Source organism: Flavobacterium sp. Leaf82, from assembly GCF_001422725.1.
In the GTDB taxonomy this organism is placed as follows: domain Bacteria; phylum Bacteroidota; class Bacteroidia; order Flavobacteriales; family Flavobacteriaceae; genus Flavobacterium.
Window position 1 is genome coordinate 57672 of sequence record NZ_LMMA01000001.1, and the last position, 57671, is coordinate 115342.

Genomic DNA, 57671 nt, shown 5'->3' on the forward strand with positions numbered 1-57671 from the left:
CAGGAAAAGGAGCAATCGAAAATCCTGACGAAGCATTTAATAAAACAGATGTTCTGCCAGTTGGAATTTATTCAATCAGTGAAGATTTAGATTCAAAATATGTATTTGCTGACTTGGGTTTGGCACAGGAATTACTGATGTATAAACCCAATCAAATCTCTGGAATCGAGTTTAACCTGAAAGATAATGCAAACGAAAATGCTATTAGTGATAAACTAAAAACTATTTTTCACGATAAAATTACATTAAAAAACAGAGCGCAGCTTAACGAGTCTTTGTACAAAATGCTTAATACAGAGAATATAGTTGTTTACCTGATTTTTACTTTAGTAATTATTGTAGCACTTTTTAATTTAGTTGGAGCTTTGATTATGATGATTTTAGAAAAGAAAGGAAACTTAAAAACTCTTTTTAATCTGGGAACAGAAATCAATAGCTTGCGAAAAATATTCCTGCTTCAGGGAATTTTACTCAGCGTTTTTGGCGGTATAATTGGTCTCGTTCTGGGTATTATTCTAGTATTGTTACAACAACAATACGAACTCATTATGATCACGCCAACCCTGGCATATCCCGTAGTTTTTAGTCTCGAAAACGTACTTATAGTTTTGGGTACAATTGTATCACTTGGTTTTGTGGCATCTTTAATCGCCAGCAGCCGTGTAAGTAAAAAGTTATTGGATTAATATTTCTTACTAAAAAATATTACTTATATTTATCCCCTTAAAAAACTACAGTTTATGATTGTTTCTGCCTAATCCTATTTTATTTTTTCGAATAATTAGGATACCTACGTTTATTTTTCTTCAGTTCAGATCATTTGAATCTGAGCTAATATCATTATTTATCCTAACATATCATGACAGAAACAACAATAAAGAAAAGTTTATTTTCTAAAATTTTCACCACTTTACAACAAGCAATCAAAGGCGACGAATCTTTTGATTATACCGAAGGCAGCATCAAAAAAGCAGTTATTCTTTTAGCCATTCCAATGGTTTTAGAAATGATGATGGAATCTGTTTTTGCATTAGTCGATTTATATTTCGTTGGACATTTAGAGCATAGTAGTTTTGCCATTCAAACCGTTGGTTTGACAGAATCTGTACTTACTATTATATATTCAGTAGCAATTGGTATGAGTATGGCCGCAACAGCAGTTGTAGCAAGACGCATTGGCGAAAAAGATCCTGTTGCCGCAGCAAAAGCAGGAATGCAGGCAATTATAGTTGCATTAGTAGTTAACACCATAATTAGTATTCTGGGAGTTATTTATGCCAAAGAAATCTTGATTTTGATGGGAGCATCTTTAGAAGCCGCAGAACATGGTTATATTTTTACTCAAATTATGATTGGCGGAAGTTTGTGCATTATGCTATTATTTCTGATTAACGGAATATTTCGTGGAGCAGGAAACGCAGCAATTGCCATGAAAAGTCTTTGGCTGGCGAATATTTGTAATATTATTTTATGTCCCATATTAATTAACGGTTTTGGTCCGGTTCCAGCTTTTGGATTAACCGGAGCAGCAATCGCTACAACTTTAGGCAGAACCATTGGTGTACTATATCAGGTATTTCATTTGTTTTTTGGCAATGGAGCTTTAAAAATTAAACTTTCGTATTTCATACCGGATTTTCAGCAGATAAAGGCATTAGTCAAAATTGCTGCTCCAGGAGTTTTACAATTCGTTATTGCTTCTTGCAGCTGGATTTTTCTGGCACAATTAGTAGCAACAACAGGCGGAGATCATGGATCTGCGGGATATCAGACAGCACTTCGAATTATGATGTTTTTTATTCTTCCGGCTTGGGGATTAAGTAATGCAGCAGCTACTTTAGTGGGACAAAACTTAGGTGCAAAACAAATCGATCGTGCCGAAAAATCAGTTTATACAACAGCCAGATACAATGTTATCTTTATGGCAACGATTATGGTAATCACATTATGTTTTGGAAAATATATTATTTCGTTTTTTACGAATGACGAAATGGTAAAAACAATCGCAGTTGAAGCTTTGCAGATCATGAGTATCGGATTTATCTTTTACGGAATCGGAATGGTTTTGATCAATACTTTCAACGGAGCAGGAGATACCTGGACACCAACCGGAATTAATTTCTTTGGTTTTTGGTTGTTCCAAATTCCGTTAGCCTATGTATTGGCAAAACATTTTAATATGGGACCAACAGGAGTTTTTATAGCAATTCCGGTTGCAGAAACCGCAATAACATTGGCAGGAATATTTTTCTATAAAAGAGGAAAATGGAAACGTATTCAAGTATAGTTTAAAAACAAAAAAGACCTTCAAATTTTGAAGGTCTTTTTTATGAATATTTTTTTGTACCTTTGAACGTACAAATTAAAGTACGCTATAAAGATGAAAGCAATAACAATATCTACATTAAGAAAAAATATAAAAAACTATTTTGATGAAGTATCTGAATCATCAGAGATTATTGTCGTTCCCAGAAATACAGAGGAAGATGCAGTTGTAATAATTTCTATGAAAGAATATAATTCAATATTAGAAACACAGCATTTGCTATCAACTAAAGCGAATAGAAAAAGACTTTCAGAATCTATAGAACAAATGGAAAATGGAAAACTTAGTACTTATAATTTAGATGAACTTTAGATTCTATGGATATTTGTTTTACTAAAAATGGTTGGGAAGAGTTTGAATTCTGGATTGAAAATGACACGGATACTGCAATAAAAATAAAGGAATTAATAAAATCAATTAGAGAAAATCCATTTAAAGGAATCGGGAAACCAGAACCTTTACGACATGATTTAAAAAGTTTTTGGTCCCGAAGAATTAACGGTGAACATCGTTTAGTTTATAAAGTTTCAGGAACTAAAGGAATTGATCAAAAATGTGTGATTTTACAATGTAGATTTCATTATGATGATTAATAAAAACAAAAAAGACCTTCAAATTTGAAGGTCTTTTTTTATATCAGGATCTTTGTCAAAGTTTTAAACTTTGACAAAGATTTTATTACAGTCTAAACAAATTCATATCCGGCATAAACCTGCTCAATCTCTTTCATAATAGCAAACAAATTTTCAGGTTCATCAGTAGTAACCAATTTTTGCTTGTATTCTTTAAACGAATGAATTCCTTTAAAATAATTGGTATAATGACGGCGCATTTCAACGATTCCTAAACGTTCACCTTTCCATTCCATCGACCACATAAGATGATTTCTGGCAGCTTCTACGCGATCAGCAACGGTTGGAGCAGCTAAGTGTTCACCCGTTTTAAAATAATGCTTGATTTCGTTAAAAATCCATGGATAACCAATTGCAGCACGACCAATCATAATTCCGTCAATACCGTATTCGTTTTTATATTTTAATGCTTTTTCAGGATTGTCGATATCGCCATTTCCAAAAATTGGCATTGTAATTCTCGGGTTGTTTTTTACGCGTGCAATATGCGACCAGTCAGAATGACCTTTATACATTTGCGCACGAGTTCTGGCATGAATCGTTAAAGCCTGAACACCAATATCCTGAAGTCTTTCAGCAACTTCATCAATATTGATCGAATTTTCATCCCAGCCCAAACGCGTTTTTACCGTTACTGGCAAATCCGTACTTCTGATAACTGCTTTTGTCAAACGAACCATCAAATCTACATCTTTCAAAACTCCGGCTCCGGCACCTTTACAAACCACTTTTTTTACAGGACATCCAAAATTAATATCCACTAAATCAGGTTTTACCGTAGAAACAATTTTAGACGAAAGCGCCATTGCTTCTTCATCACCACCAAAAATCTGAATTCCAACCGGACGTTCATAATCAAAAATATCCAACTTCATTCTACTTTTGATCGCATCACGAATCAATCCTTCAGACGAAATAAATTCAGAATACATCATGTCAGCGCCGTGCGTTTTGCATAATCTGCGAAACGGCGGATCACTTACATCTTCCATCGGTGCGAGTAATAAAGGAAATTCGGGTAATTCTATGTTGCCAATCTTGACCATCTTCAATATTTTGTGCAAAATTACAACATTTAGTTTAATTTGTACCAAATTGAGGTTCAAAGGTTCAGAGTAACAAAGGTTCAAAGGCTTTTGAACCATGTAAGTTATATAAGTTCATTTAATAAAATCGTGATTACCACAAACTTTAATATGAACTTATATAACTTACATGGTGAAAAAAAAATCTTATAAGGTTGTTTTTCTATAATCAAAAAACCGAATAGGTTTTCGGCTCATTGGGTTAAAAACTAAAGGATTCAAAGTTTCTTTCGAGGCGAATTCGATCTTTGGTGTAACCCTTAATTTGGCTCTAAAGTGATCTTTTATTTCTTGTAAAAATTCAGAAGATTGATTTTTTACGGCAATTTTTATCAGGATTTCATCCGTTCCTAAATCGTTGGTTGAGATCTCGATAATATGATTTTCGATGTTATCAAAACCACTCAAAACATCATTCATCGCTGGCGGATAAAGTGTTGTTCCTTTGTATTTAATCATTTGTTTTTTACGTCCCACAACTGGACCAACGCGCAACGTATTTCGACCGCAAGCGCAAGGACTATGGTGTAACTGAACAATATCTCCGGTTTTAAAACGTAATAACGGCATCGCTTCAATTCCTAAAGTGGTAAAAGTCAGTTCACCAATTTCTCCCTCTTTTACAGGAATATTATTTTCGTCGAGAACTTCAACAATAATCAATTCCGGATGATGATGACCACCATTTCCGTGTTCACATTCGGTAAAAGCAGTGCTCATTTCTGTAGAAGCATAAGTCGAAAACAACTTAATATTCCACTTTTCAGTGATTTTATTCGATAAGATATTCATAGAAAAATCCTGATTTCGTAAAGATTCCCCAATGCAAATCGCACCTTTTATACTCGAATTATTATAATCGATTCCGTGTGCTTCGGCATATTCAATTAACTTTAATAAAAACGAAGGAACAGTAATTAAATACGAAGGTTTGTATTTTAAAATAGAATCCCATTGCAATTCCGGAATTCCGGCGCCAACACGAATTACACCCACTTTTAATTTTCGCAAACCCAGAAAATAAGCCAAACCAGCCATAAATTTTCTGTCAATTGTAGTCATTAATTGCACCACATCACCTTCGGCAATTCCGGCGCAGGCAAACGAAATCGCTTCATTATACGCCAATCGGTCTAAGTCAGAATCGGTTAAACCAAAAGTTACAGGATCTCCTAAAGTTCCTGAAGTCGATGCATAATCAATAATTTTATGTTGCGGAACACACAAAAAATCATCATTGTATTCTTGTAAATCTTCTTTTGTCGTTACAGGCAAATATTGTAAATCTTCGAGAGTTTTAACCTTCGAAATATCAATGTTTTGTCCTGCAAAAAGGCGTTTGTAAAAAGGAGAATTCTCACTGATATATTCTAAAAGTTCTGCTAATTTTTGCTCTTGAAAATTTTTAATTTCTTCTAAAGAATCTTTTTCTATTAATGGAATCATTGTAATTTTCTTTTGATTTTTTTTAAATATTTTTCAATTGTTGTTTTATCAGGAACTGTAGTAATTTCTTTGGTTAAAGCTTTTTCAAAATTAGCCTGAGAAAGCCGGTATTCTTTTTTTTGATAAAAGTACAACCCTGCTTTGTAATACACAACCCAATAATCAGGGTTTAAGGATTGATAATTCGCCATAAATTCCGGACTAATCGTTTCTTTATTTTTGAGATATAGATCTATTTTATCATCCTCAATTCTAAATTTCTGATAGTTTTTATATGCAATAGTTTCCAGAAAAGAATCTCTGGCAATGTCTAAATTTTTCTGTTGAAAAGAAGTAACAATAGGGTTCATTTTCCTTTCCTTAAAAACAGAATCCAGATTATAACAAACAAATTCTCCTAACTGATACGGATTTGCCGAAACCCAAACCAGTTTTTCTTTTGGTTTAAAGATAACTCCATGATGCGCCATCAATTGATTCAATGCTTTTTCGTTGCCATAACCTAAAGCGATATTTTGCAAACCGTCTTTATTTCTCAAAATTTCAGAAGCAATTTTTGGATTTATTTTCGGGTTTTCTGCAAAAAGTTCCTGCATTCTTTCAAATCGATATTCAGAATGGCTGTTGGCAATTTGCAATTGATTTCTCTTTTCATTCTTCAAATCTTCTCCCTGAAAATGATTCGAACAAATTAATTGATTAGTATTTGGCACTTCGTAAACATCCATTTTTTTAGGTGAAACTTCAATTAAAACTGCTTTATTATCATTAGCACTTCCAACCATAATTGATTCAGAAACAAAAACTTCTGTTTTTTTTGCGATCGCAATTGCTTCCTCAATATTTTGTGCGTGTTGTAAAATTTCACGTGTCAAAATAGAAATTGGAGTTTTTGCAATCAACGGAATTTTAGATTTCGAGGCATTAATCGTAACGGTTAAACCTTGTTTATTCATTCCGGAAACCGCGCCAACCATTCCGGGCCATGTCACCATCATAAACTGATAGCCTTCTTTCGGGTTTATAAACGCCACGATTTTATTTTCCGCGAAAGCGTCACTTACATAAAAATCAAAATTACGCCCAAGGATTAAATTTCCATCCTCAGATTTTTCTCCCCAGGCAGCAAAAGAGGAGCAACCCACCAAAGCCAAATCCTGCAAAGCATGACCAATATCGTGCGCGGCATGCAAATACAAACTACGCTGAAATTGCGGCGCGATGTTATCAAAATCATGCGATGTATATTGCGAAACCCCAAAAATTTCGGTTTGATATTCTTCAGGAACATTGAGATATAATTTCCTGTTGTACCATTTTAGAAAGTGCCGAAGCATTTTTTGTTCAAATTTCGACGGAACAATATCTTTTATTTTAGAGAAGAATATATGTTCCTGATTTTTTAAAAGCGAATCAGATAAAGCTCCCGTATTAAGACCAATTTCGAGCGGATCGCCTTCAACGTATAATTCCCAAAGACCTTGTTTATTTTTAAAAAAAGAGTTTTTTCCAGAAACAAAAGCGCTGTCAGATTGTTTTATAACAACTGGTTTTGTCGCATTATAATTGGCGGTTTCAGGAAGATGATGCATAGATTTTGATGTTCCGCAAGAGGCTAACACCAATAAAAAACCAACGAAAAAAAATAAATTAATTCGGCTTTTCATATCTACATCTATCCTGGAATAATAGATTTATTCATTGTTATCTTTCTCATAACCTTCATAGTAATAAGACTGTTCAATTCCTTTAAAAATAACTTCTCTATTGTTAACTTCGTCAGTTAGATTTTCCTTTAATAAAGTTCTTAATTCCAAATCGTTAATAGGACTTCTTTCCATTGACTGCAAATAAAGAGTTTTGTCAGCGAATTGCCAATTGACAACTTTATTGAGTCGGCTTTTTAGAATCATATCCAGCCATATTCTCATCGATCTGCCATTACCTTCCATAAAAGGATGAGCAATATTCATCTCAACATATTTAGCAATAATTTCTTCAAAACTGTTTTCTGGCATTTGCTCAATCTTTACTAGAATTTCATTAAGATATAATGCATTTGCAAATCTAAAACCACCTTTTGAAATATTGAGTTTTCTTATTTCTCCGGCAAAATCGTATAAATCATGAAATAGATAATGGTGAATTGCCTTAAGACCTTTGGTTGTGCCGATTTCTATTTTGTCTATATCATTCGATTCAAATAATCGATATGCGTTTTCTAAACTGTTCTTGTCAATATTTTTCATAGAGATTTTGTACCAAATTTAAGTCGAAACCAAAATTACAATTTAATTCCTAAAATCCTGAGTTTAATGTTTTCGTTTCTGAGTCATGTTCTGATGAATTATATATCAGATACTTGATTTATTTTAGTTACTAAATATTCTTTTCCCAGAATTTCTGAGCAAGTTACAACCGCGCCAATCGTTACGCCTAAGACTCCGTGCATGTTGATACTTTGGCCTGTAAGATATAAATTATCCAGCTTAGTTTTTGACGGAATCAGGGTTTTCATCGGATTATTCGAATCTTTAACATAACCGTACATATTGCCATTATCGCCGCCAATATAATCGCGATACGAAAGTGGGGTAGAAGTATGCACTGATTTAATACATTTGGTAATACCCGGAAATTTCAATTCAATTTCGATTAAAAACTTAGCCGCTTTTCGGGATTTAAATTCTTCGTAACTTTCCCCGCGATCATTTTCATCAACCGTTGTATTAAAAGTTTCAATCCAGGGCGCGACATCATCATATTTCATGTAAGTGATAAAAGTCATTCCTTCGGCCCATTCTTCTTGTTTTTTCGAGGCATTCATAGAAGCCATAAAAGCTTTTGGCCAGGAATCTTCATCGTAATCATGCGCCGTCCAGACTTCACTGCTTTTCTTGAAATGATAATGATTGTGGTTGATATATTTGAACGTTTCCGGTTTAAATACAATGTATAAACTAAAAGCCGAGATAACACCTTCGAGACTTTGAACCCTGCTGTAAAATGATTTTCTAAAGTTTTCTTCGCCAGCCAGTTTTAGTGTGGTTTTTGGTTCAATATTCGAAATGAAATAAGAACCAGAAACCTGAGTTCCGTCTTTCATATCAACCGAAGTTACTTTCTTGTTTTCGACATTAAATCGGGTAACTTCCTTATATTTATAAAATTCGCCGCCGTATTTTTTAAGTTGTTTTAAAAGTTGTTTCGTAATCTGACTTCCGCCATTAATACAACGCCAGGAGCTTTGAATATAAGAGTTGACAGAAAGGGCATGAACGTAAAATGGCGATTTGTCCGGAATGCCGGCATACAAAAAATTAGAACCTGCCAAAACAGCTTTTAGCTTTTCATTTTGTGTACATTCTGCAATTGTTTCTTTAGCATTCAGCGCCAGAATTTCGTTGTCATATTTTCCTTCCCATTCTAAATTATAAAGAGGAAAACATTCGCAAATTGCTTTTATTTTTTTGCAATATTCCTCGATGTTTGCTTTTTCATCAGGAAAAAAATGAACAAGCTGATTGGCAAAATTATCATAACCCTGCGCATGAGGATATTCATTTTTATCATCTTCAAAAGAGATAACATCAAAACCATTTTCATCTAATTTTTTCAAATTAAGATGATCCATGATTCCCAAATATTTAAAATATTTATATAGATTTTGATCTTCCCCTAAACCACCTATATAATGAATTCCAGTATCAAAAATGGTTTTATCGCGTACAAAAGTTTGCAGATTTCCGCCGTATTGATTGTTTTTTTCGAGCACACAAACGCTATAGCCTTCTTTAGCTAAAATAATAGCCGAGACCAATCCGCCTAAACCGCTGCCTGTAATTACTACATCGTATTGCTCTTTCATGCTAATTTTTCTTTAATACGATTATAGAATTTTCATCTAAAACTATTTGAAAACCAAAGTTAATTAAAGTGTTTTTTAAACCTGAACTATTGATTAAAATAACGCAAGATGTAGTAGAAATAACTTTCTCCAGATTGGTTGCATAATTTTCATCAGAAATTAAAACAGCATCATATTGATTTTCTAAAGCCAGTTCCAGATGATCGAGATAAGAAATTTTTCTCTTAACAAGGAAATAATTGGTTTTGGCAACTAATAATTTTTCTTCATCAGAAATAAAAGAAACTACTTTTCGTTGCGGTTCCTGCAAAGTCAATAAAACGTCTAATTGTCCGTAATCATTGGCCAAGTGCAATATTTTAGCTTTCGCCGAAAAATGCTTGTTAAGATGATAATACGTTTCCAGATTATTTTTTAAATCGTTTTTTACACTATTTATGATCTCAATTTCTTTATAATCGTAACTATGAATTACCATTTTTTTGAAATAATCCGGACCTTCTAATTCCTGACGTACCTTATGAAATTGCTCTTTAAAATAAGCACTTAATAATTTTGTTCTCTCGGCATAATTTTTCCCAAAAGAAAGATTATCAGGCGTAATTCTTTCTAAAATTGATAACGTAACATGACTGTGATGAATGACAAAATCGCCTTTAGGGATTGCTTCTGATGCGCCGTGAATTAAAACAGGAACAATGTCCAGATTAAATTCTTCGGCAAGATAAAAAGCACCTTTATGAAAACGATTTATCTGATTGCTTATAGAACGTGTTCCTTCGGGAAAAATCATCAGCGAATAACCTTCGTTTACTTTCTGGCGCAAATGTTCAACGCCGCCTTCAATACCTTCTGAAACCGGATAAAATCCTGCTTTTCTAACCGTTCCGCCAAAAATAGGAGAATTGTAAACCCAGTCGTTTACCAGAAAAATAATTTTAGGACTCAACATTCCCATCGCCAGAATATCGATAAATGAAGAATGGTTGGCAATAATTATAGCTGGTTTTTCAAAGGTTTCATTAAACTTATTAATCACTTTTTTATGCAAAAACGGATTTGAATACAAAACCGAATTCATGAATCTTGAAATGAAATATCGAAAGCCTTTCATTTTCTTTTTTTCGTTTATCGGAATAATCGGCATAATCGTGATGCTGAAAAGTGACATCAAAATACCGCCAAGTCCGTAATAGGTAAACGAAATAATACCGTGTATAAAGCTTCGTAATTCAAAAGGAGCATTTCCTTTTTTTGCTCGATTGGATATAAATAATTTAAAGAGAATCGGGTAGAAAATAAACGTAATAATCAACGCAGCAAAAACCCCAATCAAGGAAACAGATGAGATTGAACGCAACGCCGGATGATGTGCAAAAATCATGGCGCCAATTCCTAAAATGGTTGTGATAACTGCCAGAATTATTGACGTTCTGTAAATCGCGATTTCGTTTTTTCCGTTCGTATATTCTTTTTGAAGTGCGCTTGTCATGAAAATACTAAAATCGACACCGTGACCAAAAATCAAGGTACAAACAATCATACTGAAAATGTTCATTTGAATACCAAAGATGCCCATAATTCCTGCCGTTACAATTCCGGTTAAAGCAATTGGGATACAACTTACAATCACCAATTCCACTCTGCGGAAAAAGAAAAACAAAATCAAAATTACAGCGACAAATGAATAATTAACCAGCGAATTAAAATCGGTTTTTAAAGTGCTAAAGAATGTTTCATTCATTTGCTGACGATCAATCGCAATCAGATTATTTTTGGCAAAAGCCGTTTTTACAAAAGCATCTCTTTGCTCAGGAGTAACTTTTACTAAAGTTGAAATCGTGAAAAATCCATTCTTTTCGGTTACAAATTCCTTTAGTTGCAAAGCCTGAACTTTTAGATATTCTTGTGCCGGAACAGGTTTGAAATTATAATCTAAATGATCATAAAAATTCGAATATGTCGTGGGTTTGAAACCTAGTTTTGAACCTTCGGCAATTAATTCAGATTGTAGAATTTCCTTTTTATTGACATCCCAAAACGAATTCCATTTGTCTATTTTTTGTTGTTGTTCCTTTTGCGAAAGCATAATTCCGCCAACCGAACTGAAATTCAATATTTTATTCGTTTGTTTTTCTTTTGATAAAGCGGCAAAAAGTTGGCTGTTGTTTCGTAAAACTTCTTCCATACTTTTTCCGTACGAAGCCAAATAAATAGTTTTTGATGTTAAACTTGTGCTTTCTTCCAGATCTTTTTCGGCTGCTTTAATTTCTTTTGGAACAAAATTCAATTGTGATAAATCATTATTGAAGCCCACATTATTATATGTAAAACAACAAATGATTGTAATTAAAACGCAAAAACCAATCAGGTATTTATTGTTATGAAACGAGAAATGTGCCAGTTTATCGATCACATTTTTCTTGTGTTCAAAATTATTTTCTTTCGGTTTATACAAATGCGGAACGATCAAAAGCGAGAAGATTCCGGTTGCCATAACAATTACAGCAGCGAAAATTCCTAAGTCATTTAAAGCATCAGATTTTACAAAAAGTAAACATAAAAAAGCAACAGCAGTTGTTGAACTGCTCATAATTACGGGCATTGTAATGTCTTTGTACAAAGTTTTTACATCGCTGTTATGTTTGTAATGCGTGAGAATATGTATCGAATAATCGATTGTGATTCCTAATAAGATCGATCCAATTCCGAGAGAAATGGCAGAAATTTGTTCTTTTACAAAATATAAAAAAGCAACGGCGAACAAAGCACCAAAAACCGTAGGAAGAAAAATAATTAGCGGAATCAATACTTTTCTATAAAACAAAATCAAGATCAACATTAGCGTAATCATCGCGATTGTTGTCGTTAAAATAATATCGCTTTTGATTTGATCTGCATTTGCAACGGCAATCAAAGCCGAACCAAAATAACTAATCGAAGTTTTGCCTTTGAATTTCTGATTTAGATTATCCTGAATCGATTTTAGTTTATTCACAAAAATCGTGTTCTTTTCCGTTTCGCTCGAAGGTAGATTTGACGTTATAAAAAGCAACAATTTCTTTTTGTCCTTTGTCATTACAAAACCATTGTTGAGCGTAAAATCGTCACCAATATTTAATTGCTGTAATTTTTTTAAAGCGATAAATGAAATCCCAAGCGGATCTTGCAGAATAAAATCTTTGGTTACAAATCCGGATGGAGAAATAATCGATTTGTAATTTCCCTGTACGGTTGCGGCAATACTGTCTTTTTGAAGTTTGTTTTGAATCGCAGCATAATCTTTATTCTCCAGAAAAAGAGGTAAATTGTTGTAGACAAAATCTATTGTTTCCTGAATGTTTTCTTCGTCGATTTTTCCCTGAATTCCGGTTATGTAAGGTTTGCAGGATTTAGAAACGCTATCAGAAAAAATAGTTGCCATTTCTTTTAAATCTTCTTCAGAACCATTTTTATCAAGTTTGAAAATAACGGTGATTTTATCAGCAAAATTAAGTTGCTTCAGGACTTTTGCCGTAACATCAGATTTATCGTTTGTTGGAATCAGTTTGGTAATATCTTCTTCAAACTTAATTTGAGAAGCAAAAAAGCCAAAAGTAAAAAGCATCAAAACGGCCAAAACAACCGATAAAGTTTTTTGTCGGTTTACAAATAAGTGAATGGCGTAGAAATAGTGATGCATAATTATTTATTAAAGTTTTTTTGCCACAGATTAAAAGATTAGCTTTAGTTTGTCAGGCTGAGCGAAGTCGAAGGGCGCTCCAATTGGACGTGGGCTTCGACTTCGCTCAGCCTGACAAACTGGATGTCTAAATCATTTTAATCCTTTAATCTGTGGCATTTTTCGTTGCGTTTCTGCAATTTATTAAAAATTAATTCGTGCTAATTCGTGAAATTCGTGGCAAAAGAAAACCTTTTAATCTGTGGCAAACTTTTACGTAATATTTGTTTTGTTCTTAGAGCTAAAAGCCGTTAAAAGCAAATAACTTACCGAACCAACTGATAGCGCCAAAATGGATGCTAAAATAAGACTTCCCACGATATATTGCGTAGCATTTTTTTGAATATCATCGAGTGTAACCGAACTATCTAAAATTAACGGCACATCATTCGATACAAAGTAACTTCCCATTTTTAGAGAACCGTATATAACTAAAGGGATAAAAGGCGGAAAACTCACATTTGAAGCCAGATAAGCAATGACTTTATTGAGCCTGAATAAAGCAGCAAAAGTAAAAAGTAAAACGGTTTGAAATCCCCAAAACGGAGAAATCCCGATAAAAATACCCAAAGCAATTGCGGCAGATTTTTTGAAATTAGAGTCTGAACTTTCTAAAATATCTTCAAGAAAGAATTTTTTAAAACCTTTTTTTTTTGCTCGTCTAAAAAAATCTCTCGGTTTGATGTACAACAATGCGTTGAGAACCAAAACCGTATTTAGAATGCTGATTCGGGTGAAATCTTTAAAAGGACGAAAGTGAGAAACACGTTCTGCAGGATCGTATAAAATCTGAATCGGAATGTTTTTAACTACAATTCCTTTCCAGGCAGATCGAACAATTACTTCAATTTCGAACTCAAATTTATTGGTGTAAAATTGTTTCGGAATCAGGTTTAAAGGATATAATCTAAATCCGGATTGTGTGTCTTCGAGTACAATTCCGGTTTCGAATTTAAACCAGAAATTTGAAAATTTATTACCAAAACTACTTTTCTTCGGCACGTTTTCCTGCGTCATATTCCTGCTTCCAATCAAAAGAGAATTCGGTTGTTTTTGAATTTCTTCAATAAAATTAGGAATATCAGAAGCAAAATGTTGACCATCAGAATCGATTGTGATGGCGTATTCGAAATGCATTTCGATTGCTTTTCTAAAACCATTTCGGAGCGCTCTTCCTTTTCCTATATTTCGAGGATGATGAATTTGAGTAAGCTCCGAATATTGTTTTAAAATTTTGTTTGTTGTATCTGTTGAACCATCATTGACGATGATAATATTTGAAGTAAAATCTAAAATAGAATCCAGCACTTTTTTCAATGTCTTGTGATTATTATACGTTGGTACAATAACACAAAAATTGGTTGAATTAAGTAATTCCTGCTGAGATAAAGTTGGTTGCATTTGGGATTTTTTTCTTTACCTACTTCACAAATTGTTTCTCCTTATCAGAAAAACTTTTCGATTGCAAAACAAATTCTTTCAGATAATCTTTCAACACACCACTTTGCTCTGCATAATGTGTGGTGATGAATTTTTTATCTTCTTTAATATTTTTTTTGTAGCCTGTAATTCCGGGAACATCTTCCTGAATACTCAATCGAATCATTCTGATTTCGATATTGTTTGGGTCGCTTTTTAAAGTTGCTTCAAGAAGTTTTGCACCTTCTTTAAAACGGGAAATTTTGCTTCCTACAATATTTTGAAATTTAGAATCGACCAAAATTGAAGCCGCTTTGTAAGCCACTAAAATTTTTTCATCGCTGTTTGAAATCACAGAAAGTTTTTCTGTAAATTCTTTAGCGTTTGCTTCTGATTTTGCAACATCAGGATAGATTTTTCGGATAGATGCCAAGTCTGGGTTTCCGGCAAAATTTATCCATAGAAGTAATGACAATAGTAATTTCATAGTTATAATTTTTTATACGTATTGCTTAATTTTAAAGCAACGGTATCGTTAAAATATGTGGTGTTTTTCACCTTTACCAAATCATCATCTGTGGTTGTTATGTCAAGTTCTAAACGCAATTCCGGATTTGTTTCCGGATTGATTAATGCCATGAATTTTACATTGGTCAGTGTTTGTATCATCAACGAACTTTTTGTGATTGATTCTGTAAGTTCCTTAATAATCTGAATCATGCAAACGCCCGGCATAATTGGGTTTCCGGGAAAATGACCTTTAAAAACCTCATGATTGGCATTAACTAATATACGAATATTATATTTAGCATCTCCTGTTTTTTCTTCTGAAAGAACTTTATAAAAGTCTTTTAAAACCATATTTTTTTTATTTTACTTTAAAAGTGTAACTAATACCAATCTGGAAAACCTGATTTAAAATAAGATCATTATAATAATAACCCTCGTCATCATACTCGATTCCGTCATAGCCATAAATATCAATTAATCCTTGTTTAAATCTTGCTTCAAAAGTCAATCCGTTTGGTAAAGTATAACCTAAACCGGCAATAATAGACAAGTCAATTCCAACAGGATCAGTTCCAAATTTGTCAAAATTATCATCTGTTTTAAAATCGATAGATGGTCCTGCTAATAGATGAAAACCTTTTCCTTTAAAATGAAATTTACCCACAGCTCCAAGTGTCAGATAATTTATTTCAGCCTTAGTATTTCTGGAGTAAAAATTTGGATCTCCCGGATTTTCAAAAGCCAAAGAAGACAAACGAAAATCAGTACCTTGTCTGGAATAATTTAATTCAGGTTGAAGCGTGAAATATTTATTGAACTTAATAGCCACTAATCCACCAATATAGAAATCAGATTTCGAACTAGTATTTCCTGGCATATTGCTTAAATCAGATATGTTTAAACCTCCACGAAGTCCCGGACTAACAGTTACCTGTGCATTTGATGTTATAAGACCAATAAATAAAACAAAAGCAAATACAGTTAATTTTTTCATTTTGGTTTGATTTAAAGTTTATGATTCGTTTCTGTTTTATTCCGATTTAAAATAATTCAACTCAATTTTTAGCTTAATATTCTGATGGACAATCTCAATCTTTTCGGCAAAAATATTGTTTTCTGAACTAAATGTCAGCGTAAATTTTTCTTTTGTTTGAGACGAATGAACGACTTTCTCTAATTTTTGATCTTTTTTGGATATAAACAAATAATTGTCTCGTTTTCCGTCATTCGATTTATAAATGTTATCCGAATCATTTTCAAATTGTTCCTGAATCAGGTATTCTTTTTTTAGCAATAAACGAAAATCTTCTTTCAAAGTATTAATCAGTATTTTGCGATCTAATTCTGATACAATCGAATTGACTTTGAAATCGGTATCCGAAATCTCAAAATCCATTAATTTATTCCCAAATTCAGTTGTAAAAACAATTCGGTGTGTCGTATCGTTTATTTTCTTGGCAATGAAAATTCCGCTGATTTCATTTCCGTAAACCGTAATATTCGTTTTATAAACATAATCTGTTTTTGAATCTGAAAAATAGGGAACCTGATAAGATGTTTTATCTAATTTTTTTGGAGTATAATTTTTTGTGACCGAGCCACAAGAAACTAAAACTAGCGCCAGAAAGCAATTAATTATTAAAAACTGAATCGTCGATTTTTGCATTGATCACTTTATTTTTAAGTACAATTCTAGTATAATCTTCAGATGATTCTAATAGTTTTACCTGAACCACAGTTGCTTCTTCTTTATCGAAAGTCAATTCGATTTGTTTGATGTATTTTTTCAACGTCGCATCTTTCGGAATAAATTTCGCCAGATTTTGACCTTTCACTTTAAAATACGAAATCGTAAATTCTTTATCATCAAACATATTTCCGCTTACGCTGCCAACGATTAATTTATTAATTCGCCCAAAGATTTTGCTGTTCCCAATATCAACCGCACTTTTTTTGCCTTCGTCATTAATCAGGATTTTTCCGTTTTTGAAAACAATGCTGTAATTGTATGGTTTTTTATATTGCCATTGCAAAAGACTGGGTTCTTTAAAAATCATTTTCCCCGAAGTTTCAATGTCTTTCGATAAAAAATCCAAATGTTTATATTGAACAAAATCAGTACTTAAAGTTTTAATTTTTTTCGATACTACATTTACATCTTGCTTGAAAGCAGCAACTTCAGCATCTGTCATTTTTTGTTCCTGAGCAAACAAACTGCCTGATATAAATAGAATTAGTAGAGCTATTTTAGTTTTCATATTTTTTAGAATTGTGCTTTAAATTTTTTGCCACTCCCGATAGCTATCGGGATAAATGATTTACACAGATTATTATTTTAACACATAGAAACATAGAATTATTGAACTCAAAAAAGGCGTTTCACTTGCATTAACAAACATAGCTATGTTTTAGAAACCAGTTTCTTTTTATTTACTTTTTAAACACATACAATCTATGTTTCTATGTGTTTAATTAAATTTTCAGCATTAAATTATTGGTTAAAAATCCGTTTTTATCTGCGTCTTCGCGTAAACGAATCCGTTTAATCAGCGTTCCATTCCATAAGCTTTAAGATTCAAAAGTTCCTCTATCGAAACCACTTTATAATTGTTTTGCTGTAAAAATTGCAAAAACTGTTCCAATACCAAAACAGAGTGTGATGCTGTGTCGTGCAAAAGTACGATTCCGCCGGGAGAAACGCGTTTTATAATTCGGTTGAAAATTAATTCCTGATTTTTTGTTCCGCCGTCAAGCGAACGAATATTCCAGCCAATTACTGTATGTTTGGTTTTTTCTAAAGCTCTTCTGATCGAAGGCGTTGTAACTCCGTAAGGCGGACGAAAGAAGTTTATTTTTTTTGAAGTATATTTTTCCAGAAGTTCATCGGTCTTCTGAATTTCCTGCTGAATCTTTTCAGCATTATAAAAATCAAAAAATTTAGAATGATTATACGAATGATTCCCAACCAAATGACCGTCGGCAATGATTTGTTTTAAGATTTCAGGATGCGCTTCGATGTTTTTTCCGATGCAAAAGAAAGTGGCTTTTACATTGTATTTTTTTAGTAGTTCTAAAACTTCTAAAGTAAAAATGCTTGGGCCGTCATCAAACGTAAGTGCAATTTTTTTTTCTGTTTCTAACGGATTATTGCAGAAAGCTTTTACATGATAATTCGAAGAAATTCGGGAAGAACCAAAAGCGTTAATTCCTAACCAAATTAAAATTACAACAACAAACCACCATATGTTTATTGCTACATAAAAATTCAGAAGAAATAATAAGAGCAATAAAAAAACAAAAAATAGTGATATGTTTTTGTGCGTTATCATTTTGTGATTAACGTAAAACTATGATTTTTCCCGTTTAATTGATTGTACAATAAAATGGTTTTGTAAACTAGTTTTTCAACCGAATTTACTTTTATGATTTCCGGAATTCCCTGTGTTTTTAAAATTTTAGCCGCCATCCATAAAGCAAAAGCCGAAGCTGTATCGTATTCTCCGCTTAGATGTTTGTAATATAAAACAGGAGTTTGTGCGAAAGCTTTTTCAGCCAGATTTCGATAATAATTTTCGAAAGCTGCATTTCCGTCAAATCCTAAAACCAAAGCATCAATGTCTGAAATTTCTAAATTATTAGACTTCAAGAAAGATTTAATTTCAGCTTCAATTTCGTTTTCTGCAAATGTATTTACAATTGCGATATCCAGAACTTCTGCATAAGTATGATCTTTACGTTCATTTTCTAAAACAAAAAAACTGGCACCTTCACCATAAACCGCACCGCTTGTAGTAGAAGTCAAAACATCATAAGGTGCTTTATTGTCTTCTTTTATACGACCGGAAAGTTTAAAAAGGGCAGTAGTATAATCTCCATTTTCATCAACTCCGCCTATTAAAACCGATTGCGCTTCGTCTTCTTCGATTTGCATTTTAGCATCTAACAAAGCCGACTCAAAAGAAACAGCACCATTTACATACGTAAAATTATACCCTTTACATTGCTGCAGCAAAGCGATTTGCGCACCAACGGTATTGTGTGTGGATTGAATAAAAGATGTTGGCGTTAGAAATTCTTCGTTATTATCGAGAATACTTTTCAGGAATTTTTCAGAATCTTCGATACATCCTAAACCCGTTCCGGTAATGATGGCATCTACTTTTTCGACATTGGCATCTTTCATTGCCAGAGCCGAAGCTACGATTCCGTTTTTTACGCCTTTTGCCATTCTTCGGCTTGCGGCTGGAGAAATATAGTCTTTGTAAACTGGAGGAACAATCGCCAATACATTTTGATCATGATTGACAACGGCTTCTTCTAAAAAAACAGTATCAAATGTTTTTTGAGTCGAAATACAACCTACTCCATTTATATATGTTTTTTTCATGCGTTTTTTGAAAATATAAGAGTGGAACAATTTCCTCCAAAACCAAAAGAATTGGATAAAACGTGTTCGATATTTTTATTCTTTATAGCAGTTTGAGGTTGCAAATCAAATTCTTCCATTGGATTTTCGAAATTCAAATTGGGATAAACCACATTATTCTGAATCGCCAAAACACTATAAACCGCTTCGATTGCTGCAGCTGCTGCCAAAGTATGTCCGGTAAAAGGTTTTGTCGAACTAAAATCTGGCACTTTTTCATCCTGATAAATTCTCAATAAAGCTCTTCCTTCAGATAAATCGTTGTTTGGAGTTGCCGTTCCGTGTACGTTGATATAATCAATTTCAGAAGGCTTTAAACCTGAAACTTCAAAGGCTTTTTTCATCGCCAAATAAGCGCCATCTCCATTTTCTGAAGAAGCAGTTTGATGAAAAGCGTCGTTTGCATTGCCATAACCGGAAACTCTTGCCAGCACTTTTTTATTTTGTTTCTCGACAATTTCATCCGATTCTAAAACCAAATATGCCGCTGCTTCGCCCAGGTTTAATCCTTTGCGTTCATTGTCAAAAGGTTTGTTGAAATCGTCTGATAAAATCATCAAAGTCTTAAAACCATTAATCGTGAATTTTGCCAAACCATCGGCACCGCCAACAATAACACGATCTAATTTTCCGGTTTTAATTAATCTGGCGCCCAACATAATCGAGTTTGCTGCAGATGAACAAGCCGTACTAATTGTGGTAACCATTCCTTTTAAACCTAATTCTTCGGCAATTTTTTCTGCAACATCGCCACCATCGTGACAGGCAATATATTTTACCAGTTCAGGATGTTTGAAATAATCGTAATAATGTCTTTCAGTCATGTCCATTCCGCCTACACTTGTAGCCGAAATAAGTCCGGTTCTAAATTCGTTTATCGATGTAATTCCGGCATTTTCAACAGCTTGTTTTGCTGCCAAAGTTGCGATCATTGCCGTTCTCGAAAAGTTATTATCGCTGTCTAATCCCAATTCAGAAATCAAATCTTCGTTGGTTTTTTTGATTTCCCCTACTTTAATAACATCCGCATGAACTGTCGAAATATTTGTAATACGAGAAATGCCAATTTTATTTTCGATCAGCGAAATATAATTTTCCTCGACTGAATTTCCAATCGAAGAGATAATTCCCATTCCGGTTATTGCAACACCTTTCATTTTAGACTTGCTTAGATTATTAGACTTCTTAGATTTTTAGATTGTTGGATTTTTAGACTATTCTTTTTAGTTCAAAATAGTTTAAAAAAAACTATTTTGAAATTGATTTTTGAATATTCTTATTTAAGAAATCTAAAAATCTAAGAAGTCTAACGATCTAAAAATCTATTTAGTTCTATTAGCGCTAATATAAGCTGCCATAGTTTCGATTGATTGGAAAATTGTTTTTCCTTCTTTCGGATCCACTAATTTAATCCCGTAATCTTTATCTAAAATCACAATTAATTCAAGTGCATCAATTGAGTCTAAACCTAAACCATCTCCAAACAAAGGATCGTTATCAGCAATATCTTCGATTGTGATATCTTCAAGATTAAGAGTTGTAATGATTTTATTTTTTAATTCTTCTTTTAATGCTTCCATGATTATTTATTGTATAATGTATTGATATTTTCGTTTTTATATGTTGCGTTTTCGTCTTTGCTAATAGTGCAAAGAAAAGCTTTATAACTGTCATTAAAAAATTCTACCCAACCACAAAGAACTGTGTCAGCTTTATTTGTGTTTAACAGAATATCTGAATAGTTAGACAGAAATTCAGTATTGAAAGCATCAAATATAAAGAAAGAATTTTCACTTTTCAATTGATGGCGAATACTTATTTCTCCCAAACAAATATTTGGCAGCGTGTAAACAAAAACCGCCGGACTCGGAAAGTAGTTTTCTTTGTCTGAAATTGATTCCTGATATTTTACATCAGTATCTAAACTCGACGATTTATTGGCTAAAACCAAAGCGATATTATTTTCTTTTTCAGCCGAAGTTATTGGACTCAAAAGCAATTCAGATCCTAAAAAAGCTAGTTTGCTCAAAGCATCCATTTTGAAAAACTTCGGGTATTGAATGTCAAAATTACGATACGCTTGTTTCGAGAAATCCCCAAAATCCGTTGGTTCAATTTTGAATATAGAAGTTCCGTTCAAAACAATTTCGTTGTTTTGGATAGTGATGTAGGATTGTATGTAGGTTTTGTGTTGAGTCATTGTTTTTGTTTAACACTAATTCCACAAATTAGCACGAATTGTTTTTTGGGTTTAAATTTCACTAATTAATCTGTGTCTTTTTTAAGAAACCCAAGTTTCAACAATATTTGTAATATGCCATTTTCCAGATTTGTTTTCAATTGTAATTTCAAATCCTCTTCCGCATTTTCCTCCGCCGCATGAAGCTCTGGCAGATAAAACTCCATATGTCCTCGTTTCATTGAAATCAATTTTATAAACTTTAATAGTGCCTACCGGCATTTTGCTCTTTTTATCATTTATATCCCAAAATCGTTCTTCGGGAAATTTAGAAGCATATTGAAACTCAAACTTTTTATTATTTTTAAAAGGAGTCAAATCAAATTTTTCATTTCTAATTTTATTGTTTATTACATAATCATAAACACCAATTAAAATTCTGTTTTTATCATTTTTAATACTGTCTTGTTCAACTTGATATCTTTTTAATTTATCATGATAACCAATTGTATCTTCTTTGTTTGTTTTAAAATCTAATCTTGGCATTGGAGGCGGATACATAGTTCTTCGATCCATATATATTGAATCTACAATTTCCAGAAAGACACTATTTATCACCTCTTTTTCAAAATCAGATTCAGACACTTCTTTCTTTTTACATCCAAAAGAGGAAAGAAGAATTAGTGTTATAAATATGAATTTTGATAATTTCATTTATTACTTACAATTACATTGAACTTGCAAGATTTCCTTGAAAGTTGGATTTTTTCATTTGAACTGTTCGGAAATTCCGAACAGTTCAAATTTTAATTCGTGAAAATTAGTGCAATTCGTGTTTAATCTTTTCGAAAACCACAGCCGTATTACAACCTCCAAATCCAGAAGCTGTCTTTAAAAAATACGTAATATTTGCCTCTTCATTTTTCTCAATAATATTAATAGCTTCACTTACACCAATTTCATCAAAACCTTTCGATTCAAAAAGTATATTTTGATTTACGGATTCAATCCCAATTACCGTTTCCAACAATCCCGAAGCGCCTAATGTATGTCCGTAAAATCCTTTTAAACTATTGATGGGAACGTTTTGTAAACCTAAACGATTTAATGCAATGGCTTCCATTTCGTCGTTGAACGGAGTTGCGGTTCCGTGTGCTGAAATATAATCGATTTTGCCAACTTCTATTTGGGCTTCTTTCAAAGCATTTTGAATACTTCTAAACAAACCTTCGCCCGTTCTTGACGGACCAGAAATATGATTGGCATCGTTTATAGAACTGTCTCCAATAACTTTAATTTTGGCGTTTTTGGCTTCCGCCGAAATTAAAACAGCAGCCGTTGCTTCGCCTAAACTTACACCAGTTCTGTTTTTAGAATACGGTTTACAAGGGGAATCGCTCATTGCCTGAAAAGAATTAAATCCAGACAAAACAAATTCTGAAACTTCATCGCCGGCAATAACAAAAACATTATCATACAATTCAGACTGAATCATTCTCTTCGCCACCGAAACAGCTAAAATTCCAGAAACACAAGCATTCGAAACTACGATAGGTTGTGTTTTGAATTGAAAGAAATCAGCAACATTTTGAGCTAAAACATCTAAATGAGCGCTACTGAAACTCTCTTCTGAATCTTCTTTTAATGCCGTAACATTTCCTTTTGTGGTCGAAAGTATAAAAGCAGTTTTTGAGTTTAATTCAACTCCTGAATTTTTGATAATTGGTTCTAAAGCCAAAATCATCATTTTTTCTAAACGAGTATATTTTGTTTCAGTGCTTATTTTTGCAAAAGCACTGTTTATTTTTTCATCATTAATAATAGAAGCATAAAATGGTATTGGCATTAAAGAAGCATCTTCATGCAATTGAATTCCAGAATCGCCACGAAGAATTGCTTCGATATTTGATTGAACATCAAATCCTAAAGGTGTGATACAATTGGTTTCGGTGATATATACTTCTCTTAACATTTTATCTTTATTTCTGGGCTTCTAAATAGCCCACAGATTTCACGGATTAAACAGATTTGCACGGATTTTTATTAATTTTTAATTCGTGAAAATTGGTTTAATTCGTGTTTGAATTTTTACTTTAACAATCCCACTTTTCGTTTCCATTCTTCATAGAAAGGAGGATTTGTAAGCATTAGATTTCCGTCGCCGTCTAAAAAAACCTGAACAGTTTCGCCAGTGCAGGCAACTTCGCCTTTTGCATCTATAATTCTAAAACGGTAAATCATTTTCGCTGCTGGAGTATCGACAACCGTTGTTTCTATAGTTACCACATCGCCGTAACGCAAAGACAATTTGTGTTCGCATTTCGATTTTACGATTGGTGTTGTATAACCTGTATTTCCAATATCCAGGTATGTAAGTCCGTGTTGGCGTCCAAACGCTTCACGTCCATCTTCAAAATAGGTAATATAATTGCCGTGCCAAACAATTCCAAGCGGATCAGTTTCGTTAAAACGAATTCTGATTTCGTGAGAGACGGTTAGGGCAGTGGCTTCGTTATACTGTTCTTTTCTTTTTGTCATAAAATAAGGCAATGGATGTTGTGATAATAAAGAACAAAAATAACAAACTTATTTTTGGGATGATTTCGAGGAAAGATACGTTGCGTAATAATACATCATAGAAAGCTTCTAATCCCCAATTCATTGGTGACGATTTTGCGATATATTGCATTATGGTTGGCATTGCAAAAACAGGAACCCAAACACCACCAACGGCGGCCAGAATAAGTACACTTGTTGCGCCAAAAGGTGCTGATTGTTCTTGTGTGCTTGCTACGGTTCCTAATAATATCCCGAAACCAATCGCAGCAAAACCAGAGAATAAAGCAACGACGCTCATTAAAAACAAATGACCTTCGATATTTAAAGAAGGTAAACCAATATGCGGAAATAAAAACACTGCAACGGCAACCATCATATAAAACTGAATCATACAAATGACAGAATAGGTAATGGTTTTACCAATTATCACCACCAGATTAGAAACCGGATTGGTCAATAATCGAACGAATGTTCCTTGCGATTTTTCTTTTACAATATTAATAGACAACGGAATCACGATAAAAAATATCGCGAAAAGTGTCCATGCCGGAACGTTGTGTTGTACGGAGTTTGGTCGAACTTCTTTGTTGTTTATTTTAGGGATTATTTCTTTGAAAGTAATAAAACTCTTTTGTTCGAATTCTATATTTCCTTCTCCTAATTGATTTTGAAAAGTTGTGTAAATTGATTTGGTTTCGATTTGAGCAATCATTTTATCAATCGAACTCATCACTGCATTTTTAAAACTCATTTGAACCGCAGGATCAAAATACAATTTCACTTCTTTTTCCTTGATTACTTTAGGTTTTTCGGTTTGTGCTGTACTATCCGTTTCTACTAAGCCCATTTTGCTGATTATGTTCTCAACATTCTGATCGATTTTGGTTTGCAAATCAACGCTTAGGTTTTTCGGAATTATAATCGCCAACTGAAATTTTCCTTTGTAAACAGATTCTTTCGCCACTTCTTCGGTAATAGGTTTATTGTCGATTTGAGTTACAACACCAAACAAATTACTTTTTTCGAGATTATCATAAACAGTTTTAGAAACAGAACCATTATCATTATCGACTAATAAAATAGGAATTTTATTATCGCTAATCGTTTTAAAAGTACTGTCTTGTATTAAAGTTACTGTGATTACCAAAACCAGCGGCATGATAAATAAAATAATTAATCCGCCTAAATCTCGTTTGAGCAGGAGGAATTCTTTTACAACCGACATCCAAATTTTATTGACCATCTCTAAAATCTTTACCGGTTAATGAAATAAAAACTTCTTCAAGATTTTGTGCTTTTTCTGTAGAAGCAATTAAATTTGATGGTGTTCCTTGCACAAAAATTCTGCCTCGATCGAGAATGGCGATATTGGTACAAAAATCTTCGGCTTCAGCCAAATGATGGGAAGTATATATAATTGTAGTTCCGTTTTGATTTAAAACTTTTAAATAATCGATAATCGCATTTTTAGATTGTACATCGACTCCAACAGTTGGTTCGTCTAAAAACAACACTTTAGGATTGTGTAAAATTCCGGCAATCAAATTGACTCTTCGTTTCATTCCGCCCGAAAAAGTTTCGATACGTTTGTCTGCAAATTTCAATAATCCCAAAAGATCTAAAGTTTCGATTACTTTATCTTTTAAGTAAGAACCTTTTAAACCGTACATACTCCCGAAATAATGCAGATTTTCTCTAGCCGTAAGAGTTGGATATAAAGCATATTCCTGAGGAACAACGCCTATGATTTTTTTAATTTTAGATGAATTATGCGTATAGTTTAAATCATCAATCGTAAAATGTCCTGAAGTTGGTTTTATCAATCCGCAGAGCATAGAGATTAAAGTGGTTTTTCCGGCACCATTTGGTCCTAATAATCCAAAAATCTGACCTTCATTTATTTCCAGCGAAACATCGTTCAAAGAATACTGGTCAGCATCTTTGTACTTTTTCGAAAGAGATTCTATTTTTATAATGGGTTTCAATATAGTTTAGCTAATGGCTTTTTTTAATTTTTTGAAAAAGATTTCTTCTCTATTGGCAATGCTCAAAAGTTCATCGGCAATGGCATTGTAAGCATCTTCTTTGGCACTTCGGTTTTTGTAAATTCTTGAAGCTTCAACGGCAAAATCTCGCCATGAATCTCCAATTAAAGTCATTTCTTTAGACAGTACTTTCAATTCTTCATTGCCTAAAATAACCGAAGCTTCTTGTAAAAAAGCAGCATATATAAATCGAAATCCTCCGCCACCTGTTCCTATTTCTTCCTGCATACGTACCATTTGCGCCAGATAATGATTGGCTTTTTTAGTTCCGTGTTTTACAGGCCATTTTCTAATTTGTTTCGATACGAATTTAATTCCGCGTACGCCAATAATAGGCATTGGCGCCAACATATCGCGACATGTATTTTTAATTCCTTTAATAATCGCACTTTTCAAGTCAACGGCTGCCGGAATCTGAATGGGATAATACATTTGTCCTCTTGGAGCAAAAGCGCCTTTGGCAAAACGTACTTTGTCTAATTCGTCGTGTGTTAAAGTCGTAACGGTTTCCATAACCGGATCACTGACTAAATAATCCGTTTCGGTTTTTCCGTAAACGACTAAATTGTGTGCGTTGAAATGAAAGCGATATTCATCCGGAAAATAACTCAAATGATAAACTCCAACTTGTAAACCTGTTGGAATATTGTTTTTTAAATTTTCGTCTAAGGCTTTGTTTGCATTTGCCGGAGAAGAAAACTTTTGTCTTTTTATTTTTAGATTTAAACGATTTGCCAGTTTATTAAAAATTTGTCCAGGCAAGGTTCTATAGCTAATTGCTGGTGCATGATTCACTTTTATGAAAGGCAAATACACGAAAAAAAGTCCAGAGCCAATACCAAAAACCATCGGTTCGCTGATGTTCAGTCCGTTGTTTTTTAACAAATTCGAAGCTACTCCATTTTCGCAATGAGCAGATTGATGATGTGTAAAATTAATTTGCATTACTCTGTTTTAATATTTTTTAATTCAGCTACCGAAATCTCAAAAGCTTCGGCATATTTTTTTAGGATCGAATCGCTTAGTTTGGCAAAAATGGCAGGTTTAAAATGTCTTTTTACGCGCCATTTCCACATTCCAACATAACTTGCCAGAATTGTAAGGTCCATTTTATTGACTTCCATATAATAACAAATCGGACTTACTTCGCCAATTTCGACTTGTAATTTTGCTTCGGCAATTCGCTCGTTTATTTCATCTATAGAATTAGATAATGCGATGGTTTTAGGTTCCCAACCAGTACTTAAAGTTGTAGTATAATCTCCATTTTCATCGGTAGCATACAAAAGTTCCTTAACGTTGTTTTTTGTTAAGTTGCTTTTGTCTTGTGGTACTTTTTCTTTTTCCATGACAGTTGTTATTTTCGATTGGAATTATTGTGGAACCGAAATTGTCTTTTGAATAAACAAATTAATTTCGCATTCTAAAAGTAATTTATGTCCCCATATACTTTCGCATTGCATTGTACATAAGGTATAATCGTCGCCGGTGAATTTAGAAACCAAAGTTGCTTTGGTAATAATTGTATCCCCAACTTTTGGAAGCAAATGTATTTTCAGGTTTTTTATTGCACTGATAAAACCAAGTACATTTACGTTTTCATTTTCTGTTCCGTCTTCGTCAAAAAAATACTTTTTGCCTACAATAGACGAGCAAGTTTGGGCGGTATTTTCTATTAAACCCGCTTCGATAAAAACGTTATTATCGATAAAAACATTATCTTCTTTTATCAGGAAAGTGGTCTCTACAAAATTCGAATCTATATCCAGAATTAAATCCACCATAAGCATTGGCGCCCGGTGCGGTAAGTAATTTTGTATATCGACTCCACTTTTCATTCCTGCTATCATTTCGCTAAAACAGTTTTCATTTGTCCGTTAGCAATTTCTTCATTATTTAAATATGTTACAATATCTACCAATGTAATTCCTGCAAATTCCTGCAAAATTGTTATTGTTGATTGTATCGTATCATTAATTTTTGGCAACTTTTTAATCTCAATTTCTTTGATCGAACCTATATATCCTGTTGGAGCTATTTCGTTTTTCAGAAAAAATTGATAACCGGTGTGCAAAGCCACAGATTGTGCCATATGTTCTATTAAACCTGCTTCCAGAAAAGTATCGTTGTTAAAAAATATGTTATCGTTTTTAATTTCTAAACCGGCAATTAAGGAGGTTTCTGTAAACGAATACATTTTATCGACCATCACAAAAGGAAACTTTTGCGGCAGTAAATTTTCGACAGCTTCTCTTTCTAAAAGTAATGTCGTCTCCATTAGCAAACGGTTAAATAAGCATATGCAAACGAGAATCTTCCACTTTCAGGAACTGATAAAAGAATACGATCTCCTTTTTTTAAATTTCCTGAATTCATCAATTCTTCCAGCGCTAGGTAAATAGAGGCTGAACCTACATTTCCTACTCTTGAAAGGTTCATGAACCATTTTTCATCAGCCATTCCAATTCCTTTTTCTGTTAATCCTTTCTTTAAACCTTCGACAAAAAAGTTAGAAGAAACGTGAGGAATAAAATAATCGACCTGATCTGAACTAATATTGTTTTTAGACATGGCATCGCTCATACTTTCAGCTCCTTTAGAAAGTATAAATTCGTCCAGTAATTTTACGTCTTGTTTAATGGCAAAAACTGATTCGTTTAACCATTGTTCCGGAGGATAATCGCTCCAGGATTTAATTTCGCCACTTTCTAATTTATCTCCACCAGCATACATGCAAGTTTCTAATTCGTATGCATACGAAAAAGCTTCCATCCATTCTATTTTAAGAGAAATTGTGCCTCTTGGTTTATTTTCTAATAAAAAAGCTCCGGCTCCGTCAGACAACATCCAACGTAAAAAATCTTTTTTGAAAGCAATAATAGGCTGCTCTTCAAGACTTTTTAGGTTTGCTGCTTCGTGGTTGTACATTTGGGCATTCAGCCAGCTTGAAACTTTTTCTGATCCTGTACAAATGGCATTTTGAGAGTTTCCAGATCTTACAGACAGGAAACCAAATTTTAATGAATTCATTCCGGCACAGCAAACTCCCGTTGATGAATTTAATTCTACCGATTTATTTTTTAATAATCCATGAACCATCGCAGCATGCGAAGGCAAGAAAACATCAGGTGTTGAGGTTCCGCATGAAAGTACTTCAAGATCTTGTGCCGTAAAGTTTTCATCGAACAATTGCACAACAGCATTTCGTGTTAACTCAGCATTATTATGCGTGCTTTTTCCTGTTTTATCTATGGCGTAATAACGACTTGTAATTTTATTATTGCGCAAAATAATGCGTCTTGCTTTAGAAGCGGCATCATTAATGAGTCCTAAATAGTCTTCCATCTCTTCATTAGAGACAGCTTCATTTGGCAAATACTTTGCGGCCTTGGTAATATATACTTCAAACATAATCTAATTTCGTCTTCTTAAACTCCTTGATAATATCGAGTTTCTTTTTTTATGGTTTTTAACTTAAATGGGTAGGTAATAAGGTGCAATATATATACTATTGGTGAGATTAACCATATTGCGAGGAATAAATAAACATTAAATACTTTAAGAAGCTGTTTTCTGTTTTTTTGATGTTTATAAATCAAATTTGACCATTTATTGAAAATTTTATTTGCCGTTTTATCCACAGTTACCAAATACGAACTGATTTTTACGGCACCAATTTCAAGTAATTTTGGTTGTAAATCTTCTAATTTATTCTGATTTAGCGCGGAAACAATGACTTCGCCAAATTTATTTGACTCCTGAATGTCTTTATCCGAAACTCCCGGTAACGGAAAAATTCCCAGATATTTTTTCTTAACTCCGGAGAACATCCATTCTACAATGGTGATTACACTAATTAAATTTCCAACGCGATCTACCAACGCCACATTACCAACTAATTGTGCATTAGCTTCTTTTAGTAATGTTTTAATTTTTTCCTGCGCCATAATCCACATATTACGGGAACCACTTATGGTAACAACGGGTGTATTATTCAGTATTTTTTTTGCATCATCACTTTTCAAAAATGAATTGATTGGGATTGATGGCGATAAATACCAAACCTGATAATGAAATAAAACCAAGTCAAATTTTGCATTTAAAATTGCTTCAGGAACAGGTTTTAGCGCTCTTGGAATTTGCAGGAAAGATTCTGGAAAAGCATCAAAAAAGGAATCTTTATCCCACGGAAAAGGGAAAGGTTTCTCTAATTGTATTTCGTGAAACGTTACATTTATCTCTTCTGAATTTAGAAAAGGCTTTGCAATATTGCGTGCAATCTCTTCTAATTGTCCGGATTGTGAATAATAAATAACAAGAACATTTTTCATTTGGGTGGATGGCTTTGGTGGTTGCGCAAAAATAAGTATTTTTTTTAAACGAATTTCCTTATTTTATCTGTTCGTTTTGTGTGAACCCAATCTGGCCATGTAGCAGAATCTTCGGCATCATAAATTCTGATTTTTTGATTTTCATCTTCAATCAATAAATCATCAGATGTACAGCCCAAGATAGCAGCAGCAGCGGCAAGACCGGAATACGTTGCTCCTGCAACGCCATGAGATAAGGTACAAGCTCCGCAAAGAAACAGATTTTCGATTTCGGTTTTGTTTTTATAGGAGAAAGGACCAACCTGGTTTAATGTTTTTTCGGTTCCGTAAACATTTCCTTTTGTCGAATTGATATAAAATTCATTGGTTTTTGGAGTTCCTAATTCTGCCTGAATAATATGTTGTTTGGCATTTGGGATTATTTTTTCTAGATTGTTCATCAGTTTATCAATGATCTTTTCTTTGAATATTTTATATTCTTCATTGTGATAATCGTCTAAACCATTAAAATCTTTGAGGTGATCGTAATTCACATACGTAACAATTTCGAAATTATGATAACGACCGTTAAAACTTGCAGGATCTTTTAGGGTTGTACAACTAATAAATACTGAAGGAAATGAATCTCCAGAATCAATATTACTACTCATTAAATCTTCGAAATTAGCATCGTCGTTTTCATCTTTCATCATCCAGAAATTTCCGGAATCGATATTATATAAGGTAACATCAATATCGAGTGTTAAAAATAGAATTAAGGAAGTAACGGAATATTTTGTCTTGTCGAGTTTCTTGAGAAGCGATTTACTTAAATGTTCTTTGTCGATTAAATTTAAATAGGTGATGGAAGGATCAGCGTTCGAAACAATATTTTTGGCTCGAATTTCCTCTCCATTTTCAAGCCTGATGCCAACTGCTTTTTTATTTTCGATAATGATTTTACGAACGTTTTGTTTTACGCGTATTTCTCCGTTATGTCTTTTTACGCCGTTTGTCATGGCTTTTACGATTCCGCCGCCGCCACCCATTGGGTAAAATCCGCCCTCAAAATAATGACTCATTACAGCACAATGAACCGGAAAACAAGCCCGAGCCGGAGGAAGTCCGTGATCGCCACACTGAATATTGAGAACTGCTTTTAGTTTAGGATCTTTAACGTGCCAGCCAATTACTTTTTTTAAAGGGAAAAGTGCAAATTTTCCGAAATGCTTGGTTCGGAATGGTACGGTAATATTCTGCCAGATTCCTTTTAGTTTCGGAATCAATTGCAATTCGTAACTCACTTTTTCAATAAGAGAAAGATATTCGTGAATGTTTTTTTCTTCGTGCGGAAAATGGGCAGAAAGTTTTTGTTTCAAATTTTCAACACCAGCCGGAAGATCAAAAGTTTCATTTCCAATCAAACAATGTTCGTAGGCATTTTTGTTCATCCTGAAAAAAACCATGTCGTTTGCAATTCCTAAACCGCGATACAATTCGTTGGTAGATTGTCCTTCTTCAAGTTGTCCAACATAATGAACGCCGGGACTAAAACGCTGTCCTTGCAAAGTAAAACTATGACTCCAGCCTCCGGGAACATAATGTTGTTCGAGTACCAAAACTTTTTGTCCGGCTCTTGCAAGACATATCGCAGTTGATAATCCTCCAACTCCGGAACCAATTATAATCGTGTCAAATTCCTGCATACCGTACTTTAAGAATTGTAAAGTATAAAAGAACGACTTTTAATTAAATGATTTTTACTTTTTTGCCACGAATTCACGAATTATTTTTTCAAACAGATTTAAAAAGATTTCAGCTGACAAGCACAGATTAAATTTAATGAGAATCTAAAATTGGCTTCGATTTTTAACCGCAAAGTCCGCAAAGTTTTTTATGCACATCAGATTTTATAAAAACACAAAGTTCGCAAAGCTAAATCAATACAAAGCTTTGCGAGCTTTGCGGTTTCTAAACATAATATTAGATAAAAAACTTTGCGGACTTTGCGGTTAAATTTACCCTTAATTATTTATTTTTATTTCAACTGATTCCAAAAATCAAAATAGTTAAACCATTGCAAAGGGTATTTTGCGAGCATAGATTCTACGCTTTCGATATAGGCTTTTAGCAACCCTTTTTCGTCACGATGTTTTACTACGGCTTCACGCGCGTAAAGATGATAATGCAGGTTTGGCTCTTTCATTACATAGACAAAAACTACCGGAACTTTTAATCTTGAAGCGATCAAAAATGGTCCTGCAGGAAAGTTAGCTTCCTCGCCAAGAATCTTTTCAGAAAGTGATTTGGTACCTTCAAAATAACGATCTCCGGTAAAACAAACCAATTCGTTTTTAGAAAGCGCGGCATTGATTTCGAAAATATGAGAGAGATCTTCTCTGATAATAATGAATTTAACGGTAGGTTTTTGGGTAACGCTTTCCAGATAATTTTTAATAGCAGAATGTTCAAGATCTGTAGTAACCAGATTAATTTGAAAATCGATGTCGATATCGCCCAGAAAATGTTCGGCGATTTCAAAATTTCCAATATGTGCGCTGATTAAAACGCCGCCTTTTTTTTCTGCCAAAAGGTTTTTCAGGATTTCAATTCCGTCAAATTCATAGGTAAATTTGTTTCGCATTCCTGCCGAAATGGAAATTTTATCAATGATAGTCTGCCCAAAAGTGTAGTAACTTCTGAATACCATTGTTTTAGATTTAAACCAGGAATATCCAAGCCTTTCTTTAAAATAATAAGAAATGGCTTTGTTGCTTTTCTTTAGAAATAGAAAATAGTATGAAGCAACAAAATAAAGTAAAACATAAGCAGCTTTAACACCCGCTTTTTTTATTAAAAAAACGAATATTTTATATCCTAAAACAGTGCCTTTTGATTTGCCATCCCATTTGCTCATTAAGCAGTTTTGGCTTTTAATTTGTTTTCGATAAGATCATAAAAACTTTGGAAAGAATCAATTCCGACGAAATCAACTTCTACCAGTTTTACACCAAAGTTGGCTTCGATTGAAACGACTAAATCAACATAGTCCAAACTATCTAACCCAAGTGTGTCTTTTAAATTAGCATCTGGCTCAATATCATCATTATCTACTTCAAACTCATCAACCAAAAAACCATTAATTTTTGCTATAATCTCTTCTTTATTCATCGTTCAATTTAAACTTTTTAACCACCAACGCAGAGTTGGTTCCTCCGAACCCGAAGGAATTGGACAAAAATATGTCAAATTTTTTGTTTAAAGTAGTTTTGACCAAATTTAATTTGGCAGCATCTTCATCAGGATTGTCCAAATTGATGTTTGGAGCGATGAAATCGTTCTGCATCATTAAGATAGAGTAGATTACTTCACTTGCTCCCGCCATCCAACATTCGTGTCCAGTCATTGATTTTGTTGAACTTACGTACGGATTTTTCTCACCAAAAACTTCAAAGATAGCTTTTGCTTCGTTGCCGTCTCCAACAGGAGTTGAGGTTGCGTGCGCATTTATATACTCAATATCTGTTGCTTTTAGTTGTGCATCATCAAGCGCTCGTTGCATGGCTATAGACGGGCCTTCGACATTAGGAGTTGAGATATGTCCTCCGTTTGATGAGAATCCGTAACCCACAACTTCGGCAATAATATTGGCGCCTCTTGCAATTGCAGATTCGTAACTTTCAAGAATTAAAGTAGCTCCGCCACCGCTTGGAATTAATCCGTCGCGATCAGCATCAAAAGGGCGTGAAGCTTTTTCAGGTTCGTTCTCGCGGGCTGAAAAAACACCTAAACCATCAAAACTGCTCATGGCAAATTTGTTGATTTCCTGAGCTCCTCCGGTAATGATAATATCCTGAAAACCGCTTTTTATTAAAAAATAAGCTAAACCTATAGAATGTGAACCGCTTGCACAAGCAGCACTTATGGTAAGATTGATGCCACGGAGTTTAAAAATCGTAGATAAATTCATCGTTACCGTAGAATTCATCGATTTAAAAATAGCGCCGGAACCTATTAATGCCGTGTCTTTTTTCTCACGAACAATATCTGTGGCGTCAATAATAGCTTTAGATACGCTATCATTTCCGTACATAATACCCACTTCGCGATTGTCAAAAAAAGCATCATCGATATTGGCATTTTTCAAAGCTTCGATCGTAGCCATATAAGCATACTCGGTTTCTTCACCAATGCTCATACGTTGTCTTCGGGTCAATAGGTTTTTTAAATCTGCTTTTGGGACCATTCCCGTAAGGGCAGATTGAAAACCAAATTCTTTTCTTTCAGAATCAAACTGAATACCAGATTTTCCGTTGTATAAAGATTCTTTTACTTCATCTAAAGAAGTTCCGATACAAGAATAAATTCCCATTCCAGTAATTACTACTCTCTTATTCATCGTCTTTCAAAGTAATTTTTAGTCCGTTAAGTGTAATTTTTTTTTAATTCGGAGGAGTAATTTCCTCTTTTATTTCCTCAGCCAAAGGTACTAATTCATTCTTTTTTGGTGTCGCCCAATAAAAGTCCCAACTTTTATTTTTCTTCAAGCAAGCTAAAATAAAATCACCACTACCAATATCTTTCATATATAATTTTTCACATTCATCAGTTAAACGATCAAATTTATAATTTTCACTCTCTGTTGTTTTTCTCCAGGGATTTTCAAGAGAAACTTCTTCACCAGAAATCATTACGGTTTCAGGTTTAGTTAATCGTGTAATAATAAATAATAAAAGTAGAATTGATGAAAAAGTGATTATTAGATATCTAGCTATTTTCATTTTTTTAATCTTAGTTTCTAAATTAGCACAAAATATTAAGAATAAATCCCTCCATTTATATTGATAATTTCTCCTGTAATGTAGCTTGCTTTTTTAGAAATCAAAAAGCTTACCAAATCTGCTACTTCTTCGGCTTCGCCAAAACGATTTACCGGAATTAGTTTTAATAATTCTTTCTCGTCAAGTTGGCTTGTCATATCCGTTCTTATAAAACCCGGAGCAACAGCATTTACAGTAATATTTCGTTTGGCAACTTCTTGGGCTAATGCTTTTGTAGCTGCTACAATTGCCCCTTTTGCTGCCGAATAATTGGTTTGTCCGGCGGTTCCTTTTACTCCTGAAACCGAAACTATATTTACGATTCGACCGTATTTATTGCGTAACATTTTTTGAATTAAAAACTGTGTAACATTAAAAAAACCGTTAACGCTTGTATTCATAACTCCGTTCCAGTCCTGAGGAGTCATCCACATAAAAAGGCCATCTTTTGTAATTCCGGCGTTGTTTACAATTGCTTCTACAATTGCTTCAGGATTAGCTTCCTGCCATTGTGTTAATGTTTTTTGTACTTCGTCAAAATTAGAAACATCAAAACCTAAGATTTCTCCGGTTGCGCCTAATTTTTGTATTTCCTGAAGTGTTTCTTCGGCAGCAGCTTTGTTCGACTGATAATTAATCAGAATATGGTAACTGGAATCAACAGCTAATTTTTTACAAATAGCACTTCCAATTCCTCTTGAACCGCCTGTTACTAATACACATTTCATTTGTAGAATTTATTTTTTATTGGCTAATATATGTTATTTCTTCTTTTTAGCTGCAGGTTTCGTCGCTGGTTTTGCGTCTGACTTTGCTGCCGGTTTTGTTTCTGATTTTGGCTTTTCAGCAACGGTTTCAGTTGGACTGTTTTTTTCTTTTGTTTGCGAAAAAAGTTCCGCATTTTCAAACCATTGGTTCCCTAATACAGTTCCGTCCGGTCTAAGAAATCCCCATTTTCCTTCGTTTTTTACCCTTGCAAGACCATCAATAAATCCTTTGTCCTGTTGTACAAAAAGAGCAATCACAAATCCGTTTGAAGTAATGGCGTATTGTGTTGGAATGATTAATTTTCCTGTTTCATTGATAAATCCCCAGTTTTTTTCTTTTACCGGAGCGATTCCGTTTGAGCTAAAAACTTCTGCATCACTATACGTTGGCGGAATAATAAATTCAGCTTTTGGGTTAATATATCCCCATTTAGAACCTACACAAACCGGAGCTAAGTTTTTAGAGAATGCTTTTGCTTTATCATAAATAGGTAAAATGGTCCAGTTTCCTTTTAAGTCAATGAATCCAATTTTTCCGTTCTTTTTAGCATAAGTCAAATCCTGAGTATCAAAATCCCAGATTTTTTCAGCACCATCAACCACAATAAAATTTCCGGAACTTACGATTCCAAAAGTTTTATCTTTTCTTGCCCACGTTGTATTTTTAAAATAATTACCTATTTCATCATACGCAGGTTCTACGACTTCTTTACCGGCAGTATTTATAATTCCCCACTTTTTATTGTTTTCAACTCTTGCAAAACCATTTTCGAATGGTTTGATCTGATCGTATTTTGGTTCCAGAACTACAGTCATTTTTGAGTTGATTAATCCCACTTTGTTTGCTTGTCTAAAAAAAGCAACACCGTTATTAAAATCAAATACTTTATCTGATGCCGGAGCTTTTTGAATTTCTCCTTTAGTATCAATATAAACCCAATCCTTATCTTTTTGTACGACTGCAATTCCGCTGTTAAAGTCTTTGGCATCCTTAAAAGTTGCCGGAATTACCCACGTTCCTTTTGTATCTATAAAACCCCATTTTCCATTGTCTTCAACAGCCGCTAAACCATCAGAAAAGCTTTTTGCAGATTTGTACTGAGGCTCAATTTTAAAGTTCCCGTCTTTGGATATATATCCAATTTTAGCGTTCTTTTTAACCAAAGCCAGCTCTTGACTATTAACAAATTGAATAAATAATACGAATAAAAAAATAAGTGGTTTTTTCATGATTTTAAAGGTTCAATATTAATAATGTAAAATAAAGTTTAACTGTTGATCAGATAATCTTTTACTTTTTGAACAAAAGGATACATAACCTGATCTTCTTTAAATGTAGGAATTATATTTCGAATATCACTATACCATTTTTTAGTAACTGATGAAATTTGGTCTTTTTGTGCTAAATAATCAATTGCCTGAACAATTGTGATCATTTCGATCGCTAAAACTTCAAATGAGTTTTCGATTACTTTTGCTGTAATAACCGCTGCATTTGTCCCCATACTTACAATATCCTGATTGTCGTTGTTGTTTGGGATACTGTGCACATACATTGGGTTAGACAACATTTGACTTTCGGCAGTTGTTGAGGTTGCAGTAAACTGAACACCCTGCATTCCGAAATTAAATCCTAATGTTCCTAAGTTTACGAATGGAGGAAGAATTTCGTTGATTTTTGAATTTAATAAATAATTCAACTGACGTTCTGCCAACATCGTTAATTTAGTAATAACAATTTTTAGTTTATCCATTTCAAGCGAAATATAATCGCCGTGGAAGTTTCCTCCGTGGTAAACATGTTTGTTTTTTACGTCTATAATTGGGTTGTCATTTGCCGAGTTAAATTCGTCTTCCAAAATAGAAGCCACATTCTTGATAGTTTCTAAAACCGGACCTAAAATTTGAGGTACGCAACGTAACGAATAATATTCCTGAACTTTTTCCTTGAAGATTTCCTCCGTGTTTTCGCCAGAATATAAATGGTCTTCTCTTTTACGGATCAAAGTACTGTCAGAAAGATTTTGTCTCATTCTTGCAGCAACTTCCTGTTGTCCTTTATGACGTTTGGTTTGGTTTAATTCTTCAGAGAAATGATCGTCATATGCCTGAACCAATTCGTTGATGGCGCAAGAACATTTTAAGGACCAGTCTAATAATTTATTTGCGTGATGCACATTTACAACTCCAATTCCGGTCATTACAGATGTACCGTTTATTAAAGCAAGACCTTCTCTAATTTCTACCTGAATAGGTTTTAAGCCTTCGATTTCGAAAACTTCCTGAGTTGGTCTTCTGTCTCCTTTATAAAAAACTTCGCCTTCGCCTATTAAAACTAATGCTAAGTGTGATAATTGTACTAAATCTCCGCTGGCACCAACACCACCATGTTCAAAGATAAGAGGTGTAATATCTCTGTTGATCAATTCTGCCATTAAATGAATTACTGACGGATGTACGCCGGAATTCCCTAATGATAAAGTATTTAATCGAGCCAAAATTGCTGCTTTTGCACAAACTGGGCTTAAAGGTTTCCCGGTTCCTGAAGAGTGGCTTCTAATTAAATTGTATTGTAACTGAATTTGATCAGACTCTTTAATTCGGTATTGCGCCATTGGCCCAAAACCAGTATTTACTCCGTATATTACTTTGTTTCCTGAAAATTCTTTCAAGAAATTGAAGCTTTCGTTTACTCGATTTAAAACAATATCGCTAATGACAACTTTGTTATTTCCAAAAATAATGGACTCGAATTCTGCTAGACTTAAATATTCATTAATTGTATTCATTAAACTGGTTTTGATTGTGCTAATTTAATTTTATTTATCAAAATAAATGTAGTTATTTTGATGATGGCAAATGTAGGCTAATAATTGATAATATTTTTAATATGATAAAGGAGTTTGTTGATGTTTTAGTGATTGGTGCTGGACCTTCGGGATGTGTGTCAGCATCTTATCTTCATAAAAACAATGTTAAGATAAAAGTTGTTGAAAAAACTAAGTTTCCAAGGCTTGTGGTTGGCGAAAGCTTAATACCGCGAGTAATGGATCATTTTGCTGAGGCTGAGCTTTTTGAAAGTCTTGATGCCATGAATTTTGAGAAAAAATTAGGTGCTCGTTTTATTAGAGGAGAAGAAATTTGTGTTTTTGATTTCAGCAAAAAATTTGGCGAAGGCTGGGATTGGACCTGGCAAGTGCCACGTGCTGATTTTGACAACACTATGGCACAGGAAGTGATTAGAAAAGGAATTGATCTTGAATTTGAATCAGAGGTATTAGAAGTTTCTTTTGAAGGCAAAAACTCTAAAACAATCGTAAAAGATAAGGACGGAAACCTAAAAGAAATCCACGCTAAATTTATTATCGATTCCAGCGGATACGGGCGTGTTTTACCAAGACTTTTAGATCTTGATACGCCATCAAAACTAGATCCGCATTCTTCGATATTTACACACGTAAAAGATATTAACAGAGAAGAAGGCGAGGAAGGAACTCAGATTTCTTTTGATATTCTGGAAACCGAAGTTTGGTTATGGGTAATTCCGTTTTCGAATGGTAATACGAGTTTAGGCGTTGTAGGTCCAACAGATTTTATTAATTCTCTATCCGAAAATAAAGACAATGCTGAGGCTTTACGAAACGCCATTCAAAAATCTGATTATTATATCAAAAGGTTTAAAGGAACAGAGTTTTTATTTGAACCGGTAAAACTGGAGAATTATTCAAGAGCAGTAAAAAGAATGTACGGAGATGGTTTTGCCTTAACCGGAAACAGCTCTGAATTTTTAGATCCTGTTTTTTCATCCGGAGTTGCTTTTGCTACAGAATCAGGAATGCTGGCGGCAAAATTATACATCAAAGAATCGCAGGGAATTGAAGTAGACTGGGAAGTTGAATTTACAGACTACATGAAACGCGGAATTGCTGTTTTTACCACTTACGTGAAAGAATGGTACACCGGAAATCTTCAGACATTATTTTTCCACCAACCAGAAAATCCTGATGTAAAGGAAAAAATATGCTCGGTTCTGGCAGGTTATGTTTGGAATGAGGAAAATCCATTTGTGAAAAAACACGATAATGTGATTAAAAATATGGCTTACCTTTTGAATATGGAAAGTGAGAAAAATAAAAAAACCTTGTAATTACTACAAGGTTTTTTTTAATGCATAAGTTTATTCTTGAATTTCCAAATTTAAGTATGGGGTTAAATCTAGGAACATTTGTCTTGTGTCTTCATTTTTATCTTTATCAGATAAAAATATAAATCCCATTTTTTCATAAAATCCTAATGATTTTTTATAGGCATCAACAGTTATTAATTTACAAGCACAATTGGTATTATGGTCTATGCTAAAAGAAATTATATAATCAATAATCTTTTCGCCAATACGTTGTCCTTTTTTATCTTTACTTACAGCTAATCTGCCAATTTTTATCGCAGGAATATTTTTAAGATGTCTTTTAGGATGGGAAACCAAATTTGAAAGAAATTTTTTCAAAGCATTTTTGGAATTAAAATTACTTTCTTCAATTGTTAGACTATCATTAAATATACTATAGTATGCAACAGTACTACTTTTATCTTCAAGAATGTAAGTTGTAGCCAGTAACTCTGAAGAATAATATTTTGCTTTTGAAAAAAGAAAATCATTTAAATCCGCATCATCTTTATCGTCACCGCAGTTAAAGTCATTTATTAGAGTATCGGCTTTCAGTTCAATTAATGAGTAGTTACTTAATGGCATTTTTGTATTACTTCTTTAAAATAGCTTTAAACTGATTTGCAGTTTCTCTAATTTGCATTATACGTGCTGTACTAACTTTAGAAGTCTTATTTTCTTCAAGTTTTTTATAAAAAACAGCAGCATCTTTGCTTCTTAGTACAGGAGTTATTTTAATTGGCTTGGCCATAATATTTATTATTTGATTAAAACACATTGTAAATGTGTTACAGAATTATGTAAGATAAATCTGCCGTACAAAGGTAAGCATTAAATTTAATAAAACAATTGAATTATGAAGCAGTTAAGTATAATTACTAATATGTCAGATACTTGTATATATTAAATTTACATCTTTTCTTTCAGCTTGAAAAAAACATATTCATAATCCATACAAACAAAAAAAAGACTACCAAAAAATGATAGTCTTTAATCTTCAAAAAATAATATAGTAAAAAAGTATACTACCAGAATTTTACATATAATGCTACAATAATCAATAATGTAATTACGATTAAAACTGTAGTTTGTGGTTTTACTTTAAACATTTCAGAGTCTATTTCGAACGCTTTCGGATTTACTTTTGGTCCTGCAAAACTAATTCCAATCATTGCTAACATCGTAAAGAAGAATGATAATCCCATACAAATGTGAAACGGAATTTCGAATCCTCCTTTTCCGTTATTGTAAGCTGTATATAATAAGGTTTCGTTTCCAAATAATGCCGGTGCGTATTCGTTGAATAATACTGATAAAACAAATCCTAAAATTACACCTACAATTGCTGCAGTTCCAGTTGTTCTTTTCCAGAACATACCAAGGAAGAACATGGCGAAAACTCCAGGGCTAATAAATCCAGTATATTTTTGGATATAGGTAAATCCTCCAACTCCGCCAATTCCTAGGATATCATTCCATGTAAATAATACAGCCAAAAGCATTGCTGCAAAAACGGCAATTCTACCAATGTTTACCTGTTGTTTTTCACCCGCTTCTTTCTGGATGTATTTTTTATGAATATCTAATGTATAAATAGTAGAAATACTGTTTACTTTTCCGGCTAACGATGCTACAATTGCAGCTGTTAATGCCGCTACCGAAAGTCCTTTTAAACCTGTTGGCAAGAATGTCAATACAGCAGAATATGCTCCGTCTTTTCCTCCAACCAGTTGAGGTAAATGTCCGTTTTTGTATAAAACAAAAGCAGCAATACCCGGTAACATTACGATTAATGGCATTAATAATTTTAGCATACCGGCAAATAAAATACCTGTACGGGCAGTTTGCAAATCTGCACCCAAAGCTCTTTGTGTAATGTATTGGTTACAACCCCAATAGTTTAAGTTGATGATCCAGATACCGGCAAGGTAAGACATCAATCCCGGGAATGTTAAGTATTTATCGATATCAAGTTGAGATGATGTTGCAGTAGGTTTTGGGATAATCATTTTGAAATGCTCAGGCGCTTCTCTCATTAAAACCTTGAAACCTGCGATTGCATTTTCTCCTACTCCAAAATATTGTCCAACAGTTGTAAGTGCAATATATGAAGTTACCAAACCTCCAATAATCAAAACAGCAACCTGAATAACATCAGTATAAGCGACAACTTTCATACCTCCTAACGAGATAAATAAAGCAAATATGGCTAAACCAATCATGATTACGTGCAGATATTCTCCGCCGGCTAAACCATTAATAGCAACTGCTCCTAAATAAAGGATAGAAGTTAAATTTACAAATACATATAAAAACAACCAGAAAACCGCCATGATCAATGCAGTAGATTCATTATAACGTGTTTTTAAGAATTGAGGCATCGTGTAAATCTTATTTTTAAGATATACCGGAATAAACCAAACCGCTACGATAATCAAAGCAACAGCAGCAAGCCATTCGTATGCAGCAACGGCGATTCCTAAAAAGAAACCCTCACCACTCATCCCGATGAATTGCTCAGCCGAAATATTTGAGGCGATTAATGATGCTCCAATAGCCCACCAGGTTAAGTTTCCTTCGGCCAAAAAATAGGCTTTAGCATCTTGTTCGTCCTGTTTACGTTTGCGGTAAACAGTATAACCGTAGACAGAAACTACGATGAAATAAATAATAAAAACCGCATAATCTGCGAAAGCGAGGTTCTGGTTCATTGTTAGTAGTATTTTAAATATTAGTATAGGTGATTGTTTGTTTATTGGGGTTTAAAATATGATATGTATTTTTATTTTGTTATTTTTTTATCAAAAAATAGCAAAAGCCAAAAGTAAAATAAATAATTAAAAAACAGCACATACAAATGTGATATTTACATTTATTGGCAAATTTATGCGTTAATTTTAGAGTAGTTATTTTTACAAAGACATATATGTTAGTTATTTAATATTTAATTTATAATGTACATCTGATTGCTGTCTTAAAATTTCGGCACTTTTTTCAGGTGTAATATCTCGTTGTGATTCTCCTAACATTTCATAGCCAACCATAAATTTCTTAACCGTTGCTGAACGCAATAATGGCGGATAAAAATGCATATGAAAATGCCATTCCGGATGCTCTAAACCATCTGTTGGCGATTGATGAATTCCGGATGAATACGGGAATGATGTACCAAATAAGTTATCATACTTAATGGTTAACTGCTTTAAAATTTTAGCAAAAGCGGTGGTTTCTTCAGCAGTAAAAAGAGTAATTTTATTAAGTCTTCTTTTGCTGATAATCATGGTTTCGTAAGGCCATGTTGCCCAGAAAGGAACTAATGCTACAAAATGATCATTTTCGATAACAACACGATCGCCGGTTCTTAATTCTGCCTGAAGATAATCTTCAAGAAGCGTTCTGTTGTTTTTATCAAAATAAGATTTCAGGCTATTTTGTGTTTTTTCGACTTGGGTTGGCAAAGACGATTGCGCCCAAATTTGCCCATGCGGATGCGGGTTGCTGCATCCCATAACACTGCCTTTATTTTCGAAAATCTGAACGTGATTAATATATTTTATATTTCCCAGATCAGTATATTCTTTTTGCCAGGTTTTAATAATGTTTTCGATCCCGTCAATTTCCATTTCCGGTAATGTAAGATCGTGCCTTGGCGAAAAGCAAACGACTCTTGAAATTCCCTGTTCAGGTTTTGCTTTAAAAAAAGTATGTTTTATGTCTTCTTCAAAAATAATTTCGTCCTGCTTCATGGCAGCAAAATCATTTTCGAACACAAAACTGCCTTCATAGTCAGGATTGTTTTCTCCGTTTGCACGAACATTTCCCGCACACAAATAACAAGTTGCGTCGTGTTTTGGTAATGTTTCAGTTGTAATAGTTTCGTTTTGTCCTTGCCATGGGCGTTTTGCACGATGAGGTGATACTAAAATCCATTCATTAAGTAAAGGATTAAAACGTCTGTGAGGATCTTCGTTAATGTCAAAATTTTTCATTGTAATTGCTTGGGTATTAAAGTAGTGTTGTTCCGTTTGAGATTTTTACATCATAGAATTTTAATTCAATCCCAAATGTATCTAAATAAAGATTTGAAAACTTACGTTTTACCTCATTTTCTCTACCTTTTTTAATCAAATTGATCGTGCAGCCGCCAAAACCACCTCCCATTAGCCTGGAACCTACAATTGCATCGTCTGTTTTTGCAGTATCTACCAGCATATCCAGTTCAGCACAACTTACCTCATACTCTTGCGATAAACCATAATGCGTTTCAAAAAGCAATTGTCCTAAAAGTTCTATATTTCCTTTGTCTAAAGCCTCACATGCTTTTATGACACGGTTAATTTCTTTTACGACAAAGTGAACTCTTTTAAAAACAGTTGCATTCATTTTATCCTGAATGCTTAAAAGCTGTTCCTCTGTACAATCCCTGAAACTTTTTACTTCGGGAAAATTATTATTAATAATCGCCAAACCTTGTTCACACTCAATTCTTCGCGTATTATACTCTGATGTAAAAAGAGAATGTTTTACATTACTGTCGAACAAAACCAATGAATAATCTTTAAAATCAGCATTGTGATATTCAAAATCCAGCGTATTGCAATCCAGTTTTATTACTTTATTTTCAAGACCATGAACGCTTGAAAACTGGTCCATAATACCACAATTAATACCAACCCAATGTTCTGCTTTTTGCCCTAATAAAGCGATGTCAACTTTTTCGATTTTAAGATCAAAAAGAGCTGTTATTCCGTAGATCATTCCACATTCTAAAGCTGCCGAAGAAGATAATCCGGAACCAACGGGAATATTACTGCTAAAAACACAATTGAAACCTTCAAACAAAAATCCGTTATCTTGCAATTGTTTGATAACGCCTCTAATATAATTTGTCCAGACAACATCGCTTAATGTAATTTGCTCTGTAAAATCAGCTTCGAACTCCTCGTTTAAATCAATAGCAATTATTTTAGATTTATTCGTGTTGTTTTTCTCGAAAGCAAAGCAAATCACTTTGTCGATTGCTGCTGGTAAAACATAACCGTCATTATAATCAATATGTTCCCCAATAATATTTATTCTTCCTGGAGAAAGCACCACTTTTTGAGGAGCTGATCCAAAAGATTTCTCAAAAAAAGCAGTAGTATCTTGTATTAAAATGTCATTCATTATTTTATAATTGAAATGGAATTATCTCTTTAATTTATTAGTTTATATTTTCGAATTTATAAACTGTTTTTTGATGATATTCTTCGCCTTTTCTTAAAACCGAATTTGGAAAATGTTCGTGATTTGGTGCATCAGGAAAATTTTGAGTTTCAAAACAAATTCCGCTTGACGAATGATAATTGGTGTTTTCTTTTCCTTTTAATATATCAAAGCAATTTCCGCCTACATATATATGTACGCTTGGCTGATCTGTATAAACGCTCATTTGCAAATTGTTTTTAGGACTTAATAATTTTGCCACAACAGCATTTGTTGGTTCAAGAACAAACGAATTATCTATTGATGACGGACATTTTTTTACAGTTCTAAAATCAAAATCATGATTGGTAAGATCAGTAAAATTCCCGGTTGGGATATTCTCTTCATTGGTTTCTAAAATCTTGTCAGAGTCAATAAACATAGTCTGATCCAGAACGCTGGAATCGTGACCGTCAAGATTAAAATAACTGTGATGCGTCAGGTTTATAATAGTATCTTCTGTAGTTGTTGCTTTGTACTCCAGCTTTAATTCGTTGTCTTCGGTTAACGTATAAGTTAGATCTACATGTAATTCTCCAGGATAATTTTCGTCTAGATTTTCACTCGAAAGACTTAATGTTATTGACGGATTATCACCGGACGTAATATTGATAACATTCCATGCTTTTTTTCCAAAACCGGTATTTCCGCCATGCAAAGTGTTTCCGTTATTATTTATATTGAGTTGAAATGTTTTTTCATTTAATGTAAAAATACCTTTGTTGATTCTTCCTGCATAACGGCCAACAGTAGTTCCAAAAAACGGAGGACTTGGTAAATTATATGAAGCCAAATATGACTCTAATGAATCGAAACCTAAAACCACATCGACAAGAGTACCATTTGAAACCGGAATTTTTAATGAAGTTACAGTCGCACCAAAATTGATGATTTGTACTTTCATTCCGTTTTTATTTGATAATTCAAAAGAAAGAATTTCTTCGTTTTCAGGTGTCAAACCAAATAATTTAGATATAGATGTATCTTGAAAATGCGATATCTGTTTTATTTTCATATTATTTTTACCAATAGTGAAATCCAAAAATAGAAACATTCCGCAGGTTAGCATACCAGCACCTACCAGTTTTTTGTATATTGCGCCAAAATCTTTTTTTTATGAATATTATTTCTATTCAAAACAATATAGGACTTCCAAAATATAAGCAGATTATTCTTTCAATAGAAAAAGCAATCGAAGAAGAAAAATTGGTAAAAGGCGACAGGCTTCCGTCTGTTAATAAGGTTTGTCTGGCTTTTTCATTATCTCGTGATACGGTTTTATTGGGGTATGATGAACTTAAAAAAAGAGGTATTATTTATGCCATTCCTGGCAAAGGATATTATGTTAAAAGCGTTGAAACCACTATAAAACAAAAGATTTTCTTATTGTTTGATGAATTAAACAGTTTTAAGGAAGACATCTATAATTCGTTCTTGCAGCACATTGGAAAAAATGTTCAGGTAGATATTTTCTTTCATCATTTTAATGCTCCCGTTTTTGAGAAGCTTATAAATGACGCAAACGGAAATTATACTAAATACATTATTATGCCAACCAACTTAAACGATGTAGTAAAATCTATAAAAACCCTACCAGTAGGCGAAGTTATTATACTGGATCAAACCAATCCGGATTTAAAAATGTATCCCGCAATTTATCAAAATCACGAAAAAGATATTTTTGAAGGTTTGCTGAAAGGAAAAGCGAGACTGAATAAATATGAAAAACTAATTTTGATTTTTCCCGGATTCAGGGAACCTCTCGGAATGAAAACAGGTTTTGAAGCCTTTTGCAGGGAATATGATTTTGAATATGAAATTATCACTGAATTTACAGATCGGGAGATTACTTCGGGAGATTTATATATTATACCAAATGACAGAGATTTAGTTCGTGTAATCGAAAAAGCAAGAGATCAAAACCTGAAATTAGGACTCAATCTTGGAATTATATCTTATAATGAAACACCTTTGAAAAAGATTGTAGCAAGCGGAATCACGACAATTTCGACCCATTTTGAAACCATGGGAAAAATCCTGGCAGATATGGTTCTTAAAGGACGAAAAGAACAAATCGAAAATAAATCCTCGCTAACGATGCGTAATTCGCTATAATCATCACTTTTAAAATAGTTTATACTGTAATCAAAATTTTTTTTGTTTTTGTGAAATTATTTTATTTATATTTGTAAATGTAAATTTTACACTTATTTTTGGTTTAAGTGTAAGTAACAAAAAATCTTTAAGTTAGATTTAATTTGTTTAGTTTTTTAATAGTAGTTTTATTGAAGAAAAAACCCCGAAAGTTTGTGGCTTTCAGGGTTTTGTTTTTTTTATAAATTCAGAACAAAATCGTTTAGTAATTTTTCTTCGTATTTCTCTTTATTAAAAGTGTAGAGATAAGATCCTTTTCTGGAAGACTGCATATCTTTTTCTTCTAACTTATTTAAAATCTCAAGAGAATTAATCTTACTGATAAAATTTCGTTTGTCTAATTCTTTGCTTAAAATCGCTTCGTATAGTTCTAATAATTGGCGCATTGTAAATTTTTCCGGCAATAATTCAAAACCAATTGGTTTAATCGAAGTTCTGTAACGAAGTCTTTTAATAGCGTTTTGAACCATTTCGTTATGGTCAAAAATTAGATAAGGTGCCTCAGAAATGCTAAACCATTGTGCATGATAATTTTTGATTAGTTCAGCATTATGATTTTCAATATTGATTAATGCATAATACGAAACAGATATTGTTCTTTCTACCGGATCACGATCAATTTCACTGTAAGCATATAATTGCTCCATATATATATCGTGTAAACCGGTATACGTATTTAGAATTCTAATTGCCGCATTATCCAATACTTCATCACGTTTTAAGAAACCGCCAATCAAAGACCATTTTCCCTTTTCAGGTTCAAAGTCCCTTTTGATCAAAAGTATTTTTAAACCTTCATTATCAAATCCAAAAATGATACAATCTACTGCTAACAAAACTTTATCTGCAGAGCTATAACTGTTTAGCATATTCAATTTTTTATTGGTAAATATATAAACTTCTTAATTCGTTTCATAAATTATTAATGTGTTTTTTACACTTAAAAAATGTAACTAATTATAAAAGTTACATCAATAATTATGATTTGAATTCTACTCACAAAAGTAATAGTTTTTTTATGCTAAAATCACTATTAAACTGCTCATTTTTAACTTTTTTAAATATTTATTTTATTTAAAATCGACTTTGATGAAATTGTCATTTTAACCATTTCCTCTCTTTTCAAAAAAATATTTACTAAAATAAAAAGCGTTTTTCTACAATCTGCTCCAAGTTTTATTTTACGATATACGCTATTTTATTCCCTTAATTATATCATTTATTTGTTTTTGCATACTAATTTTAATTAAATTTACAAATGTGCAATCAACACTTATGATTTTTGTATTTTTTATTGAATGACCTTTAAAAGGAGCGTAAAACTTGCTTCTAAAAATAGGATTAAAGGCAATTGTGTTGGGATTTTATCTCTTGGATCTTCCGTTAGAAATGGGCATTGATCCTGCATCTATTTAGAATTATCGGTATAAATTTTTTATTAGAATTAACCTAACTATATCTTATCACAATCAGATTTCTGAGTGATACTAAAACAAAACCACACTTATGAAAAAAGCACTTTTCATCACTTTTCTTTTTACCATTTGCAACTCAATCATGATTGCTCAAAACCAGACAACTGTGATTACTTTAAAAAACACAGCAAACGCACCAGTAATCAACAAAAATATCTACGGACATTTTGCAGAGCATTTAGGACGATCTGTTTATGGTGGTTTTTTTGTGGGCGATACCTCAAAAATACCTAACACAAAAGGCGTTAGAAATGATATTATAAAAGTACTAAAAGAGTTGAAAATCCCTAATTTAAGATGGCCCGGCGGTTGTTTTGCTGATACGTATCACTGGAAAGACGGAATTGGACCTCACGAACAAAGACCAACTATTGTAAACAAATGGTGGGGCGGTGTTACAGAAGATAATAGTTTTGGAACGCATGATTTCCTGAATATGTGCGAATTGCTTGGAGCAGAACCGTATTTATCCGGCAATGTAGGAAGCGGAACTGTGCAGGAATTAGCAGACTGGGTTCAGTATACCAATTTTAGCGGGAGAAGCCCAATGAGTGATTTGCGCAAAAAGAATGGCAGAACGGAGCCGTGGAAAGTTAAATTCTGGGGAATTGGAAATGAAGCCTGGGGATGCGGAGGAAATATGACGGCAGAATATTATGCGGGAGAATACCGCAAGTTTGCCACATTCATGTCTGATTGGGAAAATACGGGAGGTTTTACCAGAATTGCTTCCGGATCGAATAGTGCTGATTATAACTGGACCGAAGTCCTGATGAAAAACATTCCGTTGAATATGCTTGGCGGCGTTGGCGTGCATCATTATGCTGTAATAGACTGGGCTAAAAAAGGCGATGCTGTTGATTATACCGAAGATCAATATTTTAAAACCATGAAAGAAGCCCTGAAAATGGAAGAGCTTGTTACCAAACACAGTGCGGTTATGGATAAGTATGATCCCGAGAAAAAAGTGGCGATTATGGTCGACGAATGGGGCGCTTGGTATGATGTGGAAAAAGGGACAAATCCCGGATTTTTATACCAGCAAAACACAATGAGAGACGCGGTTCTGGCAGGAACAACATTAAACATTTTTAACAATCATGCTGACAGAGTTCGTATGGCAAATTTGGCACAATGTGTCAATGTTTTACAAGCTGTAATTCTAACAGATAAAGCAAAAATGATTACTACGCCAACCTATCATGTCATGAAAATGTATAATGTGCATCAGGATGCGACATTATTGCCGGTAAGTTTTCAGTCTCCGTTATATACTTTTAAAGGAGAAACCCTTCCGGCAGTTTCAGCTTCGGTTTCCAGAGATAAAAGCGGACTGGTTCATATATCACTGGTAAATATCGATTCAAAAAATAAAAATAAAATAGAGATTGATGTAAAAGATCTTGGTGTTAAGAGTTTTACTGCCACTATTTTAACAGCTTCAAAACTGCAGGATTATAATTCGTTTGATACTCCTGATAAAATTATACCAGCTATTTTTAAAGGTTTTGAAAATAAAAAAGGAAAGCTGGAAATTACAATTCCGCCTTTTTCGATAGTTGTTTTAGATGGAAAATAGAAAGAAATAGTACGATTTTGAAAAATTAGATGAAAGAATCGCAAAAGAATAAATGTAATACTGACGTTTATTTTTTGTTTTGATGGTAAACATTTGGTTTGATGCATTATCTGTAAAAATTAAGCATGCAATTTTTGTTAAGTGTTTTTTATACACTTATGAAATAATTATAATTATATTTGTCGTCATTAAAAATTAATTTCGAATGAAAAATTACGTTATAGGATTGGACTACGGAACAGATTCTGTTCGGGCGATGCTAATAGACACTGAAAATGGGCAAGAGCTGGCATCAAATGTTTCTCATTATAAAAGATGGAAAAACAAACAATATTGTGACGCAGCTGCAAACCAGTTTCGCCAACATCCTTTAGATCATATTGAAGGTTTAGAAATTACGATTCAAACCGTTATAAAAGAGAGTAAAGTAGATCCTTCATTAATAAAAGGAATTTGTATCGATACCACAGGATCGTCACCTGTTCCGGTAACCAAAGAAGGAATTCCGCTTGCCTTGACAAAAGGTTTTGAAGAAAACCCAAATGCGATGATGGTTTTATGGAAAGATCATACGGCAATAAACGAAGCAAACGAAATCAACGAATTGGCGGTAAGCTGGGGCGGAGAAAACGTAACCAAATATGTAGGCGGAATTTATTCATCTGAATGGTTTTGGGCAAAAATCCTGCACATTGCCAGAGAAGACGAAGCGGTTAGAAATGCAGCGCATACCTGGATGGAACATTGCGATTTAATGACGTATTTATTAATTGAAGATAAAGATTTAAAAACGTTTAAAAGAAGCCGTTGCGCCGCGGGACATAAAGCGATGTGGCACGAAGACTGGAACGGTTTACCGCCAGTTGAATTCTTAGAAAAATTACATCCTTATTTGGCAACACTTCGCGGTAATTTATATGATGAAACGTATACATCAGATTTAGTTGCCGGAAATTTAAGCCAGGAATGGGCAACTCGTTTAGGACTTTCTACAGAAACTGTTATAGCGGTAGGAACTTTTGATGCGCACTCTGGAGCTGTTGGCGCCAAGATTGGTGAGAATACTTTAATTCGCGTTATGGGAACTTCGACCTGCGATATTCTGGTAGGTTCAAAAGAAGAAGTAGGAACCAAAACTGTTCGCGGAATTTGCGGACAAGTTGATGGTTCTGTGATTCCGGGTTATATTGGTTTAGAAGCCGGACAATCTGCTTTTGGAGATTTACTGGCTTGGTACAAAGAATTATTGCTTTGGCCAACAGATTATTTATTAGGTTCTTCGACGGTTTTAAATGAAACTCAAAAAGAACAATTACGAGAAGAATTCAGCGAAAAACTAATTGTAGAATTAACAAAAGAAGCAGAGAAAATTCCTGTTTCAGATAGTCTTCCAATTGCATTGGACTGGATCAACGGACGAAGAACTCCAGATGCAAATCAGGAATTAAAAAGCGCGATTTCAAATCTTTCTTTAGGCACAAAAGCGCCACATATTTTTAAAGCATTAGTAAACGCAATTTGTTTTGGAGCGAAAAAAATTGTGGATCGTTTTGAAGAAGAAGGCGTAAAAATTGACAGCGTTATTGGTATTGGTGGCGTTGCCCGTAAATCTCCTTTTATCATGCAGACTTTGGCAAACGTTTTAAACAAGCCTATTAAAATTGCAGCTTCAGACCAGACTCCGGCGTTGGGCGCAGCAATTTATGCAGCCGTTGCAGCCGGGATTTATTCAAACGTAATCGAAGCAAGCCAGAAGATAGGAAGTGATTTTGACGGAGAATATTTCCCGCAGTTAGATAAAGTAGCAGCATATAACAAATTGCTGATTGCTTATGATAAATTAAGCGCTTACGAAGATCCAACTATTAAAAAAGCACAACATGAGTTCTCTTTATAAAGATTTAAAACAAGAATGTTACGAAGCCAATATGCAGTTAAACGCATTGAATCTGGTCGTATATACTTTTGGGAATGTAAGTGCGGTGGATAGAGAAAATGGCGTTTTTGCGATTAAACCAAGCGGCGTTCCTTATGAAGATTTAAAACCGGAAGATATCGTGATTGTCGATTTTGATAATAATGTTATCGAAGGTTCTATGCGTCCGTCATCAGATACAAAAACGCATGCTTATTTATATAAAAACTGGCCAAATATTGGAGGCGTTGCTCATACACACGCCACTTATTCGGTAGCTTGGGCACAGTCGCAAAGAGATATTCCGATTTTTGGAACTACGCATGCAGATCATTTAACGGCAGATATTCCGTGCGCGCCGCCAATGGCAGATTCTCTTATTGAAGGAAATTACGAACACAATACCGGAATTCAGATTCTGGATTGTTTCAAAGAAAAAAATCTTTCGTATGAAGAAGTAGAAATGGTTCTGATAGGAAATCACGGTCCGTTTGCCTGGGGAAAAAACGCAGCAAAAGCCGTTTACAACAGCAAAGTTCTCGAAGTAGTTGCCGAAATGGCGTACCTGACTTTGCAAATAAACCCAAACTCACCAAGACTAAAAGATTCCCTGATAAAAAAACATTACAACCGCAAACACGGAAAAGATTCGTATTACGGACAGTAGAGAAGATAAAAGAGTAAAGAACAAAGAGGCAAGATTTTAGACGTTTTCGAAACTTGAAACAAAGAAAACCTGAAACAAAATAAAAAAATAACAAAGATTTTCCGCATTTCAAACTTGAAACATGAAACAAAGAAAACCTGAAACAAAATAAAAACATGATTGATATATCTCAAAAAGAAGTATGGTTTGTAGTAGGAAGCCAGGAATTATACGGTGAAGAAACACTTAGAAAAGTAGCAGAACATTCGCAGATAATTGCAAAAGGATTAGATGCATCATCAAGTATTCCGGTAAAAGTGGTTTATAAAGATGTTGTAAAATCTCCGTCTCAGATTCTGGACGTTTGTTTAGCGGCAAACTCTGCTAAAAACTGTATCGGGATTATTGCCTGGATGCATACTTTTTCTCCTGCAAAAATGTGGATTGGCGGTTTGAGTATTCTTAAAAAACCATTATGCCATTTGCATACACAATACAATGCCGAAATTCCGTGGGGATCAATCGATATGGATTTCATGAACCTGAACCAATCGGCACACGGAGATCGTGAGTTTGGTTTTATCATGTCCAGAATGCGCAAAAAACGCAAAGTAGTTGTAGGACATTGGGAAGATCAAAGAGTACAAAACAAATTAGGAATCTGGACAAGAGTTGCTCTTGGCTGGGATGAACTTCAGAACTTAAAAGTTGCCCGTATTGGTGATAATATGCGTGAAGTTGCCGTTACAGAAGGTGATAAAGTTGAGGCTCAGATTCGTTTTGGCGTTTCAGTAAACGGTTACGATTCATCAGATGTGACTAAACATATTGAGAAAGTTACAGACCAGCAATTAAACGATTTATTGGCAGTTTACGAATCTTCATATTCTCTAACCGATTCTTTAAAAGAAGGCGGAGCGCAAAGAAGCTCTTTGGCGGAAGCTGCAAAAATAGAACTGGGTTTAAGAGCTTTTCTTGAAGAAGGAGGTTTTGGCGCTTTTACAGATACATTTGAAAATCTTGGGGTTTGGAAACAACTTCCCGGAATTGCAACGCAAAGATTAATGGCAGATGGTTACGGTTTTGGTGGCGAAGGCGACTGGAAAACGGCTGCAATGGTTCGTGTATTAAAAGTAATGAATACAGGTCTTGAAGGCGGAACATCGTTTATGGAAGATTATACGTATCATTTTACACCTCAAAAATCATATGTTTTAGGATCGCATATGTTAGAGATTTGTCCGTCGATTGCAGATGCAAAACCTTCCTGCGAAGTGCATCCGTTAGGAATTGGCGGAAAAGAAGATCCTGCGCGTTTGGTATTTAATTCTCCTGCCGGAGATGCAATCAATGTTTCTCTGGTTGATATGGGCAATCGTTTTAGATTAATCGTAAACGAAGTCGAAGCCATTAAACCATTGGCAGAATTACCAAAATTACCAGTTGCCAGAGTTTTATGGGATTGTAAACCAAATCTTGACATCGCAGCAACTGCCTGGATTCTTGCCGGAGGAGCGCATCATACCGTTTACAGTCAGGCAATCACGACTGAATATATGGAGGATTTTGCAGATATTGCCGGAATCGAATTATTGGTTATCGACGAGAAAACGACCGTTAGGGATTTTAAAGATAAAATAAATGCAAACGAAGCTTATTATCATTTGTTTCAGCATGGAATTTAAACTAAGATACTAAGGTTCTAAGTTGCTAAGATTCTAAGTTTTTGTTACTTTTAATTTGTTGAGTAAATTAGATGTAAAAATTACAACGCAGATAAAACGGATTGCTATCGCAAAACGCAGATAAAACAGATTTATAATTTAAAAATCGGTATAAATCCGCGTCTTCGTGATAACGAATCTGTTTTATCTGCTTTAAAATATTGCATTTATTAATTACGCCCAATGGATTATTATTAACATCTAACCTATACAAAAAACTTAAAAAATATCATTTATGAATGTATTAAAACGTTGTGTTTTTGGAATTAGCCTGTTGAGTTTGGCTGCACTTTCTGTTCAATGCAAAAACGATAAAAAAATGGATGCTACAACAGTTTCTTCAGATGAAAAAGCTACGGTTACAATCGAAAAATCTTCTTATGGAACAACTTCTAAAGGAGAAAAAATCGATAGTTACAAATTAAAAAACCAAAATGGGATGGAAGTTGATATCATCACTTTTGGCGGAATTATTACAGATTTGAAAGTGCCTAATAAAGAAGGTGTTTCAGAAAATGTGGTTATCGGATTTAATTCTTTGGCACAATACGAGAAAGAAAATCCATTTTTTGGAGCGCTTATCGGGAGATATGGAAACAGAATCGCCAAAGGAAAATTTACTCTGGACGAAAAAGAATATACGTTAGCGATAAATAACGCACCAAATGCTTTGCACGGCGGTCCAAAAGGCTTTTTTAAAGTAGTATGGAAAGCCGATGAGGTAAAATCAGGAAGTACGGCATCTTTAAAATTATCGTATTTAAGTAAAGATTTAGAAGAAGGTTATCCGGGAAATCTACAGGTTTTTGTTACTTATACTTTGACAAACGACAACCAATTAGAAGTTTTGTATGAGGCAACTACAGATAAAAAAACAGTTGTAAACCTTACGCAGCATTCTTATTTTAATTTATCGGGAGATTTCTCGAAAACAATTCTGGATCATGAATTGACTTTGAATGCAGATAAAATAGTTCCGGTTGATGCAACGCTTATTCCTACAGGAAAATTAGAAGATGTTGCCAATACTCCTTTCGATTTTAGAAAACCTAAATTAATTGGAAAAGATATCGAAGTAAAAAACGAACAATTAGAAAGAGGAAAAGGTTACGATCATTGCTGGGTTTTGAACAATCCTGAAAAGGGAAAAACAATTATTGCAAAAGTATATCACGCCGCAAGCGGAAGGGTTCTTGAAATGACAACAGACGAACCTGGAATTCAGTTCTATTCCGGAAATTTCCTTGACGGAACTTTACCAACGCGCAACACCGGAACATACGCACACAGAACGGGTCTTTGTCTGGAAACAGAACATTATCCGGATTCTCCAAACCAGAAAAATTTCCCGACAACGGTTTTAAACCCGGGAGAAAATTATAAAACTAAAACTACTTTTAAATTCTCAGTAAAAAAATAGTTTTAAGTTTTTGTTTACTAGTTCAATTCTCTAAGAAACCTCGTAAGTTATGCTTGCGAGGTTTTTTTATGAAGTGAAGTTTGCCACTAATTGCACGAATTTGCACGAATTTTCAAGAACTTGTACGAATTAGATGAAGTATCACGAATTACATGAATTAGATGAATTACCACGATTTTTTGTCATTTCGAAGAATGAGAAATCTTCGCAAGTAGCTCCGCAACGAGAGTCGAATCTTTGTCGAGTTTCTTGCGAAGATTTCTCATTCTTCGAAATGACAATATTGTGTCTATAACTTTGCGTCTCTGCGCCTTTGCGCGATTAAATACATTCCAGCTGATAAAAATCTTAATTTAGCAAAACAAAAAAAGCAAAATGAAACATCTATTTAAAGCAGCAATAAACTGGACTTCAAAACAAAATCAAGTAGATTCTACAAAGAGATTTTACAGCAAAAGCCATCAAATAAAAATAGAAGGAAAACCGGCTTTAGAAGTTTCGGCAGCGAAGGCTTTTAAAGGCGATCCGGAATTATACAATCCCGAAGATTTGCTTTTAAGCAGTTTGGTTTCGTGCCATATGATGTCGTATTTATACGTTTGCGCTCAAAACGGAATAGAGGTTCTGGAATATTCAGATAATGCCGAAGCAACGCTGGAAGTTTCTCCAGACGGAAGTGGACGTTTTGTTGCAGCAACATTAAATCCTAAAGTAAAAATTTCAAATCCAGACCAGATTCAATTGGCTTTAGATTTACATCAAAAAGCAAATGAGTTGTGTTTTATCGCCAATTCCTGCAACTTTCCTGTTTTGCATCATGCAAGTATAGAATAAGTTTTAGTTTCTGGCGATTTTATTGTGTTTTGCTACCGTATTGCCTACGTTTTTACTTTCAAACAAAAGCATTGCTTCTTCTGCTTTGCCGGATTGGTTAATGCCTTTTAAGGATTGGGCATAACGGTAATAATACATGGCATCCAGATTTGTGGTTATCGTAAAAAGCTGTTCGTAGTATTTTGCTGCCGTTTCGAGATCACCGTCAAAATAGGCTCTGTCTGCTACTTTTGTGAGCATTTCTTCAGATTTATATCCTTTGTCTAGAACTTTTGCATACGTGTCGACCACATTTATATTTAAGTATTTTGGGGTTTCGGCTGGGGCGATTACTTCGACTTTGATAGGTTTTATTTTTATGGAACTGCTATCAGCAAATGATTTTGATTGTAAGGCAATATC

General features: G+C 33.9%; 56 protein-coding genes (2 of these 56 cut by a window edge). 12 read left to right on the forward strand and 44 right to left on the reverse strand.

The genetic code is table 11. From position 1 onward, the window contains the following. The 4 genes from ASF10_RS00250 to ASF10_RS00265 all read left to right on the forward strand — a co-directional run. Positions 1–686 carry the 3' portion of an ABC transporter permease gene (locus tag ASF10_RS00250; RefSeq protein ID WP_056243755.1) on the forward strand. The gene continues 514 nt to the left of window position 1, outside the view, so only the last 686 of its 1200 coding nucleotides appear in the window; the start codon falls outside the window, past its left edge; it ends in the stop codon at positions 684–686. A 173-nt stretch (positions 687–859) separates the two neighbouring features. Further along, complete coding sequence (locus ASF10_RS00255) at positions 860–2287, forward strand: MATE family efflux transporter (protein WP_056243759.1); 1428 nt, start codon at positions 860–862, stop codon at positions 2285–2287. A 93-nt stretch (positions 2288–2380) separates the two neighbouring features. Next, positions 2381–2638, forward strand: a complete 258-nt coding sequence (locus ASF10_RS00260) for a type II toxin-antitoxin system Phd/YefM family antitoxin (RefSeq protein ID WP_055097781.1) — start codon at positions 2381–2383, stop codon at positions 2636–2638. Positions 2639–2643: 5 nt separating this feature from the next. Beyond that, positions 2644–2919 carry a Txe/YoeB family addiction module toxin gene (locus ASF10_RS00265; protein ID WP_056243762.1) on the forward strand — a complete coding sequence of 92 codons (276 nt, stop codon included), beginning with the start codon at positions 2644–2646 and terminating at the stop codon, positions 2917–2919. A 92-nt stretch (positions 2920–3011) separates the two neighbouring features. Here ASF10_RS00265 and dusB read toward each other — a convergent pair whose 3' ends face one another. From dusB to hutH, 36 genes are all read right to left on the reverse strand, one after another. Then, positions 3012–4004 carry a tRNA dihydrouridine synthase DusB gene (dusB, locus tag ASF10_RS00270; protein ID WP_056243765.1) on the reverse strand — a complete coding sequence of 331 codons (993 nt, stop codon included), beginning with the start codon at positions 4002–4004 and terminating at the stop codon, positions 3012–3014. 186 nt (positions 4005–4190) lie between these two features. Next, on the reverse strand, positions 4191–5489 hold the full coding sequence (locus ASF10_RS00275) for a phenylacetate--CoA ligase family protein (protein WP_056243768.1): 1299 nt from the start codon (positions 5487–5489) through the stop codon (positions 4191–4193). Continuing rightward, positions 5486–7156 (reverse strand): C45 family autoproteolytic acyltransferase/hydolase, encoded by a 1671-nt coding sequence (locus ASF10_RS00280; protein ID WP_056243771.1) that lies wholly within the window; start codon positions 7154–7156, stop codon positions 5486–5488. Before ASF10_RS00280 ends, ASF10_RS00275 begins: the two co-directional genes overlap by 4 nt. 27 nt (positions 7157–7183) lie before the next feature. Continuing rightward, positions 7184–7738, reverse strand: a complete 555-nt coding sequence (gene fic, locus ASF10_RS00285; RefSeq protein WP_056243774.1) for a protein adenylyltransferase Fic — start codon at positions 7736–7738, stop codon at positions 7184–7186. Positions 7739–7836: 98 nt separating this feature from the next. After that, positions 7837–9357 carry a phytoene desaturase family protein gene (locus tag ASF10_RS00290; RefSeq protein ID WP_056243777.1) on the reverse strand — a complete coding sequence of 507 codons (1521 nt, stop codon included), beginning with the start codon at positions 9355–9357 and terminating at the stop codon, positions 7837–7839. A 1-nt stretch (position 9358) separates the two neighbouring features. Next, positions 9359–13039 (reverse strand): 1-acyl-sn-glycerol-3-phosphate acyltransferase, encoded by a 3681-nt coding sequence (locus ASF10_RS00295; protein ID WP_056243779.1) that lies wholly within the window; start codon positions 13037–13039, stop codon positions 9359–9361. Positions 13040–13291: 252 nt separating this feature from the next. Next, complete coding sequence (locus tag ASF10_RS00300; protein ID WP_056243782.1) at positions 13292–14479, reverse strand: DUF2062 domain-containing protein; 1188 nt, start codon at positions 14477–14479, stop codon at positions 13292–13294. A gap of 19 nt (positions 14480–14498) precedes the next feature. Further along, positions 14499–14984 (reverse strand): hypothetical protein, encoded by a 486-nt coding sequence (locus ASF10_RS00305; RefSeq protein ID WP_056243785.1) that lies wholly within the window; start codon positions 14982–14984, stop codon positions 14499–14501. 2 nt (positions 14985–14986) lie between these two features. Continuing rightward, a complete protein-coding gene (locus tag ASF10_RS00310) occupies positions 14987–15358 on the reverse strand; it encodes a 3-hydroxyacyl-ACP dehydratase (protein ID WP_056243788.1) in 372 nt (123 codons plus the stop codon). A gap of 7 nt (positions 15359–15365) precedes the next feature. Further along, positions 15366–16001, reverse strand: a complete 636-nt coding sequence (locus ASF10_RS00315; protein WP_056243791.1) for a porin family protein — start codon at positions 15999–16001, stop codon at positions 15366–15368. A gap of 36 nt (positions 16002–16037) precedes the next feature. After that, the gene (locus ASF10_RS00320) at positions 16038–16673 is read right to left on the reverse strand and encodes a hypothetical protein (RefSeq protein WP_056243795.1); all 636 of its coding nucleotides are present in this window, start codon (positions 16671–16673) and stop codon (positions 16038–16040) included. After that, on the reverse strand, positions 16639–17265 hold the full coding sequence (locus ASF10_RS00325; protein ID WP_056243797.1) for an outer membrane lipoprotein carrier protein LolA: 627 nt from the start codon (positions 17263–17265) through the stop codon (positions 16639–16641). The genes ASF10_RS00320 and ASF10_RS00325 overlap by 35 nt, the downstream gene beginning before the upstream one ends. 288 nt (positions 17266–17553) lie before the next feature. Then, positions 17554–18336, reverse strand: a complete 783-nt coding sequence (locus ASF10_RS00330) for a polysaccharide deacetylase family protein (protein ID WP_056243800.1) — start codon at positions 18334–18336, stop codon at positions 17554–17556. Next, the gene (locus ASF10_RS00335) at positions 18333–19394 is read right to left on the reverse strand and encodes a beta-ketoacyl synthase N-terminal-like domain-containing protein (protein ID WP_056243803.1); all 1062 of its coding nucleotides are present in this window, start codon (positions 19392–19394) and stop codon (positions 18333–18335) included. Before ASF10_RS00335 ends, ASF10_RS00330 begins: the two co-directional genes overlap by 4 nt. Continuing rightward, positions 19391–20590, reverse strand: a complete 1200-nt coding sequence (locus ASF10_RS00340) for a beta-ketoacyl-[acyl-carrier-protein] synthase family protein (protein ID WP_056243806.1) — start codon at positions 20588–20590, stop codon at positions 19391–19393. The genes ASF10_RS00335 and ASF10_RS00340 overlap by 4 nt, the downstream gene beginning before the upstream one ends. 165 nt (positions 20591–20755) lie before the next feature. Further along, positions 20756–21013: a phosphopantetheine-binding protein gene (locus ASF10_RS00345; RefSeq protein ID WP_012023174.1), complete on the reverse strand. Its 258-nt coding sequence runs from the start codon at positions 21011–21013 to the stop codon at positions 20756–20758. A gap of 2 nt (positions 21014–21015) precedes the next feature. Next, positions 21016–21633 (reverse strand): hypothetical protein, encoded by a 618-nt coding sequence (locus tag ASF10_RS00350; RefSeq protein WP_056243810.1) that lies wholly within the window; start codon positions 21631–21633, stop codon positions 21016–21018. 81 nt (positions 21634–21714) lie between these two features. Next, entirely contained in the window at positions 21715–22326 is a 612-nt protein-coding gene (locus tag ASF10_RS00355) for a hypothetical protein (protein ID WP_056243813.1), read from the reverse strand. A 106-nt stretch (positions 22327–22432) separates the two neighbouring features. Continuing rightward, complete coding sequence (locus tag ASF10_RS00360; RefSeq protein WP_056243817.1) at positions 22433–23584, reverse strand: beta-ketoacyl-[acyl-carrier-protein] synthase family protein; 1152 nt, start codon at positions 23582–23584, stop codon at positions 22433–22435. A gap of 116 nt (positions 23585–23700) precedes the next feature. Then, entirely contained in the window at positions 23701–24150 is a 450-nt protein-coding gene (locus tag ASF10_RS00365) for an acyl-CoA thioesterase (protein WP_056243820.1), read from the reverse strand. Further along, positions 24125–25414, reverse strand: a complete 1290-nt coding sequence (locus tag ASF10_RS00370) for an ABC transporter permease (RefSeq protein WP_056243822.1) — start codon at positions 25412–25414, stop codon at positions 24125–24127. Before ASF10_RS00370 ends, ASF10_RS00365 begins: the two co-directional genes overlap by 26 nt. Further along, complete coding sequence (locus ASF10_RS00375; RefSeq protein ID WP_056243825.1) at positions 25404–26156, reverse strand: ABC transporter ATP-binding protein; 753 nt, start codon at positions 26154–26156, stop codon at positions 25404–25406. Before ASF10_RS00375 ends, ASF10_RS00370 begins: the two co-directional genes overlap by 11 nt. 6 nt (positions 26157–26162) lie before the next feature. Continuing rightward, positions 26163–27161, reverse strand: coding sequence for a BtrH N-terminal domain-containing protein (locus ASF10_RS00380; RefSeq protein WP_056243828.1), 999 nt, complete (start codon positions 27159–27161; stop codon positions 26163–26165). Then, entirely contained in the window at positions 27161–27565 is a 405-nt protein-coding gene (locus tag ASF10_RS00385; protein WP_056243830.1) for a hypothetical protein, read from the reverse strand. Before ASF10_RS00385 ends, ASF10_RS00380 begins: the two co-directional genes overlap by 1 nt. 24 nt (positions 27566–27589) lie before the next feature. Next, positions 27590–28054 carry a hypothetical protein gene (locus ASF10_RS00390; protein WP_056245505.1) on the reverse strand — a complete coding sequence of 155 codons (465 nt, stop codon included), beginning with the start codon at positions 28052–28054 and terminating at the stop codon, positions 27590–27592. A gap of 8 nt (positions 28055–28062) precedes the next feature. Continuing rightward, positions 28063–28494 (reverse strand): hypothetical protein, encoded by a 432-nt coding sequence (locus tag ASF10_RS00395; protein ID WP_056243833.1) that lies wholly within the window; start codon positions 28492–28494, stop codon positions 28063–28065. Beyond that, a complete protein-coding gene (locus ASF10_RS00400) occupies positions 28494–29627 on the reverse strand; it encodes a beta-ketoacyl-ACP synthase III (RefSeq protein ID WP_056243836.1) in 1134 nt (377 codons plus the stop codon). Before ASF10_RS00400 ends, ASF10_RS00395 begins: the two co-directional genes overlap by 1 nt. A 17-nt stretch (positions 29628–29644) precedes the next feature. Then, entirely contained in the window at positions 29645–30547 is a 903-nt protein-coding gene (locus ASF10_RS00405; RefSeq protein ID WP_056243839.1) for a hypothetical protein, read from the reverse strand. A gap of 44 nt (positions 30548–30591) precedes the next feature. Then, positions 30592–32232: a phytoene desaturase family protein gene (locus ASF10_RS00410; RefSeq protein WP_056243842.1), complete on the reverse strand. Its 1641-nt coding sequence runs from the start codon at positions 32230–32232 to the stop codon at positions 30592–30594. 332 nt (positions 32233–32564) lie between these two features. Next, positions 32565–33443, reverse strand: coding sequence for a lipid A biosynthesis acyltransferase (locus ASF10_RS00415; RefSeq protein ID WP_056243845.1), 879 nt, complete (start codon positions 33441–33443; stop codon positions 32565–32567). After that, positions 33443–33697 carry an acyl carrier protein gene (locus tag ASF10_RS00420; RefSeq protein ID WP_056243848.1) on the reverse strand — a complete coding sequence of 85 codons (255 nt, stop codon included), beginning with the start codon at positions 33695–33697 and terminating at the stop codon, positions 33443–33445. The genes ASF10_RS00415 and ASF10_RS00420 overlap by 1 nt, the downstream gene beginning before the upstream one ends. After that, positions 33690–34925: a beta-ketoacyl-[acyl-carrier-protein] synthase family protein gene (locus ASF10_RS00425; RefSeq protein WP_056243851.1), complete on the reverse strand. Its 1236-nt coding sequence runs from the start codon at positions 34923–34925 to the stop codon at positions 33690–33692. The genes ASF10_RS00420 and ASF10_RS00425 overlap by 8 nt, the downstream gene beginning before the upstream one ends. A gap of 43 nt (positions 34926–34968) precedes the next feature. Continuing rightward, positions 34969–35307, reverse strand: a complete 339-nt coding sequence (locus ASF10_RS00430) for a hypothetical protein (protein WP_056243853.1) — start codon at positions 35305–35307, stop codon at positions 34969–34971. Between the two features lie 35 nt (positions 35308–35342). Beyond that, complete coding sequence (fabG, locus tag ASF10_RS00435; protein WP_056243856.1) at positions 35343–36074, reverse strand: 3-oxoacyl-ACP reductase FabG; 732 nt, start codon at positions 36072–36074, stop codon at positions 35343–35345. Between the two features lie 33 nt (positions 36075–36107). Then, on the reverse strand, positions 36108–37343 hold the full coding sequence (locus ASF10_RS00440; protein ID WP_056243859.1) for a WG repeat-containing protein: 1236 nt from the start codon (positions 37341–37343) through the stop codon (positions 36108–36110). Positions 37344–37381: 38 nt separating this feature from the next. Further along, positions 37382–38902, reverse strand: coding sequence for a histidine ammonia-lyase (hutH, locus tag ASF10_RS00445; RefSeq protein WP_056243861.1), 1521 nt, complete (start codon positions 38900–38902; stop codon positions 37382–37384). A gap of 101 nt (positions 38903–39003) precedes the next feature. Between hutH and ASF10_RS00450 the strand changes: the two genes are divergently transcribed. Then, positions 39004–40260 carry an NAD(P)/FAD-dependent oxidoreductase gene (locus ASF10_RS00450; protein ID WP_056243862.1) on the forward strand — a complete coding sequence of 419 codons (1257 nt, stop codon included), beginning with the start codon at positions 39004–39006 and terminating at the stop codon, positions 40258–40260. A 30-nt stretch (positions 40261–40290) separates the two neighbouring features. Here ASF10_RS00450 and ASF10_RS00455 read toward each other — a convergent pair whose 3' ends face one another. The 6 genes from ASF10_RS00455 to ASF10_RS00475 form a co-directional block, all read right to left on the reverse strand. After that, positions 40291–40863 carry a GNAT family N-acetyltransferase gene (locus ASF10_RS00455; protein ID WP_056243866.1) on the reverse strand — a complete coding sequence of 191 codons (573 nt, stop codon included), beginning with the start codon at positions 40861–40863 and terminating at the stop codon, positions 40291–40293. A 7-nt stretch (positions 40864–40870) separates the two neighbouring features. Continuing rightward, entirely contained in the window at positions 40871–41029 is a 159-nt protein-coding gene (locus tag ASF10_RS24305) for a hypothetical protein (RefSeq protein ID WP_198529559.1), read from the reverse strand. Positions 41030–41303: 274 nt separating this feature from the next. Then, complete coding sequence (locus tag ASF10_RS00460) at positions 41304–42989, reverse strand: sodium/sugar symporter (protein ID WP_056243868.1); 1686 nt, start codon at positions 42987–42989, stop codon at positions 41304–41306. A 222-nt stretch (positions 42990–43211) separates the two neighbouring features. Further along, on the reverse strand, positions 43212–44267 hold the full coding sequence (locus ASF10_RS00465) for a UDP-glucose--hexose-1-phosphate uridylyltransferase (RefSeq protein WP_056243870.1): 1056 nt from the start codon (positions 44265–44267) through the stop codon (positions 43212–43214). A gap of 16 nt (positions 44268–44283) precedes the next feature. Next, positions 44284–45444 (reverse strand): galactokinase, encoded by a 1161-nt coding sequence (gene galK, locus ASF10_RS00470; RefSeq protein WP_056243872.1) that lies wholly within the window; start codon positions 45442–45444, stop codon positions 44284–44286. A 37-nt stretch (positions 45445–45481) separates the two neighbouring features. Then, positions 45482–46537 (reverse strand): aldose epimerase family protein, encoded by a 1056-nt coding sequence (locus tag ASF10_RS00475; protein WP_056245509.1) that lies wholly within the window; start codon positions 46535–46537, stop codon positions 45482–45484. Positions 46538–46638: 101 nt separating this feature from the next. Between ASF10_RS00475 and ASF10_RS00480 the strand changes: the two genes are divergently transcribed. Next, positions 46639–47637 carry a GntR family transcriptional regulator gene (locus ASF10_RS00480; protein WP_056243873.1) on the forward strand — a complete coding sequence of 333 codons (999 nt, stop codon included), beginning with the start codon at positions 46639–46641 and terminating at the stop codon, positions 47635–47637. Positions 47638–47855: 218 nt separating this feature from the next. Here ASF10_RS00480 and ASF10_RS00485 read toward each other — a convergent pair whose 3' ends face one another. Beyond that, positions 47856–48545 carry an NUDIX hydrolase gene (locus ASF10_RS00485; RefSeq protein ID WP_056243875.1) on the reverse strand — a complete coding sequence of 230 codons (690 nt, stop codon included), beginning with the start codon at positions 48543–48545 and terminating at the stop codon, positions 47856–47858. 637 nt (positions 48546–49182) lie between these two features. Here ASF10_RS00485 and ASF10_RS00490 point away from each other — a divergent pair. The 6 genes from ASF10_RS00490 (at position 49183) to ASF10_RS00515 (ending at position 57269) form a co-directional block, all read left to right on the forward strand. Continuing rightward, positions 49183–50730 carry an alpha-N-arabinofuranosidase gene (locus ASF10_RS00490; RefSeq protein ID WP_056243878.1) on the forward strand — a complete coding sequence of 516 codons (1548 nt, stop codon included), beginning with the start codon at positions 49183–49185 and terminating at the stop codon, positions 50728–50730. A gap of 205 nt (positions 50731–50935) precedes the next feature. Then, the gene (locus ASF10_RS00495; RefSeq protein ID WP_056243881.1) at positions 50936–52627 is read left to right on the forward strand and encodes a ribulokinase; all 1692 of its coding nucleotides are present in this window, start codon (positions 50936–50938) and stop codon (positions 52625–52627) included. Continuing rightward, positions 52611–53312, forward strand: coding sequence for an L-ribulose-5-phosphate 4-epimerase (locus ASF10_RS00500; protein WP_056243884.1), 702 nt, complete (start codon positions 52611–52613; stop codon positions 53310–53312). Before ASF10_RS00495 ends, ASF10_RS00500 begins: the two co-directional genes overlap by 17 nt. A 155-nt stretch (positions 53313–53467) precedes the next feature. Continuing rightward, positions 53468–54976: an L-arabinose isomerase gene (araA, locus tag ASF10_RS00505; protein ID WP_056243886.1), complete on the forward strand. Its 1509-nt coding sequence runs from the start codon at positions 53468–53470 to the stop codon at positions 54974–54976. 274 nt (positions 54977–55250) lie between these two features. Then, positions 55251–56435, forward strand: coding sequence for an aldose epimerase family protein (locus ASF10_RS00510; RefSeq protein ID WP_056243890.1), 1185 nt, complete (start codon positions 55251–55253; stop codon positions 56433–56435). Between the two features lie 375 nt (positions 56436–56810). Next, the gene (locus ASF10_RS00515; protein ID WP_056243893.1) at positions 56811–57269 is read left to right on the forward strand and encodes an OsmC family protein; all 459 of its coding nucleotides are present in this window, start codon (positions 56811–56813) and stop codon (positions 57267–57269) included. A gap of 3 nt (positions 57270–57272) precedes the next feature. On the opposite strand, the gene ASF10_RS00520 is transcribed toward ASF10_RS00515, so the two are convergent. Then, a protein-coding gene (locus tag ASF10_RS00520) for a hypothetical protein (RefSeq protein ID WP_056243898.1) crosses the window boundary here: on the reverse strand, positions 57273–57671 show its 3' portion. Its footprint extends 285 nt past the window's final position; only the last 399 of its 684 coding nucleotides appear in the window; the start codon falls outside the window, past its right edge — the gene reads right to left on this strand; the stop codon is at positions 57273–57275.

Excerpts from the sequence above, each read along its gene's own strand:
- ASF10_RS00380 (WP_056243828.1), bottom strand. The coding sequence starts at position 27,161 with ATGCAAATTAATTTTACACATCATCAATCTGCTCATTGCGAAAATGGA.
- ASF10_RS00440 (WP_056243859.1), bottom strand. The coding sequence starts at position 37,343 with ATGAAAAAACCACTTATTTTTTTATTCGTATTATTTATTCAATTTGTT.
- ASF10_RS00315 (WP_056243791.1), bottom strand. The coding sequence starts at position 16,001 with ATGAAAAAATTAACTGTATTTGCTTTTGTTTTATTTATTGGTCTTATA.
- ASF10_RS00485 (WP_056243875.1), bottom strand. The coding sequence starts at position 48,545 with ATGCTAAACAGTTATAGCTCTGCAGATAAAGTTTTGTTAGCAGTAGAT.
- ASF10_RS00320 (WP_056243795.1), bottom strand. The coding sequence starts at position 16,673 with ATGCAAAAATCGACGATTCAGTTTTTAATAATTAATTGCTTTCTGGCG.
- hutH (WP_056243861.1), bottom strand. The coding sequence starts at position 38,902 with ATGAATACAATTAATGAATATTTAAGTCTAGCAGAATTCGAGTCCATT.
- ASF10_RS00510 (WP_056243890.1), top strand. The coding sequence starts at position 55,251 with ATGAATGTATTAAAACGTTGTGTTTTTGGAATTAGCCTGTTGAGTTTG.
- ASF10_RS00255 (WP_056243759.1), top strand. The coding sequence starts at position 860 with ATGACAGAAACAACAATAAAGAAAAGTTTATTTTCTAAAATTTTCACC.
- ASF10_RS00475 (WP_056245509.1), bottom strand. The coding sequence starts at position 46,537 with ATGAAAATAAAACAGATATCGCATTTTCAAGATACATCTATATCTAAA.
- ASF10_RS00330 (WP_056243800.1), bottom strand. The coding sequence starts at position 18,336 with ATGATAACGCACAAAAACATATCACTATTTTTTGTTTTTTTATTGCTC.
- ASF10_RS00425 (WP_056243851.1), bottom strand. The coding sequence starts at position 34,925 with ATGAATAAGAGAGTAGTAATTACTGGAATGGGAATTTATTCTTGTATC.
- ASF10_RS00340 (WP_056243806.1), bottom strand. The coding sequence starts at position 20,590 with ATGAAAGGTGTTGCAATAACCGGAATGGGAATTATCTCTTCGATTGGA.
- ASF10_RS00460 (WP_056243868.1), bottom strand. The coding sequence starts at position 42,989 with ATGAACCAGAACCTCGCTTTCGCAGATTATGCGGTTTTTATTATTTAT.
- ASF10_RS00415 (WP_056243845.1), bottom strand. The coding sequence starts at position 33,443 with ATGAGCAAATGGGATGGCAAATCAAAAGGCACTGTTTTAGGATATAAA.
- ASF10_RS00325 (WP_056243797.1), bottom strand. The coding sequence starts at position 17,265 with ATGAAAACTAAAATAGCTCTACTAATTCTATTTATATCAGGCAGTTTG.
- ASF10_RS00395 (WP_056243833.1), bottom strand. The coding sequence starts at position 28,494 with ATGGAGACGACATTACTTTTAGAAAGAGAAGCTGTCGAAAATTTACTG.
- ASF10_RS00420 (WP_056243848.1), bottom strand. The coding sequence starts at position 33,697 with ATGAATAAAGAAGAGATTATAGCAAAAATTAATGGTTTTTTGGTTGAT.
- galK (WP_056243872.1), bottom strand. The coding sequence starts at position 45,444 with ATGAATGACATTTTAATACAAGATACTACTGCTTTTTTTGAGAAATCT.
- ASF10_RS00465 (WP_056243870.1), bottom strand. The coding sequence starts at position 44,267 with ATGAAAAATTTTGACATTAACGAAGATCCTCACAGACGTTTTAATCCT.
- dusB (WP_056243765.1), bottom strand. The coding sequence starts at position 4,004 with ATGGTCAAGATTGGCAACATAGAATTACCCGAATTTCCTTTATTACTC.
- ASF10_RS00300 (WP_056243782.1), bottom strand. The coding sequence starts at position 14,479 with ATGCAACCAACTTTATCTCAGCAGGAATTACTTAATTCAACCAATTTT.
- ASF10_RS00280 (WP_056243771.1), bottom strand. The coding sequence starts at position 7,156 with ATGAAAAGCCGAATTAATTTATTTTTTTTCGTTGGTTTTTTATTGGTG.
- araA (WP_056243886.1), top strand. The coding sequence starts at position 53,468 with ATGATTGATATATCTCAAAAAGAAGTATGGTTTGTAGTAGGAAGCCAG.
- ASF10_RS00405 (WP_056243839.1), bottom strand. The coding sequence starts at position 30,547 with ATGAAAAATGTTCTTGTTATTTATTATTCACAATCCGGACAATTAGAA.
- ASF10_RS00385 (WP_056243830.1), bottom strand. The coding sequence starts at position 27,565 with ATGGAAAAAGAAAAAGTACCACAAGACAAAAGCAACTTAACAAAAAAC.
- ASF10_RS00345 (WP_012023174.1), bottom strand. The coding sequence starts at position 21,013 with ATGGAAGCATTAAAAGAAGAATTAAAAAATAAAATCATTACAACTCTT.
- ASF10_RS00260 (WP_055097781.1), top strand. The coding sequence starts at position 2,381 with ATGAAAGCAATAACAATATCTACATTAAGAAAAAATATAAAAAACTAT.
- ASF10_RS00450 (WP_056243862.1), top strand. The coding sequence starts at position 39,004 with ATGATAAAGGAGTTTGTTGATGTTTTAGTGATTGGTGCTGGACCTTCG.
- ASF10_RS00370 (WP_056243822.1), bottom strand. The coding sequence starts at position 25,414 with ATGGTCAATAAAATTTGGATGTCGGTTGTAAAAGAATTCCTCCTGCTC.
- ASF10_RS00455 (WP_056243866.1), bottom strand. The coding sequence starts at position 40,863 with ATGCCATTAAGTAACTACTCATTAATTGAACTGAAAGCCGATACTCTA.
- ASF10_RS00265 (WP_056243762.1), top strand. The coding sequence starts at position 2,644 with ATGGATATTTGTTTTACTAAAAATGGTTGGGAAGAGTTTGAATTCTGG.
- ASF10_RS00365 (WP_056243820.1), bottom strand. The coding sequence starts at position 24,150 with ATGACAAAAAGAAAAGAACAGTATAACGAAGCCACTGCCCTAACCGTC.
- ASF10_RS00295 (WP_056243779.1), bottom strand. The coding sequence starts at position 13,039 with ATGCATCACTATTTCTACGCCATTCACTTATTTGTAAACCGACAAAAA.
- ASF10_RS00500 (WP_056243884.1), top strand. The coding sequence starts at position 52,611 with ATGAGTTCTCTTTATAAAGATTTAAAACAAGAATGTTACGAAGCCAAT.
- ASF10_RS00515 (WP_056243893.1), top strand. The coding sequence starts at position 56,811 with ATGAAACATCTATTTAAAGCAGCAATAAACTGGACTTCAAAACAAAAT.
- ASF10_RS00290 (WP_056243777.1), bottom strand. The coding sequence starts at position 9,357 with ATGAAAGAGCAATACGATGTAGTAATTACAGGCAGCGGTTTAGGCGGA.
- ASF10_RS00305 (WP_056243785.1), bottom strand. The coding sequence starts at position 14,984 with ATGAAATTACTATTGTCATTACTTCTATGGATAAATTTTGCCGGAAAC.
- ASF10_RS00310 (WP_056243788.1), bottom strand. The coding sequence starts at position 15,358 with ATGGTTTTAAAAGACTTTTATAAAGTTCTTTCAGAAGAAAAAACAGGA.
- ASF10_RS24305 (WP_198529559.1), bottom strand. The coding sequence starts at position 41,029 with ATGGCCAAGCCAATTAAAATAACTCCTGTACTAAGAAGCAAAGATGCT.
- ASF10_RS00360 (WP_056243817.1), bottom strand. The coding sequence starts at position 23,584 with ATGTTAAGAGAAGTATATATCACCGAAACCAATTGTATCACACCTTTA.
- ASF10_RS00350 (WP_056243810.1), bottom strand. The coding sequence starts at position 21,633 with ATGACTCAACACAAAACCTACATACAATCCTACATCACTATCCAAAAC.
- ASF10_RS00335 (WP_056243803.1), bottom strand. The coding sequence starts at position 19,394 with ATGAAAAAAACATATATAAATGGAGTAGGTTGTATTTCGACTCAAAAA.
- ASF10_RS00275 (WP_056243768.1), bottom strand. The coding sequence starts at position 5,489 with ATGATTCCATTAATAGAAAAAGATTCTTTAGAAGAAATTAAAAATTTT.
- ASF10_RS00410 (WP_056243842.1), bottom strand. The coding sequence starts at position 32,232 with ATGCAGGAATTTGACACGATTATAATTGGTTCCGGAGTTGGAGGATTA.
- ASF10_RS00480 (WP_056243873.1), top strand. The coding sequence starts at position 46,639 with ATGAATATTATTTCTATTCAAAACAATATAGGACTTCCAAAATATAAG.
- fabG (WP_056243856.1), bottom strand. The coding sequence starts at position 36,074 with ATGAAATGTGTATTAGTAACAGGCGGTTCAAGAGGAATTGGAAGTGCT.
- ASF10_RS00495 (WP_056243881.1), top strand. The coding sequence starts at position 50,936 with ATGAAAAATTACGTTATAGGATTGGACTACGGAACAGATTCTGTTCGG.
- ASF10_RS00430 (WP_056243853.1), bottom strand. The coding sequence starts at position 35,307 with ATGAAAATAGCTAGATATCTAATAATCACTTTTTCATCAATTCTACTT.
- ASF10_RS00400 (WP_056243836.1), bottom strand. The coding sequence starts at position 29,627 with ATGTTTGAAGTATATATTACCAAGGCCGCAAAGTATTTGCCAAATGAA.
- ASF10_RS00490 (WP_056243878.1), top strand. The coding sequence starts at position 49,183 with ATGAAAAAAGCACTTTTCATCACTTTTCTTTTTACCATTTGCAACTCA.
- ASF10_RS00390 (WP_056245505.1), bottom strand. The coding sequence starts at position 28,054 with ATGAAAAGTGGAGTCGATATACAAAATTACTTACCGCACCGGGCGCCA.
- fic (WP_056243774.1), bottom strand. The coding sequence starts at position 7,738 with ATGAAAAATATTGACAAGAACAGTTTAGAAAACGCATATCGATTATTT.
- ASF10_RS00355 (WP_056243813.1), bottom strand. The coding sequence starts at position 22,326 with ATGAAATTATCAAAATTCATATTTATAACACTAATTCTTCTTTCCTCT.